The organism is Campylobacter concisus, assembly GCF_015679985.1.
Lineage (GTDB): Bacteria > Campylobacterota > Campylobacteria > Campylobacterales > Campylobacteraceae > Campylobacter_A > Campylobacter_A concisus_AC.
Genome location: NZ_CP049239.1, coordinates 1268214 through 1325884, shown reverse-complemented (window position 1 = coordinate 1325884; position 57671 = coordinate 1268214). Strand labels below are relative to the sequence as shown.

49 protein-coding genes and 2 pseudogenes (2 of these 51 cut by a window edge) are annotated in these 57671 nt (G+C 37.6%); 30 read left to right on the top strand and 21 right to left on the bottom strand.

Going from position 1 to position 57671, the window contains the following annotated elements:
• The 4 genes from G5B98_RS06715 to G5B98_RS06700 form a co-directional block, all read left to right on the top strand.
• On the top strand, positions 1-556 hold the final stretch of the coding sequence (locus tag G5B98_RS06715; protein ID WP_196086433.1) for a polyribonucleotide nucleotidyltransferase. 1643 nt of this gene lie to the left of the window's left edge; 556 of the gene's 2199 nt are visible here — the last part of the coding sequence; its start codon lies off the left edge, out of view; it ends in the stop codon at positions 554-556.
• Between the two features lie 17 nt (positions 557-573).
• Complete coding sequence (locus G5B98_RS06710) at positions 574-1425, top strand: universal stress protein (RefSeq protein ID WP_021091781.1); 852 nt, start codon at positions 574-576, stop codon at positions 1423-1425.
• A gap of 311 nt (positions 1426-1736) precedes the next feature.
• Positions 1737-5354, top strand: coding sequence for a DNA polymerase III subunit alpha (gene dnaE, locus G5B98_RS06705; protein ID WP_196086432.1), 3618 nt, complete (start codon positions 1737-1739; stop codon positions 5352-5354).
• A 102-nt stretch (positions 5355-5456) separates the two neighbouring features.
• Positions 5457-6044: a DUF6882 domain-containing protein gene (locus G5B98_RS06700; protein ID WP_196086431.1), complete on the top strand. Its 588-nt coding sequence runs from the start codon at positions 5457-5459 to the stop codon at positions 6042-6044.
• Here the strand turns inward: G5B98_RS06700 and G5B98_RS06695 are convergent.
• From G5B98_RS06695 to G5B98_RS06685, 3 genes are read right to left on the bottom strand one after another with little or no spacing between them, the layout of a single operon-like run.
• The gene (locus G5B98_RS06695) at positions 6041-6703 is read right to left on the bottom strand and encodes a cysteine hydrolase family protein (protein WP_196086430.1); all 663 of its coding nucleotides are present in this window, start codon (positions 6701-6703) and stop codon (positions 6041-6043) included. The two genes, G5B98_RS06700 and G5B98_RS06695, sit on opposite strands and share 4 nt — an antisense overlap.
• Entirely contained in the window at positions 6700-7689 is a 990-nt protein-coding gene (locus G5B98_RS06690; protein ID WP_196086429.1) for a sensor histidine kinase, read from the bottom strand. Before G5B98_RS06690 ends, G5B98_RS06695 begins: the two co-directional genes overlap by 4 nt.
• Positions 7686-8522 (bottom strand): DUF234 domain-containing protein, encoded by an 837-nt coding sequence (locus G5B98_RS06685; RefSeq protein WP_196086428.1) that lies wholly within the window; start codon positions 8520-8522, stop codon positions 7686-7688. Before G5B98_RS06685 ends, G5B98_RS06690 begins: the two co-directional genes overlap by 4 nt.
• Positions 8523-8632: 110 nt before the next feature.
• On the opposite strand from G5B98_RS06685, the gene G5B98_RS06680 reads away from it, so the two are divergent.
• From G5B98_RS06680 to G5B98_RS06665, 4 genes are all read left to right on the top strand, one after another.
• A complete protein-coding gene (locus G5B98_RS06680; RefSeq protein WP_196086427.1) occupies positions 8633-9964 on the top strand; it encodes an aminotransferase class V-fold PLP-dependent enzyme in 1332 nt (443 codons plus the stop codon).
• Complete coding sequence (locus tag G5B98_RS06675; protein WP_196086426.1) at positions 9961-10707, top strand: hydroxymethylpyrimidine/phosphomethylpyrimidine kinase; 747 nt, start codon at positions 9961-9963, stop codon at positions 10705-10707. The genes G5B98_RS06680 and G5B98_RS06675 overlap by 4 nt, the downstream gene beginning before the upstream one ends.
• Positions 10700-11305: a thiamine phosphate synthase gene (thiE, locus tag G5B98_RS06670; protein ID WP_196086425.1), complete on the top strand. Its 606-nt coding sequence runs from the start codon at positions 10700-10702 to the stop codon at positions 11303-11305. The genes G5B98_RS06675 and thiE overlap by 8 nt, the downstream gene beginning before the upstream one ends.
• A gap of 69 nt (positions 11306-11374) precedes the next feature.
• The gene (locus G5B98_RS06665; protein WP_196086424.1) at positions 11375-12649 is read left to right on the top strand and encodes an aminotransferase class V-fold PLP-dependent enzyme; all 1275 of its coding nucleotides are present in this window, start codon (positions 11375-11377) and stop codon (positions 12647-12649) included.
• Positions 12650-12666: 17 nt separating this feature from the next.
• On the opposite strand, the gene G5B98_RS06660 is transcribed toward G5B98_RS06665, so the two are convergent.
• Complete coding sequence (locus G5B98_RS06660) at positions 12667-13773, bottom strand: FtsW/RodA/SpoVE family cell cycle protein (RefSeq protein ID WP_196086423.1); 1107 nt, start codon at positions 13771-13773, stop codon at positions 12667-12669.
• Between the two features lie 52 nt (positions 13774-13825).
• Here G5B98_RS06660 and G5B98_RS06655 point away from each other — a divergent pair, with 52 nt between their 5' ends.
• The 14 genes from G5B98_RS06655 to mnmC all read left to right on the top strand — a co-directional run bounded on the left by G5B98_RS06655 (position 13826) and on the right by mnmC (position 28615).
• Entirely contained in the window at positions 13826-14797 is a 972-nt protein-coding gene (locus G5B98_RS06655) for an RluA family pseudouridine synthase (protein ID WP_196086422.1), read from the top strand.
• Positions 14730-15404, top strand: a complete 675-nt coding sequence (locus G5B98_RS06650; protein WP_188116498.1) for a fibronectin type III domain-containing protein — start codon at positions 14730-14732, stop codon at positions 15402-15404. Before G5B98_RS06655 ends, G5B98_RS06650 begins: the two co-directional genes overlap by 68 nt.
• Positions 15379-15936, top strand: coding sequence for a fibronectin type III domain-containing protein (locus tag G5B98_RS06645; protein ID WP_232524564.1), 558 nt, complete (start codon positions 15379-15381; stop codon positions 15934-15936). Before G5B98_RS06650 ends, G5B98_RS06645 begins: the two co-directional genes overlap by 26 nt.
• Entirely contained in the window at positions 15936-17123 is a 1188-nt protein-coding gene (gene trmB, locus G5B98_RS06640) for a tRNA (guanosine(46)-N7)-methyltransferase TrmB (RefSeq protein WP_196086421.1), read from the top strand. Before G5B98_RS06645 ends, trmB begins: the two co-directional genes overlap by 1 nt.
• Complete coding sequence (locus G5B98_RS06635; protein WP_196086420.1) at positions 17107-17778, top strand: cell division ATP-binding protein FtsE; 672 nt, start codon at positions 17107-17109, stop codon at positions 17776-17778. The genes trmB and G5B98_RS06635 overlap by 17 nt, the downstream gene beginning before the upstream one ends.
• Positions 17765-18580: an FtsX-like permease family protein gene (locus G5B98_RS06630; protein ID WP_196086419.1), complete on the top strand. Its 816-nt coding sequence runs from the start codon at positions 17765-17767 to the stop codon at positions 18578-18580. Before G5B98_RS06635 ends, G5B98_RS06630 begins: the two co-directional genes overlap by 14 nt.
• Positions 18577-19797, top strand: a complete 1221-nt coding sequence (locus tag G5B98_RS06625) for a murein hydrolase activator EnvC family protein (protein ID WP_196086418.1) — start codon at positions 18577-18579, stop codon at positions 19795-19797. The genes G5B98_RS06630 and G5B98_RS06625 overlap by 4 nt, the downstream gene beginning before the upstream one ends.
• 73 nt (positions 19798-19870) lie before the next feature.
• Positions 19871-20587, top strand: a complete 717-nt coding sequence (pyrH, locus tag G5B98_RS06620) for a UMP kinase (RefSeq protein WP_103624454.1) — start codon at positions 19871-19873, stop codon at positions 20585-20587.
• An 18-nt stretch (positions 20588-20605) separates the two neighbouring features.
• Positions 20606-20821, top strand: a complete 216-nt coding sequence (locus tag G5B98_RS06615; protein ID WP_021091717.1) for a DNA-directed RNA polymerase subunit omega — start codon at positions 20606-20608, stop codon at positions 20819-20821.
• Complete coding sequence (locus G5B98_RS06610; RefSeq protein ID WP_103604861.1) at positions 20808-22997, top strand: RelA/SpoT family protein; 2190 nt, start codon at positions 20808-20810, stop codon at positions 22995-22997. The genes G5B98_RS06615 and G5B98_RS06610 overlap by 14 nt, the downstream gene beginning before the upstream one ends.
• A 10-nt stretch (positions 22998-23007) precedes the next feature.
• Entirely contained in the window at positions 23008-24213 is a 1206-nt protein-coding gene (tyrS, locus tag G5B98_RS06605; RefSeq protein ID WP_196086417.1) for a tyrosine--tRNA ligase, read from the top strand.
• Positions 24214-25305 carry a nitronate monooxygenase gene (locus G5B98_RS06600; protein WP_196086416.1) on the top strand — a complete coding sequence of 364 codons (1092 nt, stop codon included), beginning with the start codon at positions 24214-24216 and terminating at the stop codon, positions 25303-25305.
• The gene (locus G5B98_RS06595; RefSeq protein ID WP_196086415.1) at positions 25302-26750 is read left to right on the top strand and encodes an N-acetylmuramoyl-L-alanine amidase family protein; all 1449 of its coding nucleotides are present in this window, start codon (positions 25302-25304) and stop codon (positions 26748-26750) included. The genes G5B98_RS06600 and G5B98_RS06595 overlap by 4 nt, the downstream gene beginning before the upstream one ends.
• Positions 26747-28615, top strand: a complete 1869-nt coding sequence (mnmC, locus tag G5B98_RS06590) for a bifunctional tRNA (5-methylaminomethyl-2-thiouridine)(34)-methyltransferase MnmD/FAD-dependent 5-carboxymethylaminomethyl-2-thiouridine(34) oxidoreductase MnmC (protein WP_196086414.1) — start codon at positions 26747-26749, stop codon at positions 28613-28615. Before G5B98_RS06595 ends, mnmC begins: the two co-directional genes overlap by 4 nt.
• A 58-nt stretch (positions 28616-28673) precedes the next feature.
• On the opposite strand, the gene putP is transcribed toward mnmC, so the two are convergent.
• Entirely contained in the window at positions 28674-30161 is a 1488-nt protein-coding gene (putP, locus tag G5B98_RS06585) for a sodium/proline symporter PutP (RefSeq protein ID WP_196086413.1), read from the bottom strand.
• Positions 30162-30311: 150 nt separating this feature from the next.
• On the opposite strand from putP, the gene G5B98_RS06580 reads away from it, so the two are divergent.
• From G5B98_RS06580 to G5B98_RS06555, 7 genes and pseudogenes are all read left to right on the top strand, one after another.
• Positions 30312-31022 carry an amino acid ABC transporter permease gene (locus tag G5B98_RS06580; protein ID WP_021091602.1) on the top strand — a complete coding sequence of 237 codons (711 nt, stop codon included), beginning with the start codon at positions 30312-30314 and terminating at the stop codon, positions 31020-31022.
• A complete protein-coding gene (locus tag G5B98_RS06575; RefSeq protein ID WP_072595138.1) occupies positions 31015-31743 on the top strand; it encodes an amino acid ABC transporter ATP-binding protein in 729 nt (242 codons plus the stop codon). Before G5B98_RS06580 ends, G5B98_RS06575 begins: the two co-directional genes overlap by 8 nt.
• An 11-nt stretch (positions 31744-31754) precedes the next feature.
• Positions 31755-32528: a basic amino acid ABC transporter substrate-binding protein gene (locus G5B98_RS06570; protein ID WP_196086412.1), complete on the top strand. Its 774-nt coding sequence runs from the start codon at positions 31755-31757 to the stop codon at positions 32526-32528.
• A 382-nt stretch (positions 32529-32910) separates the two neighbouring features.
• Positions 32911-33696 (top strand): annotated as a pseudogene (locus G5B98_RS09660) (nitrate- and nitrite sensing domain-containing protein); the annotation flags it as partial.
• A gap of 471 nt (positions 33697-34167) precedes the next feature.
• Positions 34168-34863 (top strand): annotated as a pseudogene (locus tag G5B98_RS09655) (methyl-accepting chemotaxis protein); the annotation flags it as partial.
• A gap of 194 nt (positions 34864-35057) precedes the next feature.
• A complete protein-coding gene (locus G5B98_RS06560) occupies positions 35058-35774 on the top strand; it encodes a transporter substrate-binding domain-containing protein (protein ID WP_196086410.1) in 717 nt (238 codons plus the stop codon).
• Between the two features lie 75 nt (positions 35775-35849).
• On the top strand, positions 35850-38588 hold the full coding sequence (locus G5B98_RS06555; protein ID WP_196086409.1) for a M16 family metallopeptidase: 2739 nt from the start codon (positions 35850-35852) through the stop codon (positions 38586-38588).
• 170 nt (positions 38589-38758) lie between these two features.
• Here the strand turns inward: G5B98_RS06555 and G5B98_RS06550 are convergent, their stop codons facing one another.
• Genes G5B98_RS06550 through G5B98_RS06540 form a run of 3 tightly spaced genes read right to left on the bottom strand, consistent with a single transcriptional unit; the run spans position 38759 to position 40246 of the window.
• Entirely contained in the window at positions 38759-39646 is an 888-nt protein-coding gene (locus G5B98_RS06550) for a hypothetical protein (RefSeq protein WP_196086408.1), read from the bottom strand.
• A gap of 51 nt (positions 39647-39697) precedes the next feature.
• A complete protein-coding gene (locus G5B98_RS06545; protein WP_021091847.1) occupies positions 39698-39919 on the bottom strand; it encodes a hypothetical protein in 222 nt (73 codons plus the stop codon).
• A 33-nt stretch (positions 39920-39952) separates the two neighbouring features.
• Entirely contained in the window at positions 39953-40246 is a 294-nt protein-coding gene (locus tag G5B98_RS06540) for a putative quinol monooxygenase (RefSeq protein WP_196086407.1), read from the bottom strand.
• A gap of 161 nt (positions 40247-40407) precedes the next feature.
• Here G5B98_RS06540 and G5B98_RS06535 point away from each other — a divergent pair, with 161 nt between their 5' ends.
• The gene (locus G5B98_RS06535; protein WP_196086406.1) at positions 40408-42861 is read left to right on the top strand and encodes a molybdopterin-dependent oxidoreductase; all 2454 of its coding nucleotides are present in this window, start codon (positions 40408-40410) and stop codon (positions 42859-42861) included.
• A gap of 50 nt (positions 42862-42911) precedes the next feature.
• Here G5B98_RS06535 and G5B98_RS06530 read toward each other — a convergent pair whose 3' ends face one another.
• From G5B98_RS06530 to lgt, 13 genes are all read right to left on the bottom strand, one after another.
• Positions 42912-44744 carry a dynamin family protein gene (locus tag G5B98_RS06530; RefSeq protein ID WP_196086405.1) on the bottom strand — a complete coding sequence of 611 codons (1833 nt, stop codon included), beginning with the start codon at positions 44742-44744 and terminating at the stop codon, positions 42912-42914.
• Positions 44737-46824: a dynamin family protein gene (locus G5B98_RS06525; protein ID WP_196086404.1), complete on the bottom strand. Its 2088-nt coding sequence runs from the start codon at positions 46822-46824 to the stop codon at positions 44737-44739. The genes G5B98_RS06530 and G5B98_RS06525 overlap by 8 nt, the downstream gene beginning before the upstream one ends.
• 95 nt (positions 46825-46919) lie before the next feature.
• Positions 46920-47927, bottom strand: a complete 1008-nt coding sequence (tsaD, locus tag G5B98_RS06520; protein ID WP_196086403.1) for a tRNA (adenosine(37)-N6)-threonylcarbamoyltransferase complex transferase subunit TsaD — start codon at positions 47925-47927, stop codon at positions 46920-46922.
• Positions 47924-49216 carry a M99 family carboxypeptidase catalytic domain-containing protein gene (locus G5B98_RS06515; protein ID WP_196086402.1) on the bottom strand — a complete coding sequence of 431 codons (1293 nt, stop codon included), beginning with the start codon at positions 49214-49216 and terminating at the stop codon, positions 47924-47926. Before G5B98_RS06515 ends, tsaD begins: the two co-directional genes overlap by 4 nt.
• The gene (locus G5B98_RS06510; RefSeq protein WP_084041193.1) at positions 49216-50451 is read right to left on the bottom strand and encodes a uracil-xanthine permease family protein; all 1236 of its coding nucleotides are present in this window, start codon (positions 50449-50451) and stop codon (positions 49216-49218) included. Before G5B98_RS06510 ends, G5B98_RS06515 begins: the two co-directional genes overlap by 1 nt.
• Positions 50438-51547, bottom strand: a complete 1110-nt coding sequence (dxr, locus tag G5B98_RS06505) for a 1-deoxy-D-xylulose-5-phosphate reductoisomerase (RefSeq protein ID WP_196086401.1) — start codon at positions 51545-51547, stop codon at positions 50438-50440. Before dxr ends, G5B98_RS06510 begins: the two co-directional genes overlap by 14 nt.
• Positions 51529-52260, bottom strand: a complete 732-nt coding sequence (locus tag G5B98_RS06500) for a phosphatidate cytidylyltransferase (RefSeq protein WP_084041191.1) — start codon at positions 52258-52260, stop codon at positions 51529-51531. The genes dxr and G5B98_RS06500 overlap by 19 nt, the downstream gene beginning before the upstream one ends.
• A gap of 231 nt (positions 52261-52491) precedes the next feature.
• Entirely contained in the window at positions 52492-52935 is a 444-nt protein-coding gene (locus G5B98_RS06495; protein WP_196087361.1) for a restriction endonuclease, read from the bottom strand.
• A 171-nt stretch (positions 52936-53106) separates the two neighbouring features.
• Complete coding sequence (locus G5B98_RS06490; protein WP_196086400.1) at positions 53107-53391, bottom strand: winged helix-turn-helix domain-containing protein; 285 nt, start codon at positions 53389-53391, stop codon at positions 53107-53109.
• Between the two features lie 331 nt (positions 53392-53722).
• Positions 53723-54442 carry a fumarate reductase iron-sulfur subunit gene (locus tag G5B98_RS06485; protein WP_103604881.1) on the bottom strand — a complete coding sequence of 240 codons (720 nt, stop codon included), beginning with the start codon at positions 54440-54442 and terminating at the stop codon, positions 53723-53725.
• Positions 54435-56453: a fumarate reductase flavoprotein subunit gene (locus tag G5B98_RS06480; RefSeq protein WP_021091883.1), complete on the bottom strand. Its 2019-nt coding sequence runs from the start codon at positions 56451-56453 to the stop codon at positions 54435-54437. The genes G5B98_RS06485 and G5B98_RS06480 overlap by 8 nt, the downstream gene beginning before the upstream one ends.
• Before the next feature lie 14 nt (positions 56454-56467).
• On the bottom strand, positions 56468-57166 hold the full coding sequence (locus G5B98_RS06475; RefSeq protein WP_021091688.1) for a fumarate reductase cytochrome b subunit: 699 nt from the start codon (positions 57164-57166) through the stop codon (positions 56468-56470).
• Positions 57167-57285: 119 nt separating this feature from the next.
• On the bottom strand, positions 57286-57671 hold the 3' portion of the coding sequence (gene lgt, locus G5B98_RS06470) for a prolipoprotein diacylglyceryl transferase (RefSeq protein ID WP_196086399.1). The gene runs 430 nt beyond the window's last position; the window shows 386 of its 816 coding nt (coding positions 431-816); its start codon lies beyond the right edge, outside the window — the gene reads right to left on this strand; the stop codon is at positions 57286-57288.

The window sequence follows — 57671 nt, the reverse complement described above, 5'->3', positions numbered from 1 at the left end:
AAAAGAGGCACTTTATCAAGCAAAACGTGGTAGAGAGCATATCTTATCTTTGATGGTAGAAGCGGATAAAAATATAGAAATAAATGAAGATGTGCTTCCAAAGCTTGAACTATTTAGTGTCGATCCAAGCAAGATCGTAGACATCATCGGACAAGCTGGAAAAACCATAAAAGAGATCATTGAGAAATTTGAAGTTTCAATCGATCTTGATAGAGAAAAAGGCGAGGTAAAAATCGCAGGTGGAGCAAAGAAAAATGTCGATGCTGCAAAAGATTACATCATCTCTATCACTTCAAAAGACAATGGACGTTCATTTGGCAAAAAGCCATTCAAACACGACAAAGAGCGTTCAAAACCAAATTTTAATATCGGTGATGAGTTTTTGGGAACTGTAAAGAGTGTTGTTGATTTTGGTGTATTTATCGAGCTAAAAGATGGCATTGATGGCTTGCTTCACATCTCAAAGATAAAAACTCCATTAAACGTAGGTGATCAGGTCAAAGTATGTGTGAGCGAGCAAAAAGGAAATAAAATTTCGCTCTCTTTAGTCGAATAAATTTTAAAGGACAGATGATGAAATACAAAAAGTTGCTTTTTCCAATAGGAGCTGGAGACGATATCGAGCCAAGAATTTATGGTGCCCTAAAGGTTGCTCAGTGGTTTAACACACATATGGAAATTATGACTTGCCAGCTCGACCCAAGCGTAGTTTATAATATGAAAATGACGCTTCGTGGAGGAGTGCTTTTTGAGGAATTTCTAAAATCAGCTAAATCTGAACTAGCTGTCGAGCATGAAGAGAATGAGAAAATTTTCAATAAAATTTGTGCTGAGCTTGGCATAAAAGTAACTAGTGAAATCATTGAAGATGTTTGCACTGCAAATTTTACGATTCACAGTGGCAAAAGAAGCGCGATAGTGGAGCAAGAGAGTAAATTTTGCGATCTAGTGGTGGCTGCTGTGCCACTTGATGGAAAGATCACTGGAACATTTGAGTCAGCTGTTTTAAAAAGCGGTAAAAATGCGATTGTAATACCTAGAAAAATGCGTGAGTTTAAAGCCGATAATATCCTTGTTAGCTGGACTGGTACGACGCAAAGCTCAAGGGCATTAACAGGCTCGATCGATCTTTTAAAAAAGGCAAAAAAGGTTCAGTGCATTACCTCAAAAGCAAGTCTTGGCGACAATGCTGAACTAAATCTTAAAAAGCTTGAAGAGTACTTCAAAATTCATGGCATATCAGCCACTTTTGAAGTGATCGCTACTACGATGATACCTGGTGAAGCACTTTTGAAAGCAGCTATTGATAGAAATGCTGATCTAATCGTTGCTAGCAGATATGGTGAAAATGGTCTTATGGAAATGGTGCTTGGTGGCACTTCAAGATTTTTCTTAGAACATACAAATATCCCAGTTTATCTATAATGGATTGCGGCTTAGTCCGCGATCTAATTCTTTTTCACTTTATAGATTTTAAAATTCCATTCACTCATAAGAATTGACTACTAAATTTTGTCTTCATTGATCGCTTAGCTCAAATTTTAGAGCCGAAATTACTCGTTCACAAAAATTTAAAATTTACAAGACCTTAATAGCATAGTGCGTCAGATGACAGCGTGCTTCGTTCTTAGCCACAAACTACAAATTCTATAAATTTTAAAGCTCACATTAAGTTTTCATCAAGCACCTTATTAGCCAAAATTTTGTAAAATCCACTCATTAAAAAAGGATAAAAAATGAGTGAAAATTCTAGCTTTACGCACCTACATTTACACACCGAATACTCCCTGCTTGACGGAGCAAACAAGATAAAAGAGCTAGCTCATGTGCTTCATGATAGAGGTGACACAGCAGCGGCGATTACTGATCACGGCAATATGTTTGGAGCGATAGATTTTTACAAGGCGATGAAAAAAGAGGGGATAAAACCACTAATTGGCATCGAAGCTTACGTGCATAATGGCGAGCAGCTCGATGATAAGAGTACTAAACAGCGCTTTCACCTTATACTAATCGCCAAAAACGAGACTGGCTATAAAAATTTAATGTATCTTAGCTCTATGAGCTACATCGAGGGCTTTTACTACTATCCTCGTATCAATAAAAAAATTTTAAAAGAGCACAGCGAGGGCTTGGTTTGTAGCTCAGCGTGCTTGCAGGGCGAGGTGAGTTGGCATCTAAATTTAAGCGATCGTAACGTCAAATTTGGCGCAAAGGGCTACGAGAGAGCAAAAGAGGTCGCACTTGAATATAAAGAAATTTTTGGAGATGACTTTTATCTTGAGATCATGCGTCACGGCATCGGCGATCAAAAACGCATTGATGATGATATTTTGTGCATTGCCAAAGAGACTGGCATAAAGGTCATCGCCACAAACGATACTCACTACACTTTTAAAGAGCGAGCCGACGCACATGAGGTTTTTATGTGTATCGCGATGAACAAAACTTTAGATGATCCAAACCGACTTCGTCACAGCGTTCATGAGTTTTTTGTAAAAAGCAAAGAGCAGATGAGTGAGCTATTTTTAGATATCCCCGAAGTGATAGAAAACACCCAAGAGATCGTGAATAAGTGCAATCTTGAGATCAAACTTGGCAATCCAACTCCGCCAAATTTTAAATTTACACTTGAGTATGCTAAAGAGAGAAATTTAATACTTCCAGAGCCAGAAAATAGATATAGCTTTAAAAATGATGCTGTGTTTTTTGAATATGAATGTAGAAAGGGGCTTGAAGAGAGGCTAAAATTTGTCCCTGAAAATTTACATGACGAATACAAAAAGCGCCTTGAGATAGAGATTGGCATAATTAATAAAATGAATTTCCCAGGCTATATGATGATCGTTTGGGACTTCATAAATGAGGCTAAAAGTAGAGGTGTGCCAGTTGGTCCAGGACGTGGTTCCGCGGCTGGTAGCTTGGTCGCTTACTCGCTAAAGATCACTGACCTTGATCCAATCCCATACAACCTACTTTTTGAGAGGTTTCTAAACCCAGAGCGTGTTAGTATGCCAGATATAGACGTGGATTTTTGCCAGAGCAGGCGTGGTGAGATAATTGACTATGTTACGCAAAAATACGGAAAATTTAACGTTGCTGGCGTTATTACATTTGGTAAATTGCTTGCAAAAGGTGTCATTAGAGATGTTGCTAGGGTTTGTGATATGCCTTACGCCGAAGCCGATGCGATGGCAAAGCTAATACCTGATGAACTTGGTATTACGCTAAAAGATGCTTATGAAAAAGAGCCAAAGATAGCTGAGCTAATAAGTCAAAATCCAAAGGCAGCTAAAATTTGGAAATTTGCCCTTGATCTTGAGGGGCTAAACAGAAACGCCGGTCAGCACGCAGCAGGTGTCGTTATCTCAAATGAGGAGCTTTGGAATAAAACTCCATTATTTCGTCAGCCAAACAGCCCAGAAGACCGCTATGTTACGCAGTATAGCCTTAAATATCTTGAGGACGTGGATTTAATTAAATTCGACTTTCTTGGACTAAAAACACTAACAGTTATCGATAATGCCATAAAGCTCGTTAAACAACGAACTGGAAAGGATATCATTTGGGAGCAGATCGATAAAAACGATTCTAATGTTTATAAAATGATACAAAGCGGCCAAGCGATAGGAATTTTCCAAATCGAGGGCGAAGGCATGAGAAAGCTAGGAACTAGCTTGCGTCCAGACTGCTTTGAGGACATCGTCGCGATGCTAGCACTCTACCGACCAGGACCGATGGAAAGTGGTATGCTTGATGACTTTGTCAAAAGAAAACATGGCGAGGCCGAGATAACCTACTCATTTAAAGAGCTTGAGCCGATCCTTGCACCAACATACGGCGTCATCGTCTATCAAGAGCAAGTTATGCAAATCGTTCAAGCCATAGGCGGCTTTAGCCTTGGCGGGGCGGACCTTGTACGCCGTGCGATGGGTAAAAAGATCAAAGAAGAGATGGATAGGCTAAAGGGCGAGTTTGTAAAAGGTGCTGAGGCAAAAGGGCTAAATGGACAAAAAGCAGACGATCTTTTCGAGCTAATTGTAAAATTTGCGGGATATGGCTTTAATAAATCTCACTCCGCAGCTTACGCTTATGTTACCTTTCAAACTGCTTATCTTAAGGCTTACTATCCGGCTGAATTTATGGCCGCACTTCTTACAAGCGAAGAGAGCAACGTCGATAAGATCGTTCGCTATATCGATGAGATAAAACGCATAAATATAGACACTTTGCCACCATCTATCAATAAATCAACTAAAGAATTTAGCGTCGTTAAAAATGGCGATCATGACGGCATTATCTTTGGGCTTGGTGCGATTAAAGGCGTTGGCGGAGCGGCTATTGAAAACATTATCACTGAGCGTGAAGCAAATGGCGAATTTAAGAGTATGGATGACTTTGTCTCAAGGATCGATCCATTTAAGGTCAATAAAAAGGTCTTTGAAAGCCTCATAAAAGCTGGATGTTTTGATGAGTTTGGCTTTAGTCGTAAGATGCTTATGCAAAATGTAGAAAATATCATAGAAGCTTGCAAAAGTGCTGCTCAGATCCGTAAAAATGCTGTTGAGAGCTTATTTGGCGAAGATGAGAGCATGAACGATGTAAAGATAAATTTTGTCACTATAAATTACGAATTTGACATCAAGCAAATTTTAAAATTTGAGCAAGAGAGCGTTGGTATCTACCTCTCAGGCCACCCGCTTGATGATTATAAAGACGAGATCAACAAGATAAAATATACTCTAAGCTCAGAATTTGAGAGTTTGCCACAAAGTGCTGAAATTTTAGTAGTTGGTAAGATCGAGGACTTTAGCACAAGGATAACCAAAAGTGGCAAGAAAATGGGCACTATAAACGTCCTTGATTTTCACGGAAATATCGAGATCGCAGTCTTTGAAAGAGAGCTTGGCAACATCGAAGATATAGTAAAAGATGAAGCAAAACGCGACCTGCCTTATGCTTTTAGGATAAATATCACAAAAGATGATCAATTTGTAAGGACAAATTTAAACGAGGTTTATAGCCTAGAAGATGCACAAAATTTAGACTTTAAGACAAGAAAGCTAAAACAAAACTCTAAATTTTCTAAAAATGAAGAATCTAGCATGCCTCAAAGAGCAAGAGAATATGCTGAGCTAGAGGTGCTTTTATGCCTTAGTGAGCTTAGCAAAGATAAGATAACTAGCCTTTATAATCTTGGCTATAACGAACATATAAAAAGTGGCACAAACAATGATAAGCGTCTTGTTATTAAGATAAAAAATGAAAATACGGCTCAAATTTTTGTCTATAAGACAAAATTTGTTGTAAATGACAGCTTTAAAGAAAAAGCACTTCAAGCAATAGCTTGCTAATGCCTGGAGAAGCGATGTTTTTAGATAAGCTTGGCATAGATAAAAGTAACTGGAGCGAGCTTTTTAGCGCATGTGTCGGCAAATCGACATTACTTCAAAAACGTGCATTTTAAGCTACTTGTTGAAGGTAGCAACTGGCAGGTTGATTTTGATAGTGGCAAAATTTACTTTGATGGGCGTGAGTTTGACATGCAGTTTATTGGCTCTGAAAGCTTCTCGTCAAATACGTGGCTTTGGGGTTATGAAAATATAAATGGCTTTGATGAGCGTTTGCTCGAGCTTGCAAATAAAGCACGGGAGTTTGGCGAGAAATTTGGACTTAGTGCATTTAGCACGCCACGATTTGAGCTGGATGAAAATTTTAATGGTCACACGATTAGTATGGTTCTTTGCACCGCTTTTGATGAGCAAAATTATTATAGGATAGAGTACGAGGGAGGAGCGGCGTATGTGGCATTTAGAGCGGATATAGTCTTTGAAGAGCCAGTGCTAGCAAATGAGATTTTGAGCGTAGTAAATGAGTGTTTAAGCAGTTACGAGTTGGATCATAAAATCTTTATAAAAGGACTTTTGCTAAGCTGTGATATGAAATTTAGCGAAAGTCCTAATGAAATCGTATCGGATAAATACGAGCTTAGCTTTAAATTTGACGAGCTAAACAGGCTCATAAATATTTCAAGTAAGCTTTAAAATTTAATACTCTTTACCACATCAGCGCCAAGTGCTAGCTTCATATGAAGAGAAAACATCTCGTGGTAAAAATCGCCATTGTGTCCTGGTATATCGTACGTTTGTGTAAGATCAAACGGCACGATAACTCTTGCTTTTTTATTGTATTCATTGGCTCGTAGTTTAAGATAACTAACACACTGATAAACGCACATATCAGTGCAATCTCCAGTAATAACAAAAGTGTCAATTTGTGGGTTTTGCTCTAAAAATTTCTCAAATTCTTTATTAAACGCAATGCTTAAAGAGTTTTTATAAAATGTCTTGAATTCTTTAAAAAAGCTTAGATTTTCTATCTCTTTTACGGTTTTTATCTCATTTGTATCAAGTATGGCATGTGGTAGAAAATTCTCAAATTCTTTTGAATCACTGGTGTGCCTATCTTCTATAAGGATAAAATTTCTAAAACCAAAATCTCTCCACGCTCTATCAAAAAGTGTCGCGATCCCTTTTGATAAGGCGGCTACTCTTTGACTGGCGAGCGCACCACTGCCAGCAAATGCTTCTATCATATCGATACAGATAAATGCAACATTTTTTGCTCCATCGTTTGAAATTTCTCTTAAATCAAGCGTTTGAAGAGATTTTTTAAAAGCCTCAAGTTCTTTTTGTATGTTCATTCTTTCTCCTTTATTGGTAAATTTATGCAAAATGTTTTTGGATTTAGTGTGATCTCGATACTGCCTTTGTGAGCCTCTATGATCTGTAAGCAAAGATGTAGTCCAAGGCCGTTTCCTTTTAGCTTGCTACTTTTAAATGGCTCAAAGACTATGGCTTTGTCTTTGATAGGCTCGCCACTATCGTAAACGATAAATTTATGCTCACTTGGTGTTTTTTCGTAGCTTAAAATGATCTCTCCTTCATCATCATCGCTCTCTTCGATGGCATCAATAGCGTTAAATAAAATATTTTGAAAGACGATGGCTAGTAGATTAAGATCGCCCGTATATTTGCCATCTGGAAATTCTAGGCTAAATTTAATATCCTTTGAATAGTCATAAAAATTTATAGCCTCTTCGCACTCTTTTTTAAGTTGTGAAAAGTCAAAAATTTGTGCATTTATGTTAAGACCTTTTGTAAAAAGTAGAGTGGCTTTGATTATGCGTTCGACTCGCCATGTAGCTTTTTGTATTTGATTTACGATAGGCTTTGTGCGTTCATCAGCTCTTTTAAGTAGAGTTGAAGCTAAAAGCGAGATAGAGCCTACTGGATTTCTGATCTCGTGGGCTAGGTGAGCTGCCACTTGGCCCATAGAGGCAAGACGCTCGGTACGTTTTTCTACTGTTATGTTTGTTGCAGAGATTATTAGTTTATTGTCTTTAGAGCTTGTTTTAAAAAGATAAATTTGTCCATCTACATTTATCTCGCCCTCTTTTTTTGGTATCTCTTTAAAAATTTTACCAAGTCTTACTGCTTCTGAGTTTTGTAAAAAGATCTCATCATTTTCATCTAACACCCAGATAGCATTTGGCAAAATTTCTACAATATCTTTAATGAAATTTTGCAAGTTTGTGTAAGATGATGTTAAATTTTTATATTCGTTTTCTATCAGATAAGTCTGCTCTATCAGGCTTTTTAAGCCAGCTTGGATATCGTGTTCGTTCATTTTAAAAGTTCCTCAAAATCGCTAATTTCATAAAGCCTTAGCCTTTCATCCTTTAAATTTCTTAGCTCGCTACTAAATCCACTCTTTGAAAAAAGAGCAATAATATCTGGCCTGATATTTAGTTTTTCGCATTTTTTTAATAGTAAATTTAGCACGTTTTTACAAACCTTTCTCTCTTTGTATTTTGCCTCGCCGACTATGATCTTGCCACCTATATTTAATAGCATATCAAGCTCTATATTCCTGCTCCAAAAGCTACTTAAAAATATGCCATTAATCATAAATTTTTTTGCCATGAGCTCACCGCACAGAATTTCAAATCCAAGGCTTGCATATTCGTCAAATTCTTTTTTTATAGTGGCTAAAATTTCATCATTTTTACCAGCTTTTAGCAAGCTTAAATTTGGCTCTATAAATCTGAACCAAAACCTTGAAAAATGGCTATTAAAATGTATTTTATCTTCAACTTTATAGCCCCTTTCTTCTTTTTTTAGCATTTGGTTTTTTGATCTTTTTGGAAGTACTTCTCTACTTTTCTCAAGCAGTAAAAAATTCTTTTCAAAAAGCTTTGCATAGACTTTGCTAGCTAGGCTTTGAGGTAAAATTTTATGTACGTTAAATTTTTTTCTATCGCTTCGTGCAAGTTTTATGAGGGCAGATTTTATAGCATCGTTTGTATCGGACTCGAAGTAAAATTTTGGCATCAAGGCTAAGAAGTTGTTTAAAATTTCAGCCTCAATCGCTTCAAAAACATCATAATATGAGTGCTTTAAATCAAACTCATCAAAGACGAGATGAAATTTAATAAGTTCATTTATATCAAGGTGTTTCATTCGCTCAAATGTTGATTTTAAAGCTTTTATATCGGCTCCTTTATTTGGGCATTGTAGTATATTTTAGCTAAAGTAATCTATAATGCTACGCAAAAAACAAGGGTTGTGATTTGGTAAATTTAGAGCACATTAAAGAAAATATAATTTTAAAAAATGGTATTTATTATTTTGACTTTACAGCTTCAGGGCTAGCTTATAAACCTATCGAAGATGAGATGGCAAAAATACTTCAAACTTACGCAAATACGCACTCTATCAGCTCATCAAATGCCTATAAAACCGCTCAAATTTATGAAGATTCAAGACGTGAATTAAAAAGCTTGCTAGGACTTGATGAGAGCTTTTATCTTTTTACTTGTGGCAATGGAGCTACCGGTGCGATAAAGAAATTTCAAGAAATTTTAGGAATTTATGCGCCGCCAGCATTAAAAAAAAGATATTCATTAAAGCCAGATGAAAATTCTCCGCTTGTGGTGCTTGGCCCTTATGAGCACCATTCAAATGAGATAAGCTTTAGGCAAGCACTTTGCGAGGTTGAGCGTATCAGGCTTGATAAAAATGGAGGGATAGACTTTAATCATTTGGAGCAAATTTTAAGGATAAATGTCGGTCGTGAGATCATCGCAACTTTTAGTGTGGCTTCAAATGTGACTGGGGTTTTGAGTGATTATAGAAAAATTTATACTCTTGTAAAATCTTATGGTGGCATTGTGGCATTTGATGCTGCAAGTTTTAGCGCTTATGGAAATATTGATTGTGACTATTTTGATGCTCTTTTTTTATCGCCACATAAACTGCTTGGTGGAGTAGGAAGTTGTGGGCTTCTTGCTATAAAAAAGATACTTGCAAACTCAGATGAGCCGACATTTGCTGGTGGTGGAACGGTAAGTTATGTTAGCAAAAACTATGCTATATTTGTAAAAGATAGTGAACAGCTAGAAGAGGCTGGCACTCCGCCTATTTTAGGACTTATAAGGGCAAATTTGGCCTATAGGCTAAGAAATGAGATAGGATTTGGGACAATATATGAAAATGAGAGCGAGCTTGGAGAGTATTTTGAGAAAAGACTAACAGAAATTCCTGAGCTTACGTGCTATCATCCAAATAACATAAAGCGTTTGCCGATATTTTCTTTTAACATAACTGGTGTTTCGCCTTATGAACTAGCTAAAGTTTTAAGCAAAGAATATGGCATTCAAACGCGTGCAGGATGTTCTTGTGCTGGGCCATATGGACATGATTTGCTTCATTTAAAAGAAGATGCACTATTTACCCATAAGCCAGGCTGGGTAAGGGCTGGACTCCACTATACGCATACGCTACAAGACGTGGATTATTTAGTAGATGCATTAAAAAATAGCATTAAGAAGTATTCAAGTATTTGGAAGGTTGATGATCCTTTTAGTGTTGATAAAATTTCAGGTTGTATGGGAGATAGATGAAAAATATATTAATCATTGCAGGAAGTGATAGTGTTGGTGGTGCTGGCGTACAGGCTGATATTAAGACATGCGAGGCATTTTCTTGCTACGCAGCGACAGCTATTACGGCTCTTACGGCACAAAATACAAATGGCGTTAGCAATATCTTTGCTACAAATGCTACAAATCTAAATGAACAGATCAAAATGGTAGACGAAGAGCTAAACATAGATGCCATAAAGGTTGGTATGCTTTTTAATAAAGAGCTTATATCTTGCGTTGGTTCTTGGCTTGAAAAATTTCATAAGCAAGGCATTAAAATAGTAATAGACCCAGTTTGCGTAGCAAAATCAGGCTCAAAGCTTCTTGAGGATGACGCGATAGCAAGCTTAAAAGAGCTTTTTAAATTTGCAGACATTATCACGCCAAATATCGATGAAGCCAAAGTTTTGGAGCTTGATAGTAAAAATTTATCTTGCGATATGATCTTAAAGCGAAGCATGGTTGCAGAAATTTGTGAAGATACTCTTTATAAAAAAAATGGTGACGTAATTAAATTTAAAGAGCCACTAATAAAACCAGAGATCATGCATGGGGCTGGATGTAGCTTTGCAAGTGCGCTGGCCTGCTTGCTGGCAAATGGACACACAAAAGAAGAGGCTATAAAACTAGCAAAAAAATATATTTTAAATGCTATTAAAAATGCAATTAGGACAAAATTTGGTAAACGTCTACTAAATCATAAAGTTGGCATAAGTGATTGAAATTTACGCGATTAGCGACGATGTGTTGATGCCTGAAAATTTAGCCTTGCAATATACTAAAGAAATTTTAGAGTGTGGGGTGAAATTTTTTCAATTTCGCTCTAAAAAAATACCCAAAGATGAGAGGCTAGCTGGTGAAATTTTCAACTTATGCGAAAAATTTGGAGCCAGATTTATCGTAAATGATGATATTTTATTTGCTGCTCATATAGGGGCAAAGTCCGTGCATTTGGGAAAAGATGATGCGAGCATAAAAGAAGCGTTTGAAATTTTAGGAAATGATGCTTACGTGGGAGTTAGCTGCTATGATAGCTTGGAGCTTGCCATTAGGGCAAAACAAAATGGTGCTAGCTATGTGGCTTTTGGAGCGATGTTTAAAAGCCCAACAAAACCAAATGCACCGCTTTGCAAGGCTCAAACTATATCACAAGCAAAAGAAATGGGAATGAATGTGTGTGTCATAGGAGGCATAAATGCTAGCAACATTGCAAGTGTCGCTAGAGTAAAGCCAGACATGGTCGCCTTAATATCTGCTATATATAAAGATGTCACGATAAAGAAAAATATAGAAAATTTACAAAGAAATTTATTGCTTTAAAAGATGCTTGTTTTGCAAGCTTTTTTATCAAAATTTCACTATAATCCCTGCTTTAAAAAAAGGAAAACGTTGCTAAATATCGATGAAGTAAGAAAAAATATCATTTTAAAAGAGGGCCTTTACTATTTTGACTACACGGCTTCAGGTCTTGCTTATAAGCCCATTGAAGATGAAATTTTAAAATTTTTAAAAACCTATGCAAACACTCACTCAGATAGTAGTTCAAGTGCGATACTAACACAAAAATACTATGAAAATGCAAGAGCTGAGCTAAAAAGCTTATTGGGCCTTGATGATAGTTTTTATCTTATTGCGACTGGTCAAGGAGCGACGGCTGCGATAAAGAAATTTCAAGAGCTAATGGGAATTTATCTCTCACCAGCTACAAGAGCCTTGATCGGTAAAGCAAATTTAAGAAATTTAAACTTGCCACTAGCGATTATTGGCCCTTATGAGCATCACTCCGTTGAAGTTAGCTTAAGAGAAGGGCTTTGCGATATAAAACGTATAGAGCTTGATGAAAATAATGAGATAGACTATGCGATGCTTGAGAATACATTAAAGCAAAATGCAAAAAGAAAGATAATAGCTAGCTTTAGTGCCGCCTCAAACGTCACTGGCGTTAAAACTAATTATAAAAAAATTTACTCGCTGATTAAAAAATATAATGGCATTTTGGCACTTGATGTGGCTACTCTTAGTGCTTATGAAAATGTCGATTGTAAATATTTTGACGCACTGTTTCTCTCGCCTCACAAGCTGCTTGGTGGAGTTGGGAGTTGTGGGCTTTTGGCTATCAAAAAAGAGCTTTGTAAAAATTTGCCTACATTTGCAGCAGGAGGCACAGTCAAGTACGTAAGCAGGACATCGCATATTTTTACTAATGAAGTTGAAAATTTAGAAGAGGGCGGCACGCCACCGATAATGCAGCTAATGCGTGCAAATTTAGCCTACAAGCTAAGAAATGAAATCGGACTTAATAATATAAAAGTGGCTGAATGTGAGCTAGGCGAGATGTTTTGTAAAGAGCTAGAAAAGATAGATGAGGTGATAAATTATTGCCCTGAAAATTTAGACAGATTGCCTATTTTTGCATTTAATGTAAAAGACATTTCGCCTTATGATTTTGCTGCTAGTTTAAGTAGTAATTTTGGTATACAAACGCGTGCGGGCTGTGATTGTGCTGGGCCGTATGGACATGATCTGCTTAATTTAAAAGATAATACCATTTTTGAAGCAAAACCTGGCTGGGTGCGTGTCAGCATTCACTATACGCATACAAAAGAGGATATAAAATATCTTATAAATGCCATAAAGTCTTGCATCAAAAAACACAAAGCTTGATACTTGCAGAGAAAATTTTAGAAGTGAATTTTTATAAAGCTATAAGTTCTATCAAATCTAAAAGTTAGCAAATTTTGCAAAATTCCAAAAAGTACCATAAATGTAACAAAGCTGCTTCCACCGTAACTAAAAAATGGTAGTGGTACGCCCACAACTGGTGCAAAACCGATAGTCATCGAGACATTTACGCCGACGTAAACGAAAATAAGTGCAGCAATCCCCGTGGTAGTAACTTGCGTAAAATAGTCGTTTTTTAGACCGTAATTTAAACTTAAAAGATGTGTTATAAGTGCTCCATAAAGTCCAAGCAGAAACAATCCACCATAAAAGCCAAAACGCTCGATGTTGTATGCAAAGATGAAGTCACTAGTGGCGATTGGTAAAAATTTAAAGTGCGTCTGTGTTGCTTCGTCCTTTGGCTTGCCCTTTAATCCGCCGCTACCTATGGCGATGATGCTTTGTTTGACGTGATAGCTTGGCTCTTCAGCGATGAAATCGTGAATCCTCTTTTTTTGATAGTCATGTAAATTTTCATACAAAACCGGCGCCAAAAAGCCTATCGCAAGGATGATAGTTATCCAAATTTTCTTATTTACGCCGATGACAAAAAGAATAGTGTAGCCAACTATCAAAAGTATGAGCGCAGTACCAAGATCAGGCTCTTTCATGATGAGCACAAATGGTAAAAGTATATAAAAACTAAGTCTTAAAAAATCTTTTACTCCGTATCCATTAGCCTTTGGAGGACGCTGTTTAATGAGATAGGCTAACATCAGCAAAAATGCTGGCTTCATAAGCTCTGATGGCTGAAGTGTGAAGTGAACGAAGGGAATTTCTAGCCAGCGCCTAGCACCTAGTTTGCTAACGCCAAAGAGATCAACGCTTAAAAGCAGCACGATGCAGACCCAGTAAAACATCGGAATGATCCAGTCGATACGCCTAATGGGCAGTAAAAATGCTACGCAAAATGATGCAAAACCTATGCCAAAATATATAAGTTGTTTGTTTGCTAAAATGTCGTTTGCCTCGGAAACCAGGATATATGAAATTATGATGATTGGGATTATTAAAAACGGCTGAATAAAATCAAAATGTGTTAAAATACGCCGATCTAGTTTTATCAAGAAGCAAACCTTAATTTTTGGGCTAGATTATATCACAAACAAGGCTTTGATTTTGGTTAAATTTAATGTTTTAAATAGCTCAAGACTCGACGTAGCAGTAGCCAAAGAGCTTCAAATTTCACGCAATCAAGCTTTAAATTTGATAAAAGACTCCCTTGTAAGCGTAAATTTAAAACCAGTCTCAAAACCAAGCTTTTTACTGAGCGAAAACGATGAAATTTGCGTAAATTTTGCCCTAAGAAAAGAGGTGCAAAACGAATACGAAGTAAATTTTGACATCCCGATCATCTATGAAGACGACGATCTCATAGTGCTAAACAAGCCCCCGCAAATCGTCGTTCATCAAGCTCCAAGTGTAAAAGAGGCGACACTTGTTGAATGGCTAAATAAAAAGGGCTTTATGCTCTCAAATTTAAATGGCGATGTAAGAGCTGGCATCGTTCACCGCCTAGATAAGGGTACAAGTGGCGCTATTGTCGTTGCTAAAAATAACTTCGCTCACGCAAAACTAAGCGAGCAGCTAAGCGATAAGAGTATGGGGCGAATTTATTTAGCACTCACCGATCTACCGCTAAAAGAGGATGTTATCATCAACAAGCCAATCGGCAGAAATCCAAACAATCGCCTAAAAAAAGCGATCGTTGCGGACGCTAAATTTGCAAAAAGCGCCTTTGTAAATTTACTAAGTGAAAATGGCATAAATTTAATAGCAGCAAAACTTTTTACAGGCAGGACTCATCAGATAAGAGTGCACCTATCTAGCATAAACCGCCATATTTTAGGCGATGATTTATACGGATTTAAGAGCCAAGGCGATAAAATAAGCAGGGTTATGCTTCACGCTTATATGCTTTATTTTATCCATCCAAGAACTGGCAAAAGGGTAGAATTTACCGCAAAAACGTATGATGACTTTAACCAGATAATTTACAAAAAAATTCCCAAGGAGATTTTTGATGAAAAAATTTGCCCTACGCATATTGACACCATTTTTAGCAGCTTTCTTAGCGGGATGCGGCTCTAGCGTACCGACTCAGCAAAGTATGTCACTGCCTACGATTACAAGTTTAAAAACTATTTCAGATATGACAGAAGTTGGCTTCGAGTGGAATCCAGTAACCGATGAGAGCGTCGTTGGCTACTATCTTTACCGCTCAAATCCAAATGATGCGAACTCAAAAATGCAACTAGTTGCAAACATAAAAGACCGCTTTGCAACGCACTATGTGGACCGCAATCTAGCTCCAGAGACAACTTACTCCTACCAAATGAGAACTTACTCAAGTAATGCCATCTCTCAACCGGGCACGATCGCAACAGCAACTACAAAGCCACTGCTTGACTCAGTACCGTTTTCGCAAGCTATTACAGGGCTTCCAGGACGTGTAAAAGTGATCTGGAGACCACATCCTGATAGCACCGTGGCAAGCTATATCATTCAAAGAAGTGATGCCGGAGTTAATAAATTTAGCCAAATCGCAGAGGTAAATGGTAGACTAAACGCCGAGTATATCGATACTGAGGTAAAACCTGGTAAGTCTTATGAGTATAGAATTTTAGTTAAAACTTCTTCAGGCGTTGTTTCAAAACCAAGCCAAAACATAAGTGCAACGACAAAGGAGTTACCCTAAATCGGTAACAAATCTTCAAGCAACCAAAAATGCACCAAAAAAGATAATTTTAACTTGGGATTACGCACCAGCTGAGGATTTTGCTTATTTTAAGGTTTATAGAACGACAAGTAAAATTTTACCTTACACATACCTAGCAAAAACGACTAGCAACACCTATGAAGATCTCATAAACACAAATGTGGCAACAAGGTATTACAGAGTCACAGCAGTCGATAAAGACGGCCTTGAGAGCTTAAAACAAGAAGAGCCAATCGTGGGGATAACACTTGGTGCGCCAAAGACTCCAAATATTAGTGCTAGCTACGATGGTAGCGGAGTAAATGTAAATTGGAGTGTAGTTGATAGAGCCAGTTCGTACACGGTTTATAGAAGTGGTGCAAGTGAGAAAATTTTTAGTGGCATAGATGGTACTGGACTTAGAGATGATAGCGTGCAAAAAGGAGCTAGCTATTCTTACAGCGTCGTAGCTATCGATGAGTACGGCATCGCCTCTGATAAGTCATCAAAAGCAGAAGTTAGCATAAAATAATGCCAAATTTTATCGCTTCGTCTTTAAAAGAGCTCTCATTTCCATTTGGTAATGACAAAGTCAAATTTCTTTGGCAGGCAAATGGGCGAAACGAGAGGCTCATCTACACAAAAAATGAAGAAGAGAGCTTTTTTCTAGTTATAAAGCCCGGTAAAAATGGCGTTGTTGTAAAGGGGGAGAAGCTTACAAAGCCAGCTAAAGTCGGCCTTTTGCAAGAGGCGCTGGAACTTTTTAAGGAGCAAAATTGCAATGATGTAATCAGCCAAGCATTTGCTGTAAAAAAGACAAATTTGACTAAAAAAGTGAGTGAAATTTTAAGCCTTGAAGAATTTGTGCCAGCATTTTGCGAGCTAAAAGATAAATTTGATCAAATTTTTATAGAGATCGGCTTTGGTTCTGGTAGACACTTACTTTATCAAGCCAAAAACAATCCAAATGCCTTAGTTATCGGCATAGAGGTCTATAAGCCAAGTATCGAGCAAGTAGCAAAGCTAGCTAAGGCAAATGACCTAGAAAACGTGCGTCTAATAAACACCGACGCCAGACTTTTACTCTCGCTTATTGGCTCAAATTTAGTCGATAGGGTATTTTTACATTTTCCAGTGCCATGGGATAAAGCAGAGCATAGACGTGTGGTCTCGTCGGCATTTGCACTTGAATGCGAGAGGATACTAAAGCTTGGCGGTAAATTTGAGTTAAGGACTGACAGCAAGGAGTATTGCGACTTTAGCTTGAGTAAATTTTTAGAGCCTACAAACTCAAAAATAGAAGCTTTTAAAAATAGAAATTTAGAAGTAACTAGTAAGTACGAAGACCGCTGGAGACGCCAAGATAAGGATATTTATGATGTTATTTATACTTGTGAGATTGAAAGTAGCGAGAGTGTTTTAGCTGGAGATTTTAGCTTTAAAGAAAAGACAAGCGTAAAAAATATCATTAAAAATTTTAAAAATTTTATCATCAAAAAAGAAGATTATTTTTTACATTTCGAAGAAATTTATATCATAAATGAAGATGAAATTTTGCTAAAAGTTGCTTTTGGAGCATTTAATAAACCCGAGCAATGTTTTATCAAAATAAGCGATGAGAAAAACGAATATTTTATAAAAAAACCGATATTAATTCGTGAGAATTTAGCTGCACATGAGCTTTTGAAGGAGTATTTGGCTGATGCAAGAGATAATTAGTGCAAGAAATTTGAGCCTAGCTTATGAACGCGATGAAATCGTAATTAACAGTGTTAATTTAGATATTTATGCAAATGATTTTGTTTTTATAACAGGCAAGAGTGGGAGTGGAAAAAGTACGCTTTTAAAATCATTTTACGGAGAAATTTCACCCCTTGCTGGAGAGCTAAATATCTGCATGACACAAATGGACGACATAGATGATAAAAGACTTTGTGAGCTTAGGCAGCGAGTTGGCATTATATTTCAAAATTATCGTTTGATAAATGAATGGAATGTGGAAAGAAACGTCATGTTGCCACTCATCATCAAAGGCATCAATCAAAATGTGAGTAAAAAGCAAGTAGCGAAGCTTTTAAAACATGTAAATATGCTTCATAAAGCTGATAAATATCCAATGGAGCTAAGCGGTGGTGAGCAGCAAAGAGTAGCGATGGCAAGGGCACTGGCACACAATCCAAATTTGCTCTTATGCGACGAGCCAACTGGAAATTTAGACGAATACTCAAGCGATGTTATCTGGTCGCTTTTAAAATCAGCTAGGGAATTTTTAGGCACGAGCGTAGTAGTTGTCACGCACCATATCCCATCGACACTTCGTATCCCATACCGTCACTTCGTCATAGAAAATGGAGGCGTGCATGAGATCGCTTAAAAATCATCTTGGATTCATCCTACCGCTGATCGCGCTTTTGTTTTCCGTGCAGTTTAGCCTAACTGCTGATAAGGTTGTGAGAGATTATGAAAGACTTATGGGAAATGACTACAACATCGTCATAGTTTCAAGTAAAGAGCTAAGTGAGCCCGTGCTAAAGCCGATTGTGAGTAATCTAGCTAGCCTCGAGCCACTAAGTCCGCAAAAGATCATCGACCGCCTTTCAAATGACATCTCTGCTAAAAATTTATCCATACTACAAAATGCACTACCTAAATTTTACTCGCTAAAACTTAGCGAATTTCCGACACCACAGTACATGGGTGAGCTAAAGCAAAAACTTTTAAAATTTGATGGGATCACAAAGGTTGAAACATTTTCAAAGACTCACGATAAGGTCTTTAAAATACTAAATTTAGCCAAAAGTATATCGTATGCTTTTATGGCGATACTTTGCGTAATAGGGCTTATGCTTATGCTAAAGCAGGCTAAAATTTGGTTATTTGAGCATAGAGAGCGCATCGAGATTATGACGCTTTTTGGAGCACCATTTTGGCTAAAATCAGCCATGCTTTACAAATCAGCCATGGTTGATAGCCTAGTTGCTACCGTTGCAGTCGGTGCATTTTTCTTTTTCTTGCCTGGTATTGAAATTTTTAGAGAAAATGCCGCAAGTATTGATGTGGTATTGCCTAGTCTTGATCCTTCAAGAGATATTTTTATTTTATTTGGCGTGGCTATGTTTTTAAGTATTTTTGCTGTTAGTTTGGTAATGAGTAAGGCTAGAAAAAGCACGATATGAGAAAAGGAATTTTTATATTTTTGCTAGCTTTTAGTCTAGCTTTTGCGTCAAATACCAAAGAGAAGATCAAAGACTCCAAAAACTCATTAAGGTCGAGTCAGGCGATGAGTGAGCAGCTTAGTAAAAAGCTAGATGATTTGGCCGGTGACATCGTAAGTGGCGAGAAAAAACTTCGAGGTATAAGTGGTGATATCACAAATTTAAAAGGTCAAATTTCAGTTCTTGAGACAAATGCTTCAAAAGCACTTATTGAGCTTGATGATCTAACTAAGCAAAACAAAGAGCTAGAACGCACTCAAAAGGAGCTTGAGCAAAACATGATAAGGATCATCGCAGAAGATTTGTCGTTTGATCTTTTGATGTCTGCAATTGAGGGCAAGCAAAGCGAGGAGAGCATCATCTCGTCTCAAATTTTAACCAAGCTAAATGCCATTGCAAAAGAGGATTTTAAAAGACTTAGTCAAAACTATGAAGATACGATCGAAAAGATAAAAAATAAATCAAACAAAATAAGTGAGATAAACTCAAGCATCAAAAACTATAGACGCAAGCAAAGTGACTTGCAAAATTTAGAAAGTACGCAAAAAAATACTATAAATGGACTCAAGCGAGATAAGGAAATTTATAGTAAAAAGCTAGCCAAGCTTCAAGCCCAGCAAGATGAGCTAAGAAAGACGCTAGAGCAGCTTGCTATCATGCAAAAACAAGAAGATGAAGCCGCACGTGCAGCTAGAGAAAAACAAGAAAAAGCAGCTGCAAGCAAAGGTGGTAAAAAAGGCGAAAAAAGCCAGCCAATGGGTGGAGGCTATCAAACAAGCTCGGTCAAAAAATATTCAGGTGCAAAGACAATCGCTCCTCTTGATAGCTACACTGTAAAGCAAAAATTTGGAAACTATGTAGATCCGATATATAACATCAAAATTTTTAATGAGTCAGTCACACTTCGCTCAACCACGCCAGATGCCAAAGTTAAAAGCGTGCTAAATGGCAAAGTGGTCTTTGCAAAAGCAACTCCGATGCTTGAAAATGTAGTCATTATAGAAAACGAAAATGGCATCCACACGATCTATGCTCACCTAAGTCAGATCGCACCGACGGTTAAGGTAGGCTCAGTCGTACAAAAAGGCTACGTCATAGGTAGAGTAAGAAATGATTTAACGTTTGAAGTAACGCAAAGAAACTACCACATCGATCCACTTGAAATGATCTCAAAATAGCCACTTTGTAAGCGTTATTAGCTAAATTTAAAGCCTTTTTGGCTAGAATGTGTGAATTTCAAGGAGCATGACAATGAGTAAAAGAAAACGCGTACTGGTTAAATTTTCAGGCGAGGCCTTGGCTGGAGAAAATGGTTTTGGTATAGATACGGCGGTACTTAAATTTATAGCAAATGAGATAAAAGAGCTCATCGAAAATGGGATCGAGGTCGGTATCGTTATCGGCGGTGGCAATATCATACGCGGTGTGAGTGCTGCAAAAGATGGCATCATAAAACGAACGAGTGGCGATCACATGGGCATGCTTGCAACTGTAATAAACTCAATCGCGATGCGTGAAGCTTTAGAGCGAAGCGGACTAGAGGTAAGAGTACAAAGCGCTATAAAAATGGAAGCGATCTGCGAAACATTTATCGTTGGACGTGCTCAGCGCCATTTGGAAAAAGGCAGAGTTGTTATCTTTGCTGCAGGCACTGGTAATCCATTCTTCACAACAGACACCGCAGCTACACTAAGAGCTATTGAGATTGGCTCAGATATGATCATAAAAGCGACAAAAGTTGATGGTGTTTATGATAAAGACCCTAAAAAATTCAAAGATGCAAAACTTTTAAAATCACTAAACTATGAAAAGGCAATGAGCGATGATATCAAGGTTATGGACGATACTGCCATAGCTTTAGCAAAAGATAACTCACTGCCGATTTTGGTTTGTAATATGTTTAAGGCTGGAAATTTATTAAAAATAATAAATGAAGAAGAAGCGGCCCTATATTCAGTAGTAAAATAAATTTTAAAAAGGATAAATATGAGAACAGAACAAATAACAGCAAGAGCGTTAAAACAAGTTGGTGATGATAGATATAAACTTTCACTTATCGTAGCAAAGCGTGCAGAAGCACTAGCAAATGGAGCAGTGGTACTTGTAGAAGCCGATACTTCAAAGATGAAATTTGCTGACATTGCACTACTTGAAGTAGCTGAGGGCAAAATAGGCTTAGAGGCAATAGTTGAAGGAAAATAGTCTTTTTTTAGAGCAGCTAATAGAACAAATTTTACCTTGTAAAAATGTTTCAGAAGCTATAACGTTGCTCTTTTCTCTTTGCGAACGAAGCGAGAAATTAGACAAAGCTATAGATAGCTGTGTCACATCTCATGCTGGTCAATATCGCAAAAGTGGCGAGCCATACGCAATCCATCCTATATTGGTAGCATCAATAGTAGCAAATATGGGTGGAGATGAGAGCATGGTCATAGCTGCACTACTTCACGATGTAGTTGAAGATACTGAAGTTACGCTTAGTGAAGTCCAGGCTGAATTTGGCGATGAAGTGGCAAAGCTGGTTGAAGGGCTTACGAAGATAGTTGCTATAAGAGAAAACAAGCTTGCAAGCTCAAGTAGTAACGAAAAACTAGCAAGCTCGGCACTAACCTTTAGAAAAATGCTTTTAATCTCCATTGAGGATGTTAGAGTTCTTGTGGTTAAGCTTTGTGACAGACTTCATAATATGCTAACCCTTGATGCATTAAAAGTAGAAAAACAAAAACGAATTGCTGAAGAGACGCTTATGGTCTATGCTCCGATCGCTCATAGGCTTGGAATTTCATCGATTAAAAATATACTTGAAGATCTAAGTTTTAAATATGCTATGCCAGAAGAATACGCCAAGATTGATAGTTTTTTAAATAAAAATAAGCAGCAGCTTAGCCTTAAGCTAAATGCTTTTTACGAGAAAGTAAATCAAATTTTGCTTGAAAATGGCTTTATTGAGGGCACTTTTGAGATACAAAAACGTATAAAGCATTACTATTCGATTTATTTAAAAATGCAAAGAAAAGGGATTTCGATTGAAGAGGTGCTTGATTTGCTTGCTATTAGAATTCTTGTGCAAAAGCCGCTTGATTGCTATCTTGCGCTTGGAAATTTGCATATAAATTTTAATCCTCTTATTTCGAGATTTAAGGATTATATTGCGCTTCCAAAGCAAAATGGCTATCAAACGATACATACAACTATTTTTGATAATAAGAGTATTTTTGAGGCACAAGTTCGTACTTATGATATGCACAAAACCGCCGAATACGGTGTCGCAGCTCATTGGAAATACAAAAATGGTGAGGGCAGTTTACTTAATCCAAAACTTGACTGGCTAAACGACATTGGTATGCAAAACAATGAAGCTGAAAGTAACGTCGAAGAGCTTTATGAATATGCAAAAGATAGTCTTTACATAGAAGATATTGCGGTTTATTCGCCAAAAGGTGAGGTTTTTACGCTTCCACGCGGGGCTACTGCACTTGATTATGCTTATGAGATTCACACAGAGATCGGACTTTACGCAAAAGAAGCTTATATAAATCGCGTCAGGATGCCACTTTTAACAGAGCTAAAAAACGGCGATATTGTAAGGATCGTAACTGGCGAAGAGGCAAAATTTCGCTGTTCATGGATAAATAGCGTTCGAACTGGTAAAGCAAGGGCTACGATAAGAACATACTGCAAGCAAAAGATAAAAGATATAAATTATAAAATTGCAGTTGATATTTTAAAGTCGGTTTTTGGCGTTTCTAAAGATAGAATTTTAGACTGGATAGAGCATGAAAATTTAGGCAAAAAAGTTTTTCGTGCTGCAACTGAAAGTGATTTTTTGCAAGAGGTCGTAAATATGCTTAAAAAGTATATAAAAAAAGAGCGTCCTTTTATGATCTCTTTGGGCGACAAATATCAGGTTAAAAAGCAAAAATTTGAAAATATCGTAATCTATTCAAATCATAAAATTTCAAATGTCGAGTTTGACTATTGTTGTAACCCAAAAAGAGGTGATAGTATAGTTGGCTTTAAAAATGGGCACAATGTGACAGTGCATCACAAACTTTGTGAGCGTGCTGGAAAGCTTATGGATAAGGGCAATGAAATCATCTTTGTCAAATGGACTAGAAATGCCCCACATAGATATAAAATTTTATTAAATCTAGAGAACCGAAAAGGCGCGTTGGCTGAATTTTTAACATATCTTGCTAGACTAGATGTAAATTTGGCTACAATCTCGCTAAACGAAGCAAATGACCTTAGCGGTGATACATTTGAGATAAGTGTTGAGATGGCCGAAAATATCGATGCAAACGAGCTAAGAGAGAAGATAAAAGATAGATATAAGATTATAGATTTCGTTTCGCAAAGCGATCCATACCACAACTAGGAGAAAGATAATGCAAGATATAGCTGAAATTTTACAAGAGATAAAACGCGGTGTTGCCGAGATTATTGACTTTGAAAGAGTTGAGAATTTAATAAAGAACTATTATGAAAAAGGTGAAAATTTCTATGTAAAGGCTGGTTTTGATCCAACTGCTCCAGATCTTCACTTAGGACACACAGTCGTTTTAAACAAGATGGCACTTCTTCAAAAACATGGTGCGATCGTGCAGTTTTTAATAGGCGATTTCACTGCTCAAATAGGCGATCCAACCGGCAAATCAGCCACCAGAAAAAAGCTAGATCAAGAGACTGTTTTAAAAAATGCAAAGACTTATGAAGAGCAAGTTTTTAAAATTTTAGATCCAAAAAAGACCGTGATAATGTTTAACTCAAAATGGTCAAATGAGCTTGGAGCTGCTGGAATGATAGAGCTAACTAGTACATTTTCAGTCGCTAGAATGCTAGAGCGCGATGATTTTGAAAAAAGGATAAAATCTGGTAGTCCAATTTCAATTTGTGAATTTATGTATCCACTTCTTCAAGGTTATGATAGTGTTGCGATGAAGTGCGACATCGAGATGGGCGGTACGGATCAAAAATTTAACCTTCTAATGGGTAGAACCTTGCAGAGAACATATAATGTTGGCAAAGAGCAAGCTGTTATCATGATGCCACTTCTTGAGGGGCTTGATGGTGTAAATAAGATGAGCAAGAGCCTTGGAAACTACATCGGCGTAACTGAAAATGCAAATGATATGTTTGCAAAAACGCTTAGTATAAGCGATGAGCTAATGTGGCGCTGGTATGAGCTTTTAAGCACAAAAAGCCTTGGCGAGATAGAAAATTTAATGAACGATGTTAAAAACGGTAAGTATCATCCAAAAAAAGCAAAAGAAGACCTTGCGTACGAGATAACAGCAAGGTATCACGGCGAGGAGGCTGCAAAGGATGCGATGGCTGAGTTTAATAGCGTGCACTCTCAAAATCAGCTCCCAACTGATATCAAAGAATTTAGCTTAAAAGCACCAGTTTGGATCGTGGAAGCTTTATCGCAGTGTGAGCTAAGTGAGTCAAATTCTCAAGCAAGACGCGACATAAAGGCAAATGCGGTTAGCATTAATCAAGAAAAGATTAGTGATGAGCAGTTAAAATTAGAGGCAGGTGAATATATCTTGCAAGTCGGTAAGCGTAAATTTGCAAAAGTAAAGGTTGAATAGATGGAGTTAAAGCCATTAAAAATAGGAAAATATGAGATAAAGTATCCGATATTTCAAGGCGGCATGGGACTTGGTATCAGCTGGGACAAACTAGCTGGCAATGTCAGCCTTGAAGGCGGTCTTGGAATAATCAGCTCAGTTGGCACAGGATATTATGAAAATCGTAAATTTATAAACAAAGAGCTAAATGCAAAGCCTTTTGGAAGTGAGAATTTCTACTCAACAAGAGGTCTTAGAGCAATTATTGAGAATGCACGAAAAATTTGTGGAGATTTGCCGCTTGGCGTAAATATAATGTATGCCGCAAATGACTACGCAAGAGTGGTAAAAGACGCTTGTGAAGCCGGTATAAATATCATTGTGTCAGGTGCTGGACTACCTACGAATTTGCCAGAATTTACACAAAATTTTAAAGAAGTCGCGCTAGTTCCTATTATCTCAAGTGCAAAAGCACTAAAGATCATCTGCAAACGTTGGCTACAAAGATATGATCGCTTGCCAGACGCGGTTGTGCTTGAAGGACCACTAAGCGGTGGGCATCAGGGTTTTACTTACGAGCAGTGCCTTGATCCTGAGTTTTCGCTATTTAATCTAATCCCACAAGTAAAGGCCGAGATAAAAGAGTGGGGCGACTTTCCGCTCATCGCAGCCGGTGGAATTTGGGATAAAAATGATATAGAAAAAGCAATATCGCTTGGAGCAGACGGCGTTCAAATGGGCACACGCTTCATCGGCACTCATGAGTGTGACGCAGATATTGGCTTTAAAGAAGTGATACTAGCAGCCGAGGAAAAAGACATAGAGCTTATAAAAAGTCCAGTTGGCTATCCAGCTCGTGGGATTAGAACAAATTTGATAAATTTGGTAGAAAAAATGATGGGACCAAAGATCCAGTGTATAAGCAACTGTGTGAGCCCTTGTCAAAGGGGCAAAGGGGCTAAAGAGGTTGGATATTGCATCGCTGATAGGCTGTTTGACTCATTTAGTGGCAAAAAAGAGACCGGGTTATTTTTCACGGGAGCAAACGGATATAAACTAAAAGAGCTAATAAGCGTAAAAGAGCTAATGCACAAGCTGGTACATGGTGAATGAAACGAGCGATAATCCTCTTTTTTATTGTTTGTAATTTTCTTTTTGCTGTGACAAATTCTGAGATATTTGCAAAATTTGATAAAAATTTTGCCAGCTCAAGCAGAAGTGCAAAGATAAAATTTCACAACGATATAAAAGATATCTATGTCGACGCGATCATAAAGAATGATAAAAATATAAAAAAACAAGCACTCACAAGACTAATAACCAGCTCGAAATCGCTTGGTTTTGACTCAAGTGGGTATATAAAAGATCTAAATGCACTAAATGGCGTAAAGAGCGCTAGTACGCCTAGTGCTAGTGCTACTACTTTGACGCTGCTTAGTGCAACCAAGGTAAATGACACTTTAGTACTTAAGTTTAATACAAAAATCGATACTGCAAAACTAAAAACATCCTTTTTGAAGCAGCAAAATACATATAAAAACATTATGGATATTGATGGTAGATTAAATGGCAATTCGCTAACTTATCAAAATTTCATATCTGATTATATTCACATCTCGCAGTATGATAAAAACACTGTTAGAGTTATTTTTTCTGATAAGATCCAAAAGACTATAAAAGCAAATGCGACAGGCGATCTGCTTGTAATCAGCGCTCAAAATTTTATCTCAAACGAAAATGTAAAAGCACCACTTCATAAAACTAAAAACAAAAACGAAGAAGTGCCACACAAAGAGCCTGAGCCAAATTTAAAGTCACAGCCTGCACAAAGTGAGCCAGTGGCAGCGCCTTTGCCACCAGTTGCGGCTGGTAAATTTTCACGCAACAAAACGATCGTCATCGATCCAGGACATGGCGGCACTGATCCAGGTGCAGTAAATGGCAAACTTCAGGAAAAAACCGCAGTTCTAGGCGTAGCCAAAAAGCTTGGCGACATATTAAAAGCACGTGGTTACAAGGTTTATTTTACTAGATCAACTGATGTCTTTATAAATTTAAGAACAAGAACAAAATTTGCAAATGATAAGATGGCTGATCTATTTGTTTCTATTCACGCAAATGCCGCTCCAAATGCTACAAAGGCAAAAAGTATGCACGGCATCGAGACATTTTTCTTATCGCCTGCAAGAAGCGAACGTAGTAAAAACGCAGCCGCGCTTGAGAACAAATCAGATATCGAAGAGATGAACTACTTTTCGCAGCAGACATTTCTAAACGTGCTAAATCGCGAGAAGATCATTGCCTCAAATAAGCTTGGGATCGATATCCAAAAAGAAATTTTAGCAAGCGCTAGAAAGGTCTATGCTGCAAGTGATGGCAGTGTGAGAGAGGCGCCGTTTTGGGTACTTGTTGGTGCTCTTATGCCAGCAGTTCTTGTTGAGATCGGCTATATCACGCATCCAGTTGAGGGTGAAAAGCTCTTTAATGATGCATATCAAAACGCCCTTGCAAACGGCATAGCAAACGGCATAGATGGATATTTCGCAAAAAATAGATGAAAAATGCAAATTTAAGCTTTAAAGGGCAAATTCCATTTAACGAGGAGTTTGGTGACATCTACTTTAATACCGATAAACCTTGGCTTGAGAGTGAATTTGTCTTTGCAAGTGCACTTGATGAAATTTGGCAGAGCAAAGATAGCTTCATCATCGCTGAAACTGGCTTTGGTGCTGGGTTAAATTTTTTCACGCTTTGTAAGAAATTTAAAGGTAGTAATAAAAAACTTCACTTCGTTAGTATTGAAAAAAGTCCCATAAAAAAAGAAGATATTTTAAAAATTTATGAAAATTTAGGCATTTTTAAAGCTTATGCTAAAAAGCTAGTTTCGCTCTATCCACCGCTAATTTCTGGCATACACCGTATAAATTTTGCTCCAAATATCACACTTGATCTTTGCTACGGCGAGGCTAAAGAAATTTTACCTGAGCTTGATTTTATTGCCGACATCTGGTTTCTAGACGGCTTTGCTCCAAGTAAAAATGGCTTGATCTGGAGCGAAGAAATTTTTAAACAGATCGCAAGACTAAGCAAGGTTGGCACGATTACTAGAACCTACTCTTGTGCAAAAATAGTAAAAGATGGACTAAAGGGTGCTGGCTTTTTGCTAAGCCTAAAAGAGGGTTACTCTAGAAAACGCCAGATGAGTAGCGCTGTGCTAGAGAAAAAAGATGAAAATTTAAAGGATGCTTGGTTTGCTAGGTGCGAGCCAGTCGCCAGCGTAAAAGGCAAAATAGCGCTTATTATAGGAGCAGGAGTGGCTGGGCTTGCCACAGCTGGCGAGCTAGCTAAAAATGGCTTTAAAGTGGTGATCGCTGAGGCAAAGAGTGAGGTCGCGACAAATGGCTCAGGCAACCACTGCGGCGCCTTGATGCCACTAGTTACGAAGCCCGGGGTAAATTTAGGCCGCATGCACATAAATGCGTTTTTGCAAGCAGTGAGATTTTACAAGGCAAATTTACCAAAAAGTCTCATTAAATTTAATGGCTGCATCGACTATGCGTTTGATGATGAGCTAGTTAAGCGATATGCCTCATGGCAGGATCAAAGCGCGGAGGATGTTTTTAAATTTAATGAGAGTTTAAAGCCATATCCTGGGATATTTATAAAAGAGGCGGCTTATGCTAGACCAAGAGAAATTTGTAAATTTCTCTCAAGCAACTTTGAAATTTTGTTTAACCATGAGTACGAGAGTAGGACGCACCTGCAAAATGGCAAGATAAGTGTTAAATTTAAAAATAAAAAAAGCTTGGAGGCTGATATCTTAGTCTTTTGCACAGGTAGTAAAAGTAGTGAAATTTTTAAAGACTATGACATGCAAATAAGTAGCGTCCGTGGTCAAGTCACGCACCTAAAACCAGTGTTAAAAAATGAGCTGCCACTAAGCGCAAAAGGCTACATCTGCCCAGCCGTAAAAGGGGTGCAAGTCATCGGTGCAACCTACGCTAGAAATGAAATTTGCGATATGCCTAAAGTTGAGGATAATGCTAAAAATTTAAGCGATGTAAGCGAGTTTTTTGACACCACAAAAGCCGCCATTATCGGTTCACGTGTGGGATATAGAAGCTATAGTGGAGATAGGTTTCCGATAATTGGTGCCTTACATGACGAAGAATTTTATAAGCAAAACTACAAAGGGCTATTTTGGAGCAAAAATAAAGATAACAATCCAAAAGCAAGCTACGAAAAAAATGTCTTTGTAAATTTTGCTCATGGCTCACGAGGTCTTGGCACAGCGATACTTGGAGCAAATTTGATAGCCGATCTTGTGCTTGATCGCCCACTTTGCATAGAAAGATCGCTATTTCACGAGCTTCATCCAGCTAGATTTTTGATAAGAAAACTAAAAAAGGGATTAAAACTTTAAGAGAGAATTAGCAGAAATTCCTAGTACAAGATACTAGGAATTTCTTGTAAGTTTAGGCTTAAAGCCTTGTTTTCATCTTTTCAAATTCATCTTTTATGACTTGCTCGTGAGGTTCGCTCGTCATTTTATTTATCGCATCTCCCCAGATACTTACGCTAATGATCGCTATGCAAGAAGCTATGATGCCAGGTAAAATTTCATAAACATAAACATTTAGTCCTGAAGTGATCCAAAATATTACTGTCGCACCTCCAGCTATCATACCAGCTAATGCTCCAAGTGCACTCATACGCTTCCAGTAAAGACTAAAAAGTAGCACCGGTCCAAAGCTCGCACCAAATCCAGCCCAAGCGTTGCCAACGACATTTAGAACATTATCTGTCGAGATAAAGGCAAGTATAGTAGCAACTATAGCCACTACTACGACAGCATAGCGACTGATCGCTGTTTGTGTATTTTGACTAATCTCTTTTTTATAGAATGCAAAGATAAAGTCCTTTGTTACCGAGCTAGACGTAACTAAAAGCTGACTTGAGATAGTACTCATGATCGCTGAAAGCACAGCTGAGATAATAATGCCTATAAAAAATGGTGGGAAAAGTAGCTCACCAAGCTTTAAAAACACCGTCTCAGGATCACTAAGCCCGCCTCTTTGACTAAAGTAGACAAAGCCAATAAGTCCGCTCATAATCGCACCAAGCAACCCAATGCTCATCCAGCCAATGCCTATTCTTCTTGCTTTAGCAAGCTCTTTTGAATCGCGTATCGCCATAAATCTAACAATGATGTGTGGTTGACCAAAATAGCCAAATCCCCAAGCCATAAGTCCTAAAATTCCCCAAAAAGTTTGATCTCTAAATGGATTTAGGTGATTTGCATCAAGCTTGCTTATCTCTTTTAGTAAATTTGTATCGCTTGTCAAGTCTAAATTTAGATATGCCACGACTGGGATCGAGACTAGGACACAAAACATCAAAAGCCCCTGAAATGCATCAGTTATACTAACTGCTTTAAATCCACCAAAAAATGTGTAAAAGACCACGATAACAAGTGTAAAGACCGCTCCGTAGGCAAATTTTAAACCAAAAAAGCTCTCAAATGTCTTTCCACCAGCGATGATGCCGCTACTTACATAAAGTGTGAAAAAGATCAAAATGATAAGACCAGAGATGATTCTTAAAATTTTAGTCCTATCTTTAAAGCGATTTTCTAAAAAGTCTGGTATTGTGATGCTATCACTCGCAACCTCAGTATAAATTCTAAGCCTCTTTGCTAAAAATAGATAGTTGCAGTAAGCTCCAATGATAAGACCGATTATCATCCACACATTTGCTATGCCAGTTGCGTATAATGCTCCGGGCACGCCAAGTAGCATCCAACCACTCATATCAGAAGCACCAGCACTAAGTGCAGTAACTACTGGACCCATTCGACGGTTATCTAGCAGATACTCGTTCATACTTGCATTTTTATCGTAGAAATATCGTCCGATAAAGAGCAAAAAGCCAAAATAGATGGCGATGGCTAAATAAGACCCAAAGCTCATAAATTTCCTTTCAAATTAAGATAAATGGCTTATGTTAATATAAATTTTTTTAAATTACAACATTCGGCGCCGATCCTTAAACGCTTTTAAGCAAAATGATATAAATTTTTTCGTATTATTTAAAGCCATATTTTAAAGAGAAGGACAAAGTTGAAGGCTCAAAATTTAGCTAAATTTCTATTTTTTATAATAATCGTCTCACTTGGAGCATATTTTTTCTATCCAAGAGATCTTAGTGAGGCTCAAGAGATCGCTTATATCAAAAGTTACGGAGTGACTTTAGGACTCACGATAGGTGGTATTGCCATAGGCATAACGCTTGGATTTACCTTGGCGTTTATTAAATTTTTAAATATCAAAGTCTTAAATTTTATAATCGATGAATATATTGATATCTTACGTGGAACGCCTGTAATACTTCAACTTTTAATATTTTCAGTTGTCATTTTTGCAACATGGAGTGATAATTTTTATGTAGCTCTCATCGCACTTGGGCTAAATAGCTCTGCTTATGTGGCGGAGATCGTACGAAGTGGCATAAATAGCGTGGATAAAGGACAAATGGAAGCGGCTCGTGCGATGGGCCTAAACTACTATGTTTCGATGCGCGAGATAGTTTTTCCACAAGCTACAAAAAATATCTTACCAGCTCTTGCGAATGAGTTTATATCGCTATTTAAAGAGACATCAGTCGTGGGCTATATAAGTGTAGTTGATATCACGATGCAAAGTAAGAGCTTGCAAGCGGTCTTTTATAGTCCAGAGCCAGTCATTTTTACAGGCATTGTCTATTATGTGAGTGTTAAATTTTTTACACTTTTGACAAAACTACTTGAGAGGAGATTAAACCGCCATGATTGAGATTAAAAATTTAAATAAAAGTTATGGCGATTTGCGAGTTTTAAATGATATTAGCGTAGATATAAAAAAGGGTGAAGTTATAGCGATAATTGGTCCAAGTGGTGGCGGTAAAAGTACGTTTTTACGTTGTATAAACCGCCTTGAGGAGCCAGATAGCGGGCACATAAAGATAAATGGCGAAGATATTTTAGATAAAAAATCAGACATAAATAAAATTCGCCAAAAAGTGAGCATGGTTTTTCAGCACTTTAATCTTTTTGCAAATAAAAACGTCTTGCAAAATTTAACCCTAGCTCCGATAAAAGCGGGAATTTTAGATAAAGCAAGCGCAGAAAAAAGAGCCGATGAGTTGCTAAAAAGTGTTGGGCTAAGTGATAAGAAATTTGCCTATCCGCACAAGCTTTCAGGTGGACAGAAGCAACGTATCGCGATCGCTAGAAGCCTAGCGATGGAGCCAGAAGTGATACTTTTTGACGAGCCGACAAGTGCGCTTGATCCTGAGATGATCGGAGAGGTTCTTGATATCATGAAAGATGTTGCTGCAAGGGGCATAACGATGCTTGTGGTGACCCATGAAATGGGCTTTGCGAGAAACGTAGCAAATAGAATTTTCTTTATGGATAAAGGCAAAATCGCAGTTGATGACACACCAAAAAATGTCTTTACAAATCCACAACATGAGCGTTTAAAAGAGTTTTTAGGCAAAATTTTAAATCATTAAAGGAGTAGAAAATGAGTAAAATTTTAAAATTTTTGATGGCAAGTTTGGTTTTGTTTTTACTAGGTTGTGGCGATGATGCTAATAAAAAAAATGCAGTAAATAATGCCGAAGGAGCTAGTAAAAATGTAGTTTATAAAGTTGGCTCGAGTGCTGATTATCCACCTTTTGAATATCTTGATGAAAACAATAAAATTGTTGGCTTTGAGATAGATTTATTAAATGAGATCACCAAAAAAACTGGAATAAAATTTGATGTTGCAAATATGAGCTTCGATGGACTGATATCAGCATTAAAAACCGGTAAAATTGATATCGCTATAAGCGGAATGAGTGCAACTGATGAGAGAAGAAAATCAGTTGATTTCACCAAGCCATATTATTTTTCAGAAAATTTATTTATCCGCAAAAAAGGCTCAGATGTAAATAAAGACAACCTTAAGGATAAGAAAATTTCAGCTCAAGTTGGTACACTTCAAGAGGAAGCAGCCAAAAGCATAACTACTAAGTCAATACCTGCTGAAAATGTAGCAGCTGCCATCATGTCACTAAACGCTGGCAAAATCGATGTTGTGCTAACTGATAGTCCGATAGGAGTTGAATATTTAAAACAAAATCCAGATTTGGAAGAATTTTTAAGAGTTCCTGATGGTACGGAAGGATTTGCAATGGCGTTTGATAAAGGCAAACACACTGACCTTATCAAAAAGATAGATGCAGCAATCGATGAGCTACAAAAATCTGGCGAATTTGACAAAATGCTAGATAAATATGGATTAAAGAAATAAATCTAAATACAAAATTTGCAGAGAAGCATGAATTCTCTGCAAAAACTCACTTTTTTCTAATTTTTAAAATTTAACATCTTTTAAAAGTAAAATTAATAAAATGACTTAATTATTTTCAAGGAGAAAAAATGAAGCTTCTCAGGATGAGAACGGCATTTATTTTAAATGTGCTATTTTCTATTTGCATGTATCACAATTTTGTTAAAAAATTCCTACTATTTAATAAAACTAAATATAAATTAAAATTTTTACATAAATATGTTAATCAATATTTTTTATAAAAATAACCAAAAGTATTTTTTGGTTGATAAATTTTAAGTATTAAAGTCGTATGGCTTTATTTTTTGAAGCAGATATTTAAGAAAAACTAAAAGGAGAGAAAATGAATAATCTAGGTATTAAATCTAAGATTATGGCGATAGTTATCGTCAGTCTTATTGGCCTTGGTATCATGAGTGCATACATGCTAAATGGTATCTTAAAGACTCGCTCAAAAGCAGAGTTTAGCGAGAAAATCGTGGATACAATAATAAATCAAAATAATTTTATCCATGAGATGCAAAAAGAACGTGGATTTAGCTCAGGCGTGCTAGCAGGAGGGGATAATAAAAATTTATTAGAGCAGCGTAAAAAAGTAGATGCTGCACTTGATAAGCTTGAAGAGAAAAATGAAATAGTTTCAGAGATAAATAGTATCCGCTCAAATGTAGATCAAAAAAGTGGCAATGATCTAATTAGTCGTATAACAAAAATTTTAAGAAAAGAGGTCATTGCTATAAATGGATATAGCGATAAACTTGAGCCTAGCTTGGTAGATGATCTAAAGCGTATCATTATTGTTGGTGAGATAAAAGAGTCTTTTGGTATTTTGCGTGCTACTTTAAATAGTATTTTTACTAAAAAGAGCATAAACAAAGAGGACTATAACAAAGTAGTTGCACTAAATAGTGTTATAAATAAATTTATGCAGGACTTTGACGAATACAACCCAAAAGAATTTAGTGATGAATTTGATGCCATCGCTAGAAAAAAGGCTGATTTTATAGATGCGATGAATATTATTAAAAATGTAGTTACTACTGAAGATGTATCTTATGACGCAGCGAGTTGGTTTTCAAAGATAAGCATTTCAATAGATGCGATGAGAGAGCTTGAGCTAAAATTATTAGATAGTATGCAAAAGGACGCACAACACATAAAAAGTGAAGCCAATACCCAACTTATTTTTAGCTCCATAGTGATTGCTATTTGTATTTTGCTTATGTTACTAGTATCTACATTGATAGGTAAAAATTTGATCTCTGGCATAGATCAGACTAAAAATGGCTTAGTTAAATTTTTTGACTTTTTAAATAACAAAACTAATAAAGCTGAATTTTTAGATCGTAGTGGTAGCGACGAGATCGGACAGATGAGTGCACTGATAAATGAGAATATCAAGCAAATCGAGGCAAATTTATCTGAGCAAAATAATTTCATTAAAGAGGCAAATACTTTTGTAAATCAAATCGGTAAAGGTAACTACGTAGCTCAGCTTAATGCAGATACTTCAAATCCTGCACTTAACCAGCTAAAACAAACTTTCAAAGACTTACAAATCGCACTTAAACATGCTATTGCGGAAAATGGCGATGACGTGTTAAACCTATTAGAAAGCTTTAAAAAACAAGACTTTACTAAAAGGCTTGAAGATGATGGCAAAATGGCGGTTGGTATAAATGCTCTTGGTGAAGAGACAACCAAGATGTTAAGGGCAAATTTAGATCAAGCCCATGTGCTAGAAGAAAAGGCCGAGGCTTTAAGTCAGTCAATGAAAGAACTAACTCAAGGCGCAAATGTACAAGCAAGCTCACTTCAAGAGTCTGCTGCCGCAGTAGAGCAAATGTCAAGCTCAATGAATGCAATATCTCAAAAAACATCTGATGTTATTAGACAAAGTGATGAGATCAAAAATATCATAACTATTATTAGAGATATAGCTGATCAAACAAATTTACTAGCTCTTAATGCCGCAATCGAGGCAGCACGTGCAGGAGAGCATGGTAGAGGCTTTGCGGTTGTTGCAGATGAGGTTAGAAAACTAGCAGAGAGAACTCAAAAATCTCTAACAGAGATCGAAGCAAATACAAATGTACTAGCTCAATCAATCAATGAAATGAGTGAATCTATAAAAGAGCAAAGTGAAGGAATTAACATGATAAACCAATCAGTTGCTCAAATAGACACACTTACAAAAGAAAATGTAGTAATTGTCAATAAAGCAAATGAAGTAACATCTGATGTTGATGACATGGCTAAGGCGATAGTAAACGAAGTTAGAAAAAATAAATTTTAATCTTTGACTTACTCTTAGAGCTCCTATTATTCTATCCCTTAAAATAATTAAGGGATAGAACTTATCTATAAAAATTTATATGCTACTTTGCTATACGATTATTTATAGCATTTTTCTTTTATTGTAAATTTAAACAATTTTTAATAGAGAAATACTGATAATTAAGCCACTAAATCACCTTAAAGGACACTATTATGAAAAAGATCTTTGCTCTTTTACTCACAGTTTTTGTTGCTCTTTGTGCAAACGAGCTAAAATTTGGCACAGCGGCGAACTATCCTCCATTTGAATATATCGATGAAAATAACAAAATAACAGGCTTTGATATCGAGTTAATTGGTGAAATTTCAAAGCGCGCAGGCTTTTCATATAAGATTATAAATATGAGTTTTGACGGCCTTATCCCAGCACTTAAAGCTGGCAAAATAAATGGCATTATAAGTGCGATGAGTGCGACTTCAGATAGATTAAAGTCGATTGATTTTACAAAGCCATACTATTTAACTGAAAACCTCTATCTAAAGAAAAAAGATAATGACGCATTAAAAGCTAAAGAAGAGCTAGCTGGCAAAAGAGTTGGCGTGCAACAAGGCACTGTCCAAGAGCTAGCAGCAAATGCTATAAATGGCGTAAAAGTAGTGCCTTCAGAGGATACTGTGCCACTCATCATGGGATTAAAAGTTGGTAAATTTGACGCAGTCATCCTTGATAGCTCTATCGGATATGGCTTTATCAAGAAAAATCCAGAACTTGAAGCATTTTTCAAGGAAGTTGATGGTAGCGAGGGCTTTTCAATAGCTTTTGATAAAGGAAAAGAGAGTGTGTTAATAGAGAAAATAAATCAAATTTTAGATGATATGAAAAAAGACGGAAGCTACGAAGCTTTACTTAAAAAATACGATCTAAAATAATCTTCTAGCCTGCAAATTTGCAGGCTTATGCTAAATTCTGCTTTGTCTATCGATTAAAATTTAAAAAGGAAAATAATGAGAAAAATTTTGTTGCTTTTTTGTCTAGTAATGGGTCTTTTTGCGCTTCAAAACGATAAAGATATGTTAAGTGGAGAGCTAAAAAATGGGCTAAAATACTATATCAAAGAGAATAAATTTCCACAAAAAACAGCTATTTTTTATCTTGTTATAAATTCTGGTTCAACTGATGAAAAAGATGGCGAGCAAGGTCTTGCTCACTTTTTGGAGCACATGGCGTTTAATGGCAGCCGTGACTTTAGTAAAAATGAGCTCATTAAGCAGCTTGAGAGCCTTGGTGTGAAATTTGGAGCTGATCTAAACGCGCAGACGAGCTACAATCAGACGAGTTATGTCTTAACGATTAATGTAAATGAGAAAAATTTACAAGATACATTTAAGGTCTTTTTGAATTGGATAGATGGCGTTAAAATCGATCCTAAGGAGCTTGATAAAGAGCGTGGCGTCATAATGGAAGAGGAGCGTCAGAGAAATACGCCAGGATATAGGCTTTATTTGGCTCAAACAAAGGATATTTTTGAGGGTAGCATCTATCTAAAAAGAGTGCCAATAGGCGACATGAACGTCATCAAAAGCATAGATGCTAAGCACATGCAAGAATTTTACGAGAGGCTTTATCAGCCAAGATTTATGAGCTTTGTTGCTGTTGGCGACTTTGATAAAGATGAGATAAAAAGCTTAATCAAAAAAAGCTTTAGCCAAGCAAAAAATACAAATTCTTACATTCATCCAGAAAAAAATATTAGCTTTAAGAGTGGTTTAAATATTTTTAACTATGACTCGAATGAAACTGGAATGGAGCTAGTTAGACTTAGCTATTTTGATAAATTTAGCCCAGTTTTAAATGAGGCTGACGCAAAGAGAAATTTAGAATACGCACTTATCGCAAGCCTGATAAATATGCTTTATGAGCAAAAAAATGCAAATAATTCATCAAATTTAAGCACTGATTTTATAGCTCAAACACTTCAAGCAAAGCAGAAAATTTATAGTTTTGAAACAAATGTACTTAGAGGCGATTTTAACGCAAGCCTTAAAGATATGCTTGGCGTTATAAAAGGTATTAAAGAGTTTGGCTTTAATAAAGATGATTTTGGAGATGTGAAAAAGGCGTTTGTGGCAAATGTGGATGCAAAATTTAAACGCTCAAAGACTAAAAAATCAAGTGCTTACGCAGGACAAATTTTAAATATGATAGAAAATGGTGGCTTTGTGTTAAGCGATGAAGACGACAAAGAGCTTGGTTTAAAGCTATTAAATGAGATCACGTTAGAAGACGTTAATGCTAGATTTAGGCAAATTTTGGCTATTTCTGATGAACGTGTAAGAATTTTTAGCAAAGATGGTTTTAAGCTTAGCAAAGATGAGCTTTTAAAGCTTTTTGCCAAGGCACCTGCTTATAACACAAACCTATCTGCTAGCAACAACGATAAGAGTCTAGGCAATGAAAATTTAGAGTCAAAAGAGATAAGCTCAAGAAGCTTTGATGAAAAAAATGGAATTTATACCTACAAAATGCAAAATGGCTCGCAAGTTATCTTTAAGCCACTAGCTACTAAAAAAGATAGTATTTTGTTTGCAGCCGTCAGCAAAGGAGGCACATCAAATTTGGCTGATCCAAAGCTTGGTAGCTTCGCAGTGGCGCTCACAAATGAAAGCGGCGTTGGTAAATTTAATAACTATGAGCTCTCAAAGGCACTAAATGGAAAGATCGTAAGCTATGAAAAGGGTATAGAAGCACTCACGCAAGGCATTTATGGCTCATCAAGCACAAGCGATCTTAGCTCGCTGCTAGCTGTTATAAATTTAGAATTTAACGCTCCAAGAGCCGATGCAAACGTGCTTGAGAGGATAAAGCAAAGAGCAAAAGATGAGCTAAGCAAAGAGCAAAATTTGCCTGAATATAAATTTAGCACCGAATTTAGCAAGTTTTTTTATGAAAACAATAAACGTGTCACGCCGCTTGAGATGGCTCAGATTGATGCGCTAAAACTAAATGAGCTAAAAGAGATCATCAAGGGTAAATTTACAAACGCAGCCTCATATACTTTTGTAATCATCGGTGACACCGACGAAGAGAGGCTTTTGCCGCTTGTTAAAAAGTATATCGCCACTTTGCCAAAGCTTGGCGAAGCTGAAAATTTTAAAGACGATGGCGTGCGAAGTATCAAGGGTCAGCACACCTTTAAAAGGGAGTATCAAAGCACAAAAAGAAGCGATGTTGGCATAAATATCATAAATTCTGATGCGAAATATAGCTTTGAAGGAGCGATTAGGCTAAGGGCATTAAGTGAAATTTTAAAAACCGCACTTCGTGAGCAGATCAGAGAAGATAAGGGTCAAACATATGGTTTTAGCCTAAATGCCAAGCTTTCGCGCTATCCTTTTGAGCATTCGGATATGCTAATTAGCTTTACTTGTGATCCTGCAAATACAGACAAGATCATCGCTGAGATAAAGCAGATAATAGCTAGCATCAAGCGTAGTGGCGCGCTCTTGCCAAAACATTTGGAGGATTTTAAGGCACAGAGTGAAATTTCTATAAAAAAAGATTATGAAAAGCCTGAGTTTTGGCAAAAGCTCATCATCTCAAATAAAATTTTTAAGACGCCACTTTATACGGCTGATGAGTACATAAGTGCGGTAAAAGTCATCACAAATGACGATATCAAAGAGGCTGCTAAACTCTATCTTGATGATAAAAATATGGTAATAAGTATAAATAATCCGAAATAGAAATTTGGTGAGTCAAACTGGCTGACTCTTAAAATTTAAACGCGAGTAAAAATTTATTAAGATAAGCTAGCTTTTTAAATTAGTTGGCTAAATTGGATCTTTAAATTCAAATCTAAGTAGAAATTTAAAGAGCTAAGCCAGCCCCTAGAAATTTAAACATAAAGCCAAAGCTAAGCGAGAATATCCTTTGGCTTTAGCTTGTTTAGCTTTTGCACCAGATCATCAAAGCTCGCTCCATTTTCGACCTCACGCCTGATAAATTCCTCAAAAAACTCACGTTTTATATCCTTGTCCGTGTAAGTCACGCTCTTTTTGGTAACTTGCATAGGTTTAAATTTTTCTTCTTCTATCTCTTCATCGCCATTTTCTCTAACTGGCGTAAGGGCGATATTTTGAAGCACATCAGCGATGCTCTCGCCCTTTTCATAACTTGTTTTTAGAAATTTTAAAAACTCATCTTTGCTGTTTTTATCAGCGTAGCTTACACGGTGCAACATAGGCTGACCCAAGAATTCTATACGTTTTTTATCAGAGCTTTGCTCGTAATGTAAAGCCCCGTCTTTAAAAGAAATTTTTACATTTGCATGCTCACCAAGTATCCTTTCGGCGGTAAATTCCAGCCATTTATCTTTAAACTCATCGATACTTAGATCAGAGTCTAGCAAATTTGTAGCCTCGCGGCTTAGATAAAGAGCACCAAAAGCATTATTGATTATTTTGTTGTTTGAACTCATTTTGTGATTTTTGATGAACTCATCTACACTAAAGCCGTTTTTCTCGCTAGTGATGATGGAGTTTAGTCGCCAAAGCTTCGTGCTATCGATGAAATTTTTAAGGCTAGAGGCTTCATCTTTGTTCACCCCGCTATCAAGGCCATTTATCTTGCCCCAGATAGAAATTTTATCATTTGATGAGTAGCCAGAGAGCGGTAGATGCTTGATGTCCGCATTTTTGGTGGGAATTTCTACTTTGTCTAATTTTGCGTTTGTGGCTTGGCGCTTACTAAAAGCGTCTTGGTAGTTAAAGCTTTGATTAAATCCATTTAGTGTGTTTATCATGTCAAAATCCTTTAACACAATATCGGCAAGCAGATTTAAATTTTAAGTGGATTATTTTTTATTGCGATATTTTTCAAAAATGGCGATCATTTGGTATGAGTTTTGGGCGATTTTAAATTTATTTGGATTTTTGCCAAGTAGCTCTTCTCTTAAAGAGTCGATAAATTCCCTATCTTTTTTACAAGCCTCAAAGCTTACTCGTCCCCTAAGTACGGCCATAAATATAATATCAGCAGTCGCATTTATCATCTCAAGCATTTTTTCTTCGCTCATTTTTTGTGGATTTTGCCCTTTTTAAAGCAAATATTATTCCTTTACGCTTACAAAATTTACTATTTTTACCTCTTGGCTCTCTTTGCAAGCCTCCAGCGCAGCTGCGTTTTTCACCATATGAACGCTTTTCATATGCTCTTTTTGGCTTGCAAGATCTTCCCAAATTTCCATAAAGCAGTATTCATTTTTACCGCCCACAACCATGCCGCACTCGTAGCTTATGCAGCCTTTATCTTTCCTTGAAGCTGGCACGATCTCTTTTAAAATTTCTTCAAATTTCGCATCACACCCAGCTTTTAACTTTACATTTACATAAAATCCAATCATCTGCCCATCCTTTAAAAATTTTTGGCTAAAATAGCACAATTTAGATGCAAGTTTGCGTATTACATTACAAGGCCTTTAAACGATGAAATGATACAAAACCCTAAATTTATAATTTCTAAAACCAACCAAAAACAATAAATTTAACCAAAATCGGAGAGAAAATGAAAAGACGAGACTTTTTAAGATTAAGCGCATTAGGCGCGGCTAGCCTTCAAGCAAAAGAGCTTGGAAGCGCAGAGCAAGCGCTATTTGACAAACAAAGCGGACTAAGCGCAAATAAATTTGGCCCATTTTATGTAAGAACTATAGCAGGTCGCGTGGTTGAGACGGTGCCATTTGAGGGCGATGCTTATCCAAACGAGCTAAATAACGCAGTTATTGACTACATCCAAAACGAGAGCAGAGTAAAATATCCATTTGTTAGAAAGAGCTTTTTAGCCAATCCAAACAACCCAAAACCAGAGCTTCGTGGTAAAGAAGAATTTGTGCGTGTGAGCTGGGACGAGGCTATAAAGCTAAGTGCAAAAATTTTAAAAGAAAATTTTGATAAATACGGTGCTGAAGCGATCTACGGACAGGTTTATCAGTGGGGTAGCCTTGGCAAAGTTGGCCACAGCCAAAAGACCGCAAAAAGGCTACTTAACGTGCTTGGTGGCTACGTAAATGAGCTAGGTGGCTACTCATACGGCGCAGCGACTGTCATCATGCCTCACGTCACTGGCTTTGTCGATCCTGCGCTAGCGCCAACAAAGTGGGAGGCGATCTTAAAAAATGCCAAAACGATCGTATTTTGGGGCACAAACCCAGTAGTTTCAAACAAGATCGCCATTGGCGTGCCGCTTCACAACTCATATAAATACTATGATGAGATCAGAAAAAAAGGCGCGAGTGGCGAGATGAAAATTTATAGCGTCGATGTTTATCACAACGATAGCGCAAAGTACTTTGACTCAAAATACCTTGAAGTCGTGCCTTGCACCGATACAGCTATGATGATAGGTATGTGTAACTACCTTTATGAAAAAGGGCTTTACAGCAAAGAATTTATAGAAAAATACACAGTTGGCTTTGATAAATTTAAAGAGTATATGCTTGGCAAGACTGACGGGATCAATAAAAACCTAGCTTGGGCAAGCAAAATTTGTGGCGTGAGCGAGCAAGAGCTTGCTAAATTTAGCGAGGATCTAGCTAAAAATGACTCAGTGATAATTAGTGGCTACGCCATTCAAAGACAAGATCACGGTGAGATGGCCTATTGGGCGCTCGTGACGCTAAATGCGATGCTTGGACACATCGGTAAAGAGGGTTGCGGCTTTGTCACAAATGATGGCATGCACAAAAATGCTGATGAGAGCTTCATAGCGCCTAAACTAGCGGCGTTTGAGACGAAGGTACCTCAAAAATTTATTGATAGCGGGCTGGTACCAAAGACAAAGGGCTACGAAATGCCAAACTCAAGGCTCATAGACGCGCTTCTAAGCCCAGGCAAGGAGATAACAAGAAATGGCAAGAGCTATAAACTGCCAAAGATTAGAGTGATGTTTAATGCAAATGGCTCGACTTTCACAAGGCATCCTGACGCAAATAGAGCGATAAAAGCTATGCGAAACGTTAATGCTATCATCACTTGCGAGCCGTTTTGGACAAGTACAGCTAAATTTAGTGACATCGTCTTGCCAGCTGCGCTTGAGTACGAGCGAACAGACATTGAAATGGCAAATTCAACTAGCGAGTATCTATTTGCGATGAAGCCACTTGTTAAACCATTTGGCGAGAGCAAAAGTGACTTCGAGATCGCAAGGCTGATCGCCAAAGAGTGGGGCAGGGAAGAGGCATTTAGCGAGGGTAAAAGCGAGCTAGAGTGGGTCAAGACAATATATGAAGATGCCGTTAAAAAGTCTGCCGAGCTTGGGTATGAGAGTGTGCCAAGCTTTGAGGAATTTTGGGAGAAGGGATATTTTAGATTTGACAAGATCGATGAGAAAAAACGCTATTTTACAAACTATAAGAAATTCCGCGACGATCCAGTGGCAAATCCGCTAAAAACACCATCTGGTAAGATAGAAATTTACTCTGAAACGGTTGCTGGCTTTGGCTATGATGACTGCCCACCGCATGCAGCTTGGCTTGAGCCATTTGAGTGGCTTGGCGCAAAAAATAAAAAATACCCTATCGCAATTAGCGGCGCGCACTCTAAATTTAGGCTTCACTCACAGCTAAATAACTCCGTACTTCGCAACTTTAACGAGATCGCAGAGCGTGAGCCAGTGCTTATAAATCCAAAAACAGCCGAGGCTAGAGGGATAAAGATGGGCGACGTGGTGCGTGTGTTTAACGACAGGGGCGAAATTTTGTGCGGTGCCTTTGTGACTGAGGATGTGCCACAAAATGTCGTAATAGTAAGCGAAGGTGCTTGGTACGACCCTGAAAAACCGGGTGAAAAGAGCCTTTGCTTGCACGGAAATTTAAATGTGCTCACAAAAGATGTGCCATCAAGCAAGATGAGCCAGAGCAACACCGCTCACACAAGCCTTGTGAATGTCGAGAAATTTAAAGGAGTACCAAAGCGCGTGACAGCATTTGACGCACCAAAGATCGGCATAATGCACGCATAAAATAAAAGCTATCCTTAAATGGATAGCTTCTAAGCTTTAAAAATTTTTATTTATCTTAGTAATAATGAATTTTCACAAAGCTCTTCGATCTTTGAAATTTGCTCTTTAACTCTTGCTTTTAAGTCATCAAGCATTGCTATTTTTAAAGTATAAATTTCATTAAAATCGCTTTTTATATCAAGCAAAATTTTATTTAAAAACGAGCTATTTGAGCACATTAAAGCTTCAAACTCATAAAGACTAAATGCATCAAGCATACGCTCATAGACGTCTTTTGCACTTGGAATATAAAGTGGTGTATTTATCTGCAGATGCGATTCTAGCGTCTTTTCTATCTTTTGTTTTATAAAATAAACCGCAAGTTTGAGCGCGTTTTCATAGTTTGAGGCTAGTTTTATATCAAGCTTTTCAAAGAACAAAGAGACCTTTTGTATAGCCTTAAATTTAGCCGTTTCATACTCTCTTAAAAAATTTTCATATGTCCGTCCGGCATAGGTATTTATGGATTTTGTTTCGTAAGCTAAGACTTGATCATCAAAACTAGCATAATTTTCATAGCGAGATTTGTATATTAAAAATTTATCCTCTAAATTTTTATAAAGCTCATTAAACGCTGAGGTTATTGCATTTTCTAGCTCTTTTAAATCTTTTTTATAGCGTTTAAAAAATTTATTAAAAACCACATCTTCGTAGATAAGTTTTGAAAAGACTTCGTCGCTATCAAGACTTATTACCTCAAAATTTTCACGCTTATAAATTTCTTTATTTAAAAGCGTCTTTGAAGCGTTAAATTTCGTCTTTGAAAAAGGTTTAAGTAGCTTAAATACCTCATCAGCAGCAAGTTTTATAACTTCACTCATTTGACTATAACTTAAAGCGATCTTTGGTTTAAACTCCTCTTTTATCGCCTCCAGCTTCTCATCTAGCGAGCCACTAAATTCATCTAAAATCAATTGCGCATTGTCATAAATTTCTAGATGTTTTTCTTGCTCGCTAGTTAGGAGTTTTACGATCTTTTTTGCCCTTGCTTTTATGAAATTTTCTTTAAAGCTCTTGTCTAAAAAGCACTCTTTAATAGCCTTTAGAGCTTCGTTAAAATTTGAAGCTTCAAGTAGGCTTTTGTCATTATTTGTGATGCCAAGGAGTGCTTGCTTTGATGAGATAGCGATGATATCCTCAAAAAGCTCGCCATAAGTTTGCCCAGCGTGTTTTAGCAAACTTTCAAGCTCGTCCTCACTTAGCTTGTCTTTTTGGTTGATTAGGCAGATCGCTTTTAGATCATTGGCTTTTAAAATTTCTTTGATACTTTCAAGCTCGCTTGCCTTTGCGGCGTTGTTTGCAAGGCTTAGCCATATCGCACCACTAACCTTTTTTAGCGTATTTTTTGTCTCTTTTGTGTCAGCATCTCTTAGCGAGTTTAGGCCAGGAGTGTCGATGAAATTTATCTCTTTTAAAATTTCACTTGGCGCATAAAGCGTCATACTAGAAACTTGCTCGCCTAGCTTATTTAGCTCGGCTAGATCGCTACTTGCTAGTAGGCTTTCGCTACCGTTTGTAAATTTCACGCTTAGAAGTGGCATCTTTGCAAATTTTAGTCTCACAGCCTTTGCGGTGACTGGAGTTAGTCCTGATGGCAAGATATCTTGACCAAGCAGTGCGTTTAAAAACGTTGATTTTCCACTTGAAAATTGACCGATAACAGCTATTAGTGGTGGCTCATTTAGAGTATCTATTAGTAAATTTAAGCTCTCTTTTATCTGCTCGCTTATATGCAAACTAGGATCGTTTAGATCATTTACAAGCCTAGCTAGCTCGCCCTTAAAATCATTTGTAAAAACCTTAAAGTATCTCGCTTTGTAGGCATTTATAAACTCATTAAACATTTTTAATATCCTCTAAAAGTGAGTAAATTTCATCTTGCAAGGAGGTCTTTTGTTTAAGCTTTGAAATTGAGCTTTGATTTTGTAAATTTAGCTCATTAAGTTTTTCATTAAGGACTAAAAGTCTTTGGTTTAGAGTCTCTTTTTGGCTCATCTCATAAGCCTTTACTCGCTCTTTTAGTAGCTTTTTTTCGTGTTCTGCCAACGTCTCACAAAACTGCGATATGCTTTTATTGTTAAGTAAATTTTGTCTTAAACTTAAAAGTGCCTCATCTGGCTCATTTTTGCTTAAAATTTTAGCTTCAAGCTCATCTAAAAGCTTGCTAAAATCAAGCTCTACGCCCATTTGCTTTAAAAAGTCATTTATACTAAAAATTTTATTTTCACTCACCTTAAAGCCATCAAAACTTAAAGCAATATTTTGCTCGCATGACTTTATCTGCACTAAAGTTTCATTTCTAGCCTCTCTCATGAGTGCCGCAACTCCGTCACAAAGTGTAGTTTTTGCTATTTGTGTAAGACGTTTTAGATTTAAATTTTCTCTTTTACTTTTGCAGTAAGCGATCTCGCTCTTAAGCTTTTCATTTAGATTTTGCAGTAACGCTTCAAGCCCCATTTTATAAATATCTTTTGCATTTTTACCATCGAGTTTTTTTAGCTCGCTTTCTAAAAGCCTTTCAAGTTTTGTGAAATTTTCATTAAGAGAATTTTTGATATTTGCTTGCTCGTTTTGCAAAGCTTCTAGCTCTAAACCAAATGCCTTAAGCTCTAAAATTTCAGCCTTTGTGGCTTCAAGTTTTGTTTTTAAAATATTTTGCAATTCTTTTTGATATGAGTTTAAAATTAGAGCTGATTTTTTAGAGTCTTTACCAAAAAGCACATCGTAAAGATACTCTTTAAACTCCGGCACGCCACTATTTAAAGCGCCATCAAGATAAGCTTTTGCACTAAGGGCAAAATAATCTATCTTGATGTCATTTATCTGCTCGCCGATCGCCTTTTTTACGTAGTTAAGCGTTTCATTAATATCCTTTGCGTTTAACTCGTCAGCGTGAGTTAGTACGATAGCAACTCTTACGATGTGCGAGTTTTCAAAACATTTTTTCAAAAATAGTGCGTCTTTTTGCGTTGCGCTTTGCGAAGCATTCATGAGATGAGCCAAAAGGTCGCACTCTTTCATAAAATTTGTAGTAATTTGCTCTCTTAAAACGATCGCATCATCTATGCCCGGAGTGTCTATAATGCAGACATTATCTCTTAAAAGCTCCAAGTCATCATAAAGCTCAACACTTTTTACGAGATTTGCCGTTTTTGAGCTTGAAGATGTATAGTTTTTGATCTCATCTAGGCTGATCTCTACGCTACTAGCTGGTAAATTTTCGCTTGAAAGTCCAAGCTTTTCTAGCTCGTCTGGGCTATAAAAATTTACCTTTGCATGGCTATTTGATGCGTGCTTTAAGATAGTTAAATTTATGGTTTCAGGCACATTTGAAGTGCCAAGGACGGATTTATTTAAAAGCGCATTTAAAAGGGTTGATTTGCCAGAGTTTATGATGCCACTTACTGCGATGTTAAAAAGCGTTTCGTTTGATCTTTTTTTAGCGTTTTTTAAAGCTAGTAAAAATTCTTTATCTTCATCAAGCATACTTGCTTTTTCATTTATCTCGTTTAGAAAATCCAAGCTCTTGTGAAAGTGATCTTTTGGCTTCGCACTAGAAATTTCTGCTTTATTTTGATTTGAGTTTTTACTTATAAATTTTATTAAAAAATCAAATTTTTCATGGCCAATTATCTTTTCATCACGTAGCTTTTGTAAGCGAGTTACAAGTTCATTACTTGAAATTTTTGCCTCATTTAGTGCTTTTAGCGTGGCTAGCTGAGCACTTTGTATGCTAAAGATATCAAGTCCAACGCCTAGCTTTTTTAAGATAGTTCTAAACTCGGCAAGAGCCATAAACTCATCTAAATTTTTCTCATCACAAGATAAAAGAAGTGCCAGTAGATCTGGGTAAAAAGGTACGCTCGCATCAGTGTTGGCGTAAATTTTATTTAAATGCCAAGCGTGATTTAAAAACTCGTCCATTAAAGATTCTTTTTTAAAATTTTTTAGATTTTATTACGTTTTTACTTACGAAGCTATCAAGATTTAGGCGCAAAATTTTATGTTTTTTAAAAAGTTTAATTTAACTCAAGCTTTTTAAAGCTAACTCTTGGATTTATATTTAGCTCGCTATGGTTTACAAATTCGCCTTTTAGGTACTTCTCCCGTCCTGCTCTTGCTATCATTAATGCATTATCAGAGCAAAACTCAAGCGGAGCTAGCAAAAGCTCGCACTCGTTTTTTTGACAAAGCGTTTCAAGCCTTTTTCGTAAATTTAGATTTGCACTTGCACCGCCAACTACACCAAAACGCTTAAAATTTCTTAACCAAAAGACCTTTTCAAGCTTGTTTAAAATGTGTTCACAGGCAGTATTTTCAAATGCGTAGCAGATGTCAGAAATATCTTTTGGAGTGATACTATCTAGCTTAGAAATTTCAACTCTGACTTGGTTTTTAAGCCCTGAAAAACTATATTCAAGGCGTTTATCATGAAGAAGTGGAATGGTAAAATGAAACCTCTCTTTGTCTTTGCAAAGTAGGGCATTTTGCTGAACTACGGCACCGCCTGGATAGCCAAGATCAAGCATTTTAGCAACCTTGTCAAAGCTCTCGCCAAAGCTATCATCGCTAGTGCTTGTAAGCTCCAAAATTTCATCATTTTCGCTTACTTCTAAGATCATCGTATGCCCACCACTTACTAACAGTACGCCAAGTGGAAATGTGGCTTCGCGATCTAAAAATAGTGAGTAGATGTGCCCAACTAAATGATTTACAGCAATTAGCGGGATATTTAGAGCCACGCTTAGCGCTTTTGCCATGCTGACACCGCCTATTAGGCTCACACTAAGACCTGGCTCATTTGTCACAGCGATCGCTTTTATATCTTTAAAATTTGGCAAGATATCCTCTAAAAGTGCTGGCAGTGCCTTTGTATGAAGCCTGGCTGCAAGCTCAGGAACAACGCCGCCAAAGATAGCGTGCTCCTCTTCTTGAGAAATTTTTTTATAATAAATCTTCTCTAAAGTGCGTTCATCTATGAGTGCAACCGAGCTATCATCGCAGCTACTTTCGATGCCAAGTATCATCTAAACTCCGCTAAGATCATGCCGGCAAATTTCTCTTTGCCATCTTCGTTTTTATAAAACTCGACTCTATAAATTTTGCCATCTTTATCGATGCTATAGCTTTTATTTAGGCTATTTTTAGCCACCTCTTGCTCGCTCTCATCTATACTTTTTGTGCCATATCCTATGACATTCACACGCACGTTTTTGAGTGATTTTATTTTAAAGCTCTTTTTCACGCTAAATTTATCGCCACTTTTTAATGTAAGCTCGCTACCGTCATTTATTAGTGAAATTTCCTCAAGAGGTTTTGCAAACTCAAAATATTGTGGTTTTAATCTAGTAACAAAGCGGTTGCCGTACTGCACTTTGAAGCTACCATTTTCTTTTATAATGGCTATTAGCGGATTTGGTGAGCTGTAGTTTAACTCGCCTTTTTTAAGCGGGACAAAATTTATTAAAGGCTTTAGATTTTTAAGGCTTATCGCGTATGAATTTTCAAGCTCGAGTCTGATTTCTTTCTCGATTGCTTTTTTTACGCTTTTAACATCAAGATTAAACGGCCTAGTAAAGCTGATGCCAGCCTTTTTCATATATTCTTCAATGGCGATTAGATGATAATAAGTCCTTTGCTCGGCGTTTAAATTTTTACTAGCTTCGTTTGCAAAGGCTGATTTATTTTGCGTGATAGCATAGTAAGTTAGGCTTTTTAGCATCTCTTTATCACCCATCGCAGTGTGCGTGTTTTTGATGTGATACTGGTGCTTTTGATCTATTAGATGCTTATTTAGCACATCTTTTACGCTTGAAGCGATACCTTCAAGCTCTGGATATTTTGAACCAGGAAGTGTGCTTTGGTCTATTATGCAAGTATTGCCCCATTTATCTGGATTTTCGTCCTTGCTTATAAATTTATCTCTGTAATAGCCACTTCCATCGTGTAAATTTAAGATGAGCGTGACGTTTTTATCAGTGATGACATCTTTTATCTTCATTACTGAGTTATAGTCTGGATCGTTTTTATCTACATGGGCAAATTTTCTATTCATATCACCTTTTGTGCCACGACTTCGCTCGATTATGCTTGGGAAATTTAAATTTGGCACAACCCAAAGCGAGCCTTTTGTGATGTTATAGTCAGTTGCCACGATAGAGGCTGCCAAAAAGCCACCCGGCTCATCGCCTTGAATACCGCCGATTAACAACATCGTGTTTTCGCTTGGTTCACCTTTTTTGATGAGCACATAGTCTAAAGTATTAGCTAAACTAGCAGTGGCAAAGGTTAGTAAAAAAAGTAAAAATTTACGCATTAATATCCTTCGTAATGCTTTGTCTTTGGTAAAAGCAAATTTAAAACTATGCCAGTAACTGCACCAAGACCTATGCCTGAAAATTTAACCGCTCCAAGGTCAAGCACCATGCCGCCGATGGCAAAGATGAAGATGAGGGCTACGATTATCATGTTTCTAGGGTCTGCAAGATCGACTTTATTTTTTATAAGCGTCTCCATACCAACGCTTGCGATGATGCCAAAAAGTAGCAGCATGATACCACCGATGACTGGGGCTGGGATAGTTGAGAGTACAGCTCCTAGCTTGCCAACAAAGGCTAGCACGATGGCAGTGATCGCTGCAAAGGTCATAATCGCTGGATTATAAGCCTTTGTAAGGCTAACTGCGCCGGTGACCTCTGAGTATGTAGTGTTTGGCGGGCCACCAAAAAAAGCAGCAAGCGAAGTGGCAAGTCCATCTCCAAGGAGCGTATTTTTAAGGCCTGGGTTTTTTAAAAAATCCTCTTTTGTGACATTTGAGATAGCAAGCATATCGCCTATGTGCTCGATCGCTGGAGCTATGGCGATAGGTATCATATAAATGATCGCTTCAAACTCAAATTTTGGTGTAGTGAAATTTGGCATTCTAAACCAAGGTGCATTAAAGATAGGGGTAAAATCAACCATGCCAAAGCAGTAAGCTACGATGTATCCGGTGATAATACCAAGCAAAATAGGTATAAGTCTAAACATGCCACGCCCAAGCATCATCACTAAAATAGTAGCCACTAACGAAATGCCAGCGACGATCATCGCCTCATTTTGTGTATAAATTTCAGTGGCTGATGTTGCCATTTTGACGGCATTTGGAGCAAGGATTAGGCCTATTGTCATGATGACCGGCCCAACGACAACTGGAGGCAAAATTTTATGCAAAATTTTCTCTCCGCCAAATCGGACCACGAGGCTTAAAACAACGTAGAAAAATCCAGCAAATATAACGCCCCCCATCGTCACGGCTATGCCCCATTTTTCGATACCGTACTGAAGTGGCGCGATAAAAGCAAAGGAGCTTGCTAAAAAAATAGGCGGAACATTTTTTCTAGTGATTAGCTGAAAAAGTAGCGTGCCAAGACCGGCTGTAAAGAGAGCTACATTTGCATCTAGTCCCGTAAGTATCGGCACTAATACCAGTGCACCAAAGGCGACAAATAAAAACTGAACGCCGATTAAGCTTTGCTTGGGATCAAATTTATAACCCTCATACCTTTGCATTTAACATCCTTTTTGCGTAATTTCTAACTTCTTTATCAGCTTCAAAAATTTCATCAATATTTGAAATTTTAATATTTCTAAAATTTTTAACAGAGCTTAAAACGAGCCTTGAGATATCCAAAAACGAGCATTTTTTCTCTAAAAAGCTAAACACTCCAACCTCATTTGCAGCATTTATCACTACACCTAGATCAGGGTTTGCTAGGACCTCATCTTTTAGCGAAAAAATGGGATATTTTTTAAGGCTGATTTTATGAAATTTTATATTTTTTAGATCAAGTAAATTTGCGTGTGAGACAATATTTTCATTGATATTTTCAAACATAGCATGAGCGATAGCTAGTTTCATGTTAGGTCGCGAGAGGTGCATCGTGCTTGAGCCGTCTATAAATTCAACTACGGCATGTATCGCAGAAGTTGGCTCTATCACAGCCTCGATCTCCTTAATGCCATAAAGCCAGTAAGCTTCCATCACCTCAAAAAGCTTATTTGTCATCGTCGCACTATCAATCGTAATCTTTGCGCCCATATCCCAGTTTGGATGCTTCAAAGCATCACTTGGTGTGGCGTCTTTTAGAAATTTGATCGGCTTTTTATAAAATGCGCCGCCACTTGCTGTGATGATGAGTCTTTTTGGTGCAGTTTTATTTTCAAGTAGAAATTTAAGTCCAAAATGCTCGCTATCAATCGGCAAAATTTCTCTAGTCTTTAGAAATTTGCCGCCAACAACAAGACTCTCTTTGTTTGCCAAAGCTAGTTTTTTGCCAAGAGCTTGCGTCTTTAGACTTGGAGCAAGGCCAGCAAAGCCAACAAGGGCGTTTATTACCTTTTTTGAGCTTGAAATTTCTAGCATTTGTAGCAGTCCAGTCTCACCAAAAAAGATATTTTTAGCTTCTATGTTTTTTACATTTTTAGCTAGCTTTTCATTGCCTACGCAGACAAATTTTGGCTTAAAATTTAAGATTTGCTCATTTAGTAAATCTACATTTTTAGCACAGCTTAACGCCTCAACCTCTACGCCAAATTTTTCGCAAAGGTTAAGGGCGTTTTTGCCAATTGAACCAGTTGAGCCAAGTATTACCACGAGAGCGACCAAAGTAGGGCGACTACGCCAAATAAATAACCATCTATCCTATCAAGCATGCCACCGTGTCCTGGGAATAGCGAACCACTATCTTTGACACCGCAAAGTCTTTTTAGGTAACTCTCAAACAAATCTCCCCAAACTGCAAACACGCAGACTAAAAAGCTTGAGAATAAAATTTGGAAAAATCCTTCGGTTACAAAATTTCCAACAATGCAGCCAATTACAGTGCCTATCGCCACACCGCCTGCTGCACCTTCGATTGTTTTGTTTGGTGAGCTTGGGCTAAATGGATGTTTGCCAAACATTTTACCAACAAAAAATGCACCACTATCGCTTGCAACTACGCTTAAAATAAGCCATACGAGATAGCCTACGCCATACTCTGAGTAAAGCATCCACATCATAAAGATCGGTGTGGTCGGATATACAAAAGGTGCGACTAGCTTTAAATTTTCACTTTTTATGTGAGCTAGGATCGAAGCAACTAGCATGATAGCAAGGATCGCTATGAAAATTGGATTTGTAAAATATGTAAGCACATAAAAAGCAAGTGCGGCAAAAACTAGCTGTTTGTGATCGATATTATAAAGCTTGAGCGACTCATTAAATGCAAAATAAAGCACAGCGCCGAGCAAGATAAAATTTAAAATATAATTATCAATAAAAAAAACTACTAAAATAGCAACAAACATCAAAACGCCAGTGATTATGCGAGATTGCATATCCTCTCCTTAAAATCGTTATTTCGCTGTAATTATAACACTTAAATTTTAGACGGCGTTTATAAGAGTAAAATTTGATCTAAAAAGCATTTTAAGCTGGTAAATTTGGACTATTTTGGCGTTAGTAAAGATTTAAATTTGTTTTTAAGCAAATAAATAAAGCAAGACCAAAATGATCCCAAGTAGTAACTTGCAATAAATATACGCAGTAGTACTTTATGGCTTAAAATTTTAAAAATTATTTTCTTCAAAAAAGTCGGTGTCGATTTTGCAAATTTCATATATTTGGCTTGTTTGAACGCCGACTTTGTATTTTATCATTAGCTCTGCAAGCTTGTCGCCATCTATCAAAACCACACTAAAATTTTGATTATCTTTGGCGAAATTTTCAGCTTCTTTAGTAAATTTTGCCGTAGTGATAAAGACACCTTTTTTAGTATTTTTATTTGATATGGCGCCGATAAACTGCTGAATTTCTGGCCTACGGATATTACTGCCGTCTTTGTATCTTTTTGCTTGGATATAAATTTTAGAAAGCCCAAGTTCATCTTCATCTATGATGCCATCTATCCCGCCGTCTGGGCCTTTGTTCGTAAGATTTCCAGCTCCATAATTCATCTTTTCAAGTAGCTTTGTTACAAGGTATTCAAAAAATCTTGGCTCTTTTTCTAAAATGCTAGATAAAATTTCACTTTTTAGCTCTTCTTTTATCTTGCAAAGCGCTTCATCTATATTGTCATCTGGAGTATTTTCTGTGGCTTCTTTTTTCTCTTGCCTTATCTCTTGTTTGTAAATTTCATCGTACCAAGAGAGAAATTTGCTCTTTTTGTCCTTGCTACTTACTAGCTATTTGCCAAAATTTGTTATGGCAAATAGGCTTCTACCAACTTTTTGAAGCGGTAATTTTTCTGGCCTTGATTTTATTTGAGTTGTTGTGGCTAGATAGGATAAAGCCCAATCGGTACGATTTATATAAGTTGGCGTTCCTCTTTTTATTTTTTGCAAAAGATCTTCGTCTTTTAACTTAAAATGCTTAATTATAAATTTAGAAATTTCAGCTCTATTTGCCTCTTTCTTTTGTGCGACAAATTCTAAAATAGGTAGCATCATATCTTTATAGCTTGGTAACATTTTATATCCTTAAATGAAGCAAATTTTTGAAATTATATAAATTTTTTGGCTTGAAAGTTATAATCAAGACATGAGAAGTCTTGGCCTAACAAATTTTCTTTTAGAAAATATTAGTTTATTTGTAAACACCTTTGCTACGATATTTGCGATAATTTTTTGTTTTGTTTCTGGTGTTGGAATCGTCTTTATATTTATCGCATTTCCACTTGGTTATATAATGGGCGCACTCTTATCAATCCCATTTTTGATATCTTTTTATGCCTTTTGGCATCTTTTTGCAGTCTTTTTTAACAAATTTAGAAGTAAATTTGGGGCTTTTACAGCCCCTTTGCTACTTTATAGCAGCCATTTTTCTACGCATATAAGCTATGCGACTTTGAAGTGGTAAGTGCTTAGGGCAGTTGTCTTCACAGCCTAGTAAAGTCATACAGCCAAATACGCCGTCATCATCGCCGATAAGCTCGTAAAAGTCCTCGTCGGTTCGTTTATCGAGCGCATCGATTTTAAATCTAGCTACGCGGTTAAGTCCAACCGCACCGATGAAATCAGGCCTCATGATAGCCGTACCGCACGCAGCTACGCAGATACCGCACTCGATGCAGCGGTCAAGCTCAAATACCTCTTGCGCCACTTCAGGCTCAACCTTTTCCTCAAGCTTAGAGATATCGGTCTCGTGGTCGGTGTGTATCCAGCTCTCCACGCGCTTGCTCATCGCATTCATCCAGTTGCCAGTGTCTACGCTTAGATCTTTTAGTAGCTTAAATACCGGCAAAGGCATAAGCTCAATTACTCCGCTTTCAAAATCTTTAGTAAGAGTTCTACACGCTAATCTTGGCTTGCCATTTACAAGCATACCGCAGCTTCCGCAGATACCAGCACGGCAAACGAAGTCAAAGCTAAGATCTGGGTCAAATTTCTCGCGAATCATATTTAACGCGATAAACAATGTCATACCATCAGTCTCTTCTAGCTCGTAGGTCGCAAAATGCGGCTTTGAAATTTTACTTAACGGATTATATTTAAATGCTTTTATGGTTATTTTTCTACTCATATCCTATTCCTGCTCTTTCGTTTGGTGCTTTATATTTTGGTTGAAGATCATAGTGCATTAAAGCCTCTTGAATTTCTTGTCTGCTCTTACCTTCAGCTTGCATTTTCTCACGAATTTCATCGACCTCTTTTTGGCGGATGGCACTATCTGGATGCTCAATAATATTACCTTTCGCACCATATCCTCTAAATGCTGGCGGCATCTCCATTTTCATAATATCAAGCGGCTCATACACGATAGTCGGTAGCGTATCGCCCTCTTTCCAGCTAGTTAGAGTTCTGTTTAGCCAGTTTAGGTCGTCGCGTTTCGGATAGTCCTCGCGGCAGTGAGCTCCGCGGCTCTCGGTGCGATCAAGCGCGCCTTTTGCGATACAAAGAGCTAGTTTTAGCATCTTTGGTACGCGGTAGGCCTCCTCAAGCTCAGGGTTGCCAAATAGCGCCTTGTTTGTGACTTTGACGTCTAAAGATTGCTTATAAAGCTCTTCTAGCTCTTTTACCGCTACGGCTAGACCTTCGCCTGTTCTAAAGATCGCCACGTGCTCCCACATGATGTCTTTCATCTTGTTTTTGATCTCAAATACGTTAAATTTACCCTCTTTTTCGACAAGGCTCTTTAGATAGTTTTCCTCTTTTTTAACGAATTTTTCTATATCTGCGGTATTTATATCTATCTCGTGGCTGCCGCAGTAGTCGGCAAAATAGTCTCCAACGATCATACCCGCGACGACCGTTTCCGAAACGGAGTTGCCGCCTAGGCGGTTAAATCCGTGCATATCCCAGCACGCAGCCTCGCCGGCGCTAAATAGACCCGCTAGCGTAGGACTCTCGCCTGTAGGCTTAGTTTTTATGCCGCCCATAGAGTAGTGCTGCATAGGCAGGATCGGCGCCCAGCCTTTACCGCGCTGTCGTCCGTTTTCGTCGGTATATACTTCGGTGTCGGCAGGGTCGATACCGTTAAATATCTCGCAAATTTCTTGAACGTCGCGTAAATTTTTCTCGATATGCTCGCGTCCTAGGATTGAAATATCAAGCCAAACGTGATATCCGTATGGGCTAGGTACGCCCTTGCCTGCGCGGATATGCTCCATGATGCGGCGGCTTACGACGTCGCGGCTAGCTAGTTCTTTCTTCTCAGGCTCGTAGTCTGGCATAAAGCGATATCCGTCCACGTCGCGTAAAATTCCACCGTCGCCGCGGCAACCTTCGGTTAGCAAGATACCGCTTGGAACGATCGGGGTCGGGTGAAACTGCACCGCTTCCATATTTCCTAGCTGAGCTACGCCGGTCTCAAGAGCGATGGCCGCACCTATACCCTCGCAAACTACGGCGTTTGTAGTGTGTTTATAAACCCTACCGTAGCCGCCCGTGGCGATTAGCGTACCTTTTGCGACGTATGCCGTGATCTCGCCATTTACTAGATCGCGAACGATCGCGCCGTAACAGCGGTTGTTTGCGTGGATTAGCGCGATAGCTTCTTTTCTGTCGTGGATTTCGACGTTATGTTTTAGAGCTTCGTTTGCTACGGCAAAAAGCATAGTGTGACCGGTGGCATCGGCCGTAAAACATGTTCTCCATTTTTTAGTTCCGCCAAAGTCGCGAGAGTGGATGAGTCCGTGGACCTCTTCTTTTTCTACGATAGTCGTTTTTTGAGCGTTGATGATAGCGCTTCTCTCACCTTTTGTTATACGAGTCCAAGGCACGCCCCAAGCCGCTAGCTCGCGAATCGCCTTAGGTGCGGTTTGACAAAACATACGTGCTACTTGCTGATCGCAGCCCCAGTCGCTACCTTTTACCGTATCGGCAAAGTGTACGTCCTCGTTGTCGCCTTCGCTCATTTTTGAATTTCCCAAAGAGGCTTGCATACCGCCTTGTGCAGCCGCAGAGTGCGAGCGTTTTACAGGTATGAGACTTAAAACAACGGTGCTTAAGCCCTTTTCTCCAGCAGCCACAGCAGCTCTAAGACCAGCTAGACCACCACCAATTACCAATGCATCATAATATTTTACATTCATCTTCTAGCTCCTTTTTAATGGCTGATCCACACGAAATCGGCGATTAGCGCAATTATAGCAAGTATGCCATAAACGGCAAATACAATTGTTTTTGCCTTATTTCTTTTGGCAAACATTTCGTGCTTATTTGCACCATCAATGCTTATCCATTTGACATACAAGCGGTACATACCGATACTAGCGTGAACGACCATAAAAACAAGTAGTGCGAAGTAGAAAATTTCTAGTTGATGAAATGCAGCCGCTGATTTGTCGGCAGTGATGTGTCCGCCAAAGACTATATCCACTAGATGTGCGCTGGCTGCGAAAAATAGAGCAAAACCGGTTAAAAACTGAAACCACCAAAGCGTAGTATCAAGGTGCTTCATGCGGTCTTTGTGGCCTCTAAACATTAGATATTGTCTGTAGTTTGCTGGAAATTTTCTCATAGCTAAAAATGCATGAGCGATAAAAATGGCAAATATTACCGCGGCAATAACGTTAGTAATCCACCAAGTAGCCTCGCCGAATAAAAATTTAGCTTCCGCAAACCCTACGACAGCGTTAAATGCGTCTTTACCAAGTAGTATAGTAGAAGTAAAAACCATATGGCACAATATAAAACAGGCCAAAATAAACCCTGTAATACTTTGCCATCTATCCCAAGCGGCTGGAGTGCGACTTTTTTTGTCGTCCGACCGTTTTCCCAAAAAACCTTCTATAAGCCCGGTCATGAGCCCTCCTAAGAAATTTGAAATAAATTATCATTTCTTAATACTAATTTAAATATTAGTATTAATTGATAAAGCTAATGCTAGCAGATTTTTACTTTAATATTTTTTAAACACTTATATTAGAGCTTTGAAAATTTTTTATAAAGCATGGCATAAATAAAAATTCCAAAACCACACATGATAAGTGATAAAATTTGACCCATTGAAAGATTAAAAATAATAAATCCAAGCCCTGAGTCTGGCTCTCTAAAAAATTCACAAATAAATCTTGCAAAAGTGTATAAAATAGCATAAAGCGCGATCAGCTCGCCATTAAATTTCTTAAATTTTCTATATAAAAATAAAATAATAAAAATAACTAAACCTTCTAAGAATGCCTCATAAAGTTGGCTAGGATGCCTTGGTTGGCCAAAAACATTTATCGCCCAAGGCACATCTGTAACTCGTCCAAAAAGCTCTTGATTTAAGAAATTTCCGACCCTGCCAAATGTGTAGCCAAAAGGTA

What these genes read in the sequence shown, in the direction of transcription:
- G5B98_RS06710 (WP_021091781.1), top strand. Translation starts at nt 574, where the DNA reads ATGAAATACAAAAAGTTGCTTTTTCCAATAGGAGCTGGAGACGATATC.
- dnaE (WP_196086432.1), top strand. Translation starts at nt 1,737, where the DNA reads ATGAGTGAAAATTCTAGCTTTACGCACCTACATTTACACACCGAATAC.
- G5B98_RS06695 (WP_196086430.1), bottom strand. Translation starts at nt 6,703, where the DNA reads ATGAACATACAAAAAGAACTTGAGGCTTTTAAAAAATCTCTTCAAACG.
- G5B98_RS06690 (WP_196086429.1), bottom strand. Translation starts at nt 7,689, where the DNA reads ATGAACGAACACGATATCCAAGCTGGCTTAAAAAGCCTGATAGAGCAG.
- G5B98_RS06685 (WP_196086428.1), bottom strand. Translation starts at nt 8,522, where the DNA reads ATGAAACACCTTGATATAAATGAACTTATTAAATTTCATCTCGTCTTT.
- G5B98_RS06675 (WP_196086426.1), top strand. Translation starts at nt 9,961, where the DNA reads ATGAAAAATATATTAATCATTGCAGGAAGTGATAGTGTTGGTGGTGCT.
- G5B98_RS06650 (WP_188116498.1), top strand. Translation starts at nt 14,730, where the DNA reads ATGAAAAAATTTGCCCTACGCATATTGACACCATTTTTAGCAGCTTTC.
- trmB (WP_196086421.1), top strand. Translation starts at nt 15,936, where the DNA reads ATGCCAAATTTTATCGCTTCGTCTTTAAAAGAGCTCTCATTTCCATTT.
- G5B98_RS06635 (WP_196086420.1), top strand. Translation starts at nt 17,107, where the DNA reads ATGCAAGAGATAATTAGTGCAAGAAATTTGAGCCTAGCTTATGAACGC.
- G5B98_RS06630 (WP_196086419.1), top strand. Translation starts at nt 17,765, where the DNA reads ATGAGATCGCTTAAAAATCATCTTGGATTCATCCTACCGCTGATCGCG.
- G5B98_RS06625 (WP_196086418.1), top strand. Translation starts at nt 18,577, where the DNA reads ATGAGAAAAGGAATTTTTATATTTTTGCTAGCTTTTAGTCTAGCTTTT.
- pyrH (WP_103624454.1), top strand. Translation starts at nt 19,871, where the DNA reads ATGAGTAAAAGAAAACGCGTACTGGTTAAATTTTCAGGCGAGGCCTTG.
- G5B98_RS06615 (WP_021091717.1), top strand. Translation starts at nt 20,606, where the DNA reads ATGAGAACAGAACAAATAACAGCAAGAGCGTTAAAACAAGTTGGTGAT.
- tyrS (WP_196086417.1), top strand. Translation starts at nt 23,008, where the DNA reads ATGCAAGATATAGCTGAAATTTTACAAGAGATAAAACGCGGTGTTGCC.
- G5B98_RS06600 (WP_196086416.1), top strand. Translation starts at nt 24,214, where the DNA reads ATGGAGTTAAAGCCATTAAAAATAGGAAAATATGAGATAAAGTATCCG.
- G5B98_RS06595 (WP_196086415.1), top strand. Translation starts at nt 25,302, where the DNA reads ATGAAACGAGCGATAATCCTCTTTTTTATTGTTTGTAATTTTCTTTTT.
- mnmC (WP_196086414.1), top strand. Translation starts at nt 26,747, where the DNA reads ATGAAAAATGCAAATTTAAGCTTTAAAGGGCAAATTCCATTTAACGAG.
- putP (WP_196086413.1), bottom strand. Translation starts at nt 30,161, where the DNA reads ATGAGCTTTGGGTCTTATTTAGCCATCGCCATCTATTTTGGCTTTTTG.
- G5B98_RS06575 (WP_072595138.1), top strand. Translation starts at nt 31,015, where the DNA reads ATGATTGAGATTAAAAATTTAAATAAAAGTTATGGCGATTTGCGAGTT.
- G5B98_RS06570 (WP_196086412.1), top strand. Translation starts at nt 31,755, where the DNA reads ATGAGTAAAATTTTAAAATTTTTGATGGCAAGTTTGGTTTTGTTTTTA.
- G5B98_RS06560 (WP_196086410.1), top strand. Translation starts at nt 35,058, where the DNA reads ATGAAAAAGATCTTTGCTCTTTTACTCACAGTTTTTGTTGCTCTTTGT.
- G5B98_RS06555 (WP_196086409.1), top strand. Translation starts at nt 35,850, where the DNA reads ATGAGAAAAATTTTGTTGCTTTTTTGTCTAGTAATGGGTCTTTTTGCG.
- G5B98_RS06550 (WP_196086408.1), bottom strand. Translation starts at nt 39,646, where the DNA reads ATGATAAACACACTAAATGGATTTAATCAAAGCTTTAACTACCAAGAC.
- G5B98_RS06545 (WP_021091847.1), bottom strand. Translation starts at nt 39,919, where the DNA reads ATGAGCGAAGAAAAAATGCTTGAGATGATAAATGCGACTGCTGATATT.
- G5B98_RS06540 (WP_196086407.1), bottom strand. Translation starts at nt 40,246, where the DNA reads ATGATTGGATTTTATGTAAATGTAAAGTTAAAAGCTGGGTGTGATGCG.
- G5B98_RS06535 (WP_196086406.1), top strand. Translation starts at nt 40,408, where the DNA reads ATGAAAAGACGAGACTTTTTAAGATTAAGCGCATTAGGCGCGGCTAGC.
- G5B98_RS06530 (WP_196086405.1), bottom strand. Translation starts at nt 44,744, where the DNA reads ATGTTTAATGAGTTTATAAATGCCTACAAAGCGAGATACTTTAAGGTT.
- G5B98_RS06525 (WP_196086404.1), bottom strand. Translation starts at nt 46,824, where the DNA reads ATGGACGAGTTTTTAAATCACGCTTGGCATTTAAATAAAATTTACGCC.
- tsaD (WP_196086403.1), bottom strand. Translation starts at nt 47,927, where the DNA reads ATGATACTTGGCATCGAAAGTAGCTGCGATGATAGCTCGGTTGCACTC.
- G5B98_RS06515 (WP_196086402.1), bottom strand. Translation starts at nt 49,216, where the DNA reads ATGCGTAAATTTTTACTTTTTTTACTAACCTTTGCCACTGCTAGTTTA.
- G5B98_RS06510 (WP_084041193.1), bottom strand. Translation starts at nt 50,451, where the DNA reads ATGCAAAGGTATGAGGGTTATAAATTTGATCCCAAGCAAAGCTTAATC.
- G5B98_RS06500 (WP_084041191.1), bottom strand. Translation starts at nt 52,260, where the DNA reads ATGCAATCTCGCATAATCACTGGCGTTTTGATGTTTGTTGCTATTTTA.
- G5B98_RS06490 (WP_196086400.1), bottom strand. Translation starts at nt 53,391, where the DNA reads ATGTTACCAAGCTATAAAGATATGATGCTACCTATTTTAGAATTTGTC.
- G5B98_RS06485 (WP_103604881.1), bottom strand. Translation starts at nt 54,442, where the DNA reads ATGAGTAGAAAAATAACCATAAAAGCATTTAAATATAATCCGTTAAGT.
- G5B98_RS06480 (WP_021091883.1), bottom strand. Translation starts at nt 56,453, where the DNA reads ATGAATGTAAAATATTATGATGCATTGGTAATTGGTGGTGGTCTAGCT.
- G5B98_RS06475 (WP_021091688.1), bottom strand. Translation starts at nt 57,166, where the DNA reads ATGACCGGGCTTATAGAAGGTTTTTTGGGAAAACGGTCGGACGACAAA.